Origin of the sequence: Halomonas sp. CnH100-B, from assembly GCF_024124605.1 — a bacterium.
Taxonomy (GTDB): Bacteria; Pseudomonadota; Gammaproteobacteria; order Pseudomonadales; family Halomonadaceae; genus Vreelandella.
The window spans coordinates 345,535-401,389 of record NZ_JAMXRX010000004.1; the positions used below are offsets into that span (position 1 = coordinate 345,535).

The 55,855-nt window shown below is 60.6% G+C and carries 57 protein-coding genes (2 of these 57 running past the window's edge); 21 read left to right on the plus strand and 36 right to left on the minus strand.

Features of this window, described 5'->3' with window-relative positions; genetic code table 11:
* Together NH398_RS11200 and NH398_RS11205 are read left to right on the plus strand one after the other, a co-directional pair.
* Nucleotides 1-634, plus strand: the 3' end of a protein-coding gene (locus NH398_RS11200) for a malate synthase G (RefSeq protein ID WP_253018595.1). 1,541 nt of this gene lie to the left of the window's left edge; the window shows 634 of its 2,175 coding nt (coding positions 1,542-2,175); the start codon falls outside the window, past its left edge; its stop codon occupies nucleotides 632-634.
* Nucleotides 635-805: 171 nt separating this feature from the next.
* Nucleotides 806-1,222 carry a PaaI family thioesterase gene (locus NH398_RS11205; RefSeq protein WP_253018597.1) on the plus strand — a complete coding sequence of 139 codons (417 nt, stop codon included), beginning with the start codon at nucleotides 806-808 and terminating at the stop codon, nucleotides 1,220-1,222.
* Nucleotides 1,223-1,259: 37 nt separating this feature from the next.
* On the opposite strand, the gene paoC is transcribed toward NH398_RS11205, so the two are convergent.
* From paoC to NH398_RS11220, 3 genes are read right to left on the minus strand one after another with little or no spacing between them, the layout of a single operon-like run.
* Nucleotides 1,260-3,443, minus strand: coding sequence for an aldehyde oxidoreductase molybdenum-binding subunit PaoC (gene paoC, locus NH398_RS11210; protein WP_253018598.1), 2,184 nt, complete (start codon nucleotides 3,441-3,443; stop codon nucleotides 1,260-1,262).
* A 3-nt stretch (nucleotides 3,444-3,446) separates the two neighbouring features.
* Nucleotides 3,447-4,397 carry a xanthine dehydrogenase family protein subunit M gene (locus NH398_RS11215; RefSeq protein WP_253018600.1) on the minus strand — a complete coding sequence of 317 codons (951 nt, stop codon included), beginning with the start codon at nucleotides 4,395-4,397 and terminating at the stop codon, nucleotides 3,447-3,449.
* The gene (locus NH398_RS11220) at nucleotides 4,394-4,960 is read right to left on the minus strand and encodes a 2Fe-2S iron-sulfur cluster-binding protein (protein ID WP_159343518.1); all 567 of its coding nucleotides are present in this window, start codon (nucleotides 4,958-4,960) and stop codon (nucleotides 4,394-4,396) included. Before NH398_RS11220 ends, NH398_RS11215 begins: the two co-directional genes overlap by 4 nt.
* A gap of 168 nt (nucleotides 4,961-5,128) precedes the next feature.
* Here NH398_RS11220 and NH398_RS11225 point away from each other — a divergent pair, with 168 nt between their 5' ends.
* From NH398_RS11225 to NH398_RS11235, 3 genes are all read left to right on the plus strand, one after another.
* Entirely contained in the window at nucleotides 5,129-6,118 is a 990-nt protein-coding gene (locus NH398_RS11225) for an XdhC family protein (protein ID WP_253018602.1), read from the plus strand.
* A gap of 5 nt (nucleotides 6,119-6,123) precedes the next feature.
* Complete coding sequence (locus NH398_RS11230; RefSeq protein WP_253018604.1) at nucleotides 6,124-6,717, plus strand: nucleotidyltransferase family protein; 594 nt, start codon at nucleotides 6,124-6,126, stop codon at nucleotides 6,715-6,717.
* Between the two features lie 90 nt (nucleotides 6,718-6,807).
* The gene (locus NH398_RS11235) at nucleotides 6,808-9,303 is read left to right on the plus strand and encodes an EAL domain-containing protein (protein ID WP_253018606.1); all 2,496 of its coding nucleotides are present in this window, start codon (nucleotides 6,808-6,810) and stop codon (nucleotides 9,301-9,303) included.
* Here NH398_RS11235 and NH398_RS11240 read toward each other — a convergent pair.
* On the minus strand, nucleotides 9,290-9,730 hold the full coding sequence (locus NH398_RS11240; protein ID WP_253018608.1) for a DUF411 domain-containing protein: 441 nt from the start codon (nucleotides 9,728-9,730) through the stop codon (nucleotides 9,290-9,292). The two genes, NH398_RS11235 and NH398_RS11240, sit on opposite strands and share 14 nt — an antisense overlap.
* Before the next feature lie 165 nt (nucleotides 9,731-9,895).
* Between NH398_RS11240 and NH398_RS11245 the strand changes: the two genes are divergently transcribed.
* Nucleotides 9,896-10,651 carry a MauE/DoxX family redox-associated membrane protein gene (locus tag NH398_RS11245; RefSeq protein ID WP_253018609.1) on the plus strand — a complete coding sequence of 252 codons (756 nt, stop codon included), beginning with the start codon at nucleotides 9,896-9,898 and terminating at the stop codon, nucleotides 10,649-10,651.
* Nucleotides 10,652-10,657: 6 nt separating this feature from the next.
* Here NH398_RS11245 and NH398_RS11250 read toward each other — a convergent pair whose 3' ends face one another.
* Complete coding sequence (locus tag NH398_RS11250) at nucleotides 10,658-11,038, minus strand: DUF423 domain-containing protein (protein ID WP_253018611.1); 381 nt, start codon at nucleotides 11,036-11,038, stop codon at nucleotides 10,658-10,660.
* Nucleotides 11,039-11,180: 142 nt separating this feature from the next.
* On the opposite strand from NH398_RS11250, the gene thiS reads away from it, so the two are divergent.
* Genes thiS through trmB form a run of 3 tightly spaced genes read left to right on the plus strand, consistent with a single transcriptional unit; the run spans nucleotide 11,181 to nucleotide 12,986 of the window.
* On the plus strand, nucleotides 11,181-11,402 hold the full coding sequence (gene thiS / locus NH398_RS11255) for a sulfur carrier protein ThiS (protein ID WP_153843523.1): 222 nt from the start codon (nucleotides 11,181-11,183) through the stop codon (nucleotides 11,400-11,402).
* A 27-nt stretch (nucleotides 11,403-11,429) separates the two neighbouring features.
* A complete protein-coding gene (locus tag NH398_RS11260) occupies nucleotides 11,430-12,224 on the plus strand; it encodes a thiazole synthase (protein WP_044629869.1) in 795 nt (264 codons plus the stop codon).
* Between the two features lie 12 nt (nucleotides 12,225-12,236).
* A complete protein-coding gene (trmB, locus tag NH398_RS11265) occupies nucleotides 12,237-12,986 on the plus strand; it encodes a tRNA (guanosine(46)-N7)-methyltransferase TrmB (RefSeq protein WP_253018613.1) in 750 nt (249 codons plus the stop codon).
* 3 nt (nucleotides 12,987-12,989) lie between these two features.
* Here trmB and NH398_RS11270 read toward each other — a convergent pair whose 3' ends face one another.
* Nucleotides 12,990-13,592, minus strand: coding sequence for a glutathione S-transferase family protein (locus tag NH398_RS11270; RefSeq protein ID WP_253018615.1), 603 nt, complete (start codon nucleotides 13,590-13,592; stop codon nucleotides 12,990-12,992).
* Between the two features lie 255 nt (nucleotides 13,593-13,847).
* Nucleotides 13,848-14,762, minus strand: coding sequence for an AEC family transporter (locus NH398_RS11275; protein ID WP_253018617.1), 915 nt, complete (start codon nucleotides 14,760-14,762; stop codon nucleotides 13,848-13,850).
* Between the two features lie 121 nt (nucleotides 14,763-14,883).
* Between NH398_RS11275 and NH398_RS11280 the strand changes: the two genes are divergently transcribed.
* A complete protein-coding gene (locus NH398_RS11280) occupies nucleotides 14,884-15,387 on the plus strand; it encodes a hypothetical protein (RefSeq protein ID WP_253018619.1) in 504 nt (167 codons plus the stop codon).
* 4 nt (nucleotides 15,388-15,391) lie between these two features.
* On the plus strand, nucleotides 15,392-15,994 hold the full coding sequence (locus tag NH398_RS11285) for an SCO family protein (RefSeq protein ID WP_253018621.1): 603 nt from the start codon (nucleotides 15,392-15,394) through the stop codon (nucleotides 15,992-15,994).
* Between the two features lie 43 nt (nucleotides 15,995-16,037).
* Here NH398_RS11285 and NH398_RS11290 read toward each other — a convergent pair whose 3' ends face one another.
* The 7 genes from NH398_RS11290 to NH398_RS11320 all read right to left on the minus strand — a co-directional run bounded on the left by NH398_RS11290 (nucleotide 16,038) and on the right by NH398_RS11320 (nucleotide 22,370).
* Entirely contained in the window at nucleotides 16,038-17,105 is a 1,068-nt protein-coding gene (locus NH398_RS11290) for a PHB depolymerase family esterase (RefSeq protein ID WP_253018623.1), read from the minus strand.
* Nucleotides 17,106-17,108: 3 nt separating this feature from the next.
* Nucleotides 17,109-17,789 carry an FKBP-type peptidyl-prolyl cis-trans isomerase gene (locus NH398_RS11295; protein WP_159343528.1) on the minus strand — a complete coding sequence of 227 codons (681 nt, stop codon included), beginning with the start codon at nucleotides 17,787-17,789 and terminating at the stop codon, nucleotides 17,109-17,111.
* 148 nt (nucleotides 17,790-17,937) lie between these two features.
* Nucleotides 17,938-18,381, minus strand: coding sequence for a universal stress protein (locus NH398_RS11300; RefSeq protein WP_159343529.1), 444 nt, complete (start codon nucleotides 18,379-18,381; stop codon nucleotides 17,938-17,940).
* 21 nt (nucleotides 18,382-18,402) lie between these two features.
* A complete protein-coding gene (locus NH398_RS11305) occupies nucleotides 18,403-19,686 on the minus strand; it encodes a TRAP transporter large permease (RefSeq protein ID WP_159343530.1) in 1,284 nt (427 codons plus the stop codon).
* Nucleotides 19,687-19,714: 28 nt separating this feature from the next.
* Complete coding sequence (locus NH398_RS11310; protein ID WP_159343531.1) at nucleotides 19,715-20,293, minus strand: TRAP transporter small permease; 579 nt, start codon at nucleotides 20,291-20,293, stop codon at nucleotides 19,715-19,717.
* 271 nt (nucleotides 20,294-20,564) lie between these two features.
* Nucleotides 20,565-21,614: a TRAP transporter substrate-binding protein DctP gene (dctP, locus tag NH398_RS11315; RefSeq protein WP_159343532.1), complete on the minus strand. Its 1,050-nt coding sequence runs from the start codon at nucleotides 21,612-21,614 to the stop codon at nucleotides 20,565-20,567.
* Between the two features lie 183 nt (nucleotides 21,615-21,797).
* Complete coding sequence (locus NH398_RS11320) at nucleotides 21,798-22,370, minus strand: TIGR02444 family protein (RefSeq protein WP_253018625.1); 573 nt, start codon at nucleotides 22,368-22,370, stop codon at nucleotides 21,798-21,800.
* Nucleotides 22,371-22,399: 29 nt separating this feature from the next.
* On the opposite strand from NH398_RS11320, the gene NH398_RS11325 reads away from it, so the two are divergent.
* On the plus strand, nucleotides 22,400-24,346 hold the full coding sequence (locus tag NH398_RS11325; protein WP_253018627.1) for an ATP-binding cassette domain-containing protein: 1,947 nt from the start codon (nucleotides 22,400-22,402) through the stop codon (nucleotides 24,344-24,346).
* A gap of 6 nt (nucleotides 24,347-24,352) precedes the next feature.
* Here the strand turns inward: NH398_RS11325 and dtd are convergent, their stop codons facing one another.
* The 10 genes from dtd to NH398_RS11375 form a co-directional block, all read right to left on the minus strand.
* Nucleotides 24,353-24,790, minus strand: a complete 438-nt coding sequence (dtd, locus tag NH398_RS11330) for a D-aminoacyl-tRNA deacylase (RefSeq protein ID WP_159343535.1) — start codon at nucleotides 24,788-24,790, stop codon at nucleotides 24,353-24,355.
* 94 nt (nucleotides 24,791-24,884) lie between these two features.
* Entirely contained in the window at nucleotides 24,885-25,466 is a 582-nt protein-coding gene (locus tag NH398_RS11335; protein ID WP_253018629.1) for a chalcone isomerase family protein, read from the minus strand.
* 104 nt (nucleotides 25,467-25,570) lie between these two features.
* The gene (locus tag NH398_RS11340; RefSeq protein ID WP_253018630.1) at nucleotides 25,571-26,416 is read right to left on the minus strand and encodes a universal stress protein; all 846 of its coding nucleotides are present in this window, start codon (nucleotides 26,414-26,416) and stop codon (nucleotides 25,571-25,573) included.
* Between the two features lie 105 nt (nucleotides 26,417-26,521).
* Entirely contained in the window at nucleotides 26,522-27,352 is an 831-nt protein-coding gene (gene thiD / locus NH398_RS11345) for a bifunctional hydroxymethylpyrimidine kinase/phosphomethylpyrimidine kinase (protein ID WP_253018791.1), read from the minus strand.
* A 139-nt stretch (nucleotides 27,353-27,491) separates the two neighbouring features.
* Nucleotides 27,492-28,604 carry a TRAP transporter substrate-binding protein DctP gene (dctP, locus tag NH398_RS11350; RefSeq protein ID WP_159343537.1) on the minus strand — a complete coding sequence of 371 codons (1,113 nt, stop codon included), beginning with the start codon at nucleotides 28,602-28,604 and terminating at the stop codon, nucleotides 27,492-27,494.
* 172 nt (nucleotides 28,605-28,776) lie between these two features.
* The gene (locus NH398_RS11355; RefSeq protein ID WP_253018632.1) at nucleotides 28,777-30,180 is read right to left on the minus strand and encodes a TRAP transporter large permease subunit; all 1,404 of its coding nucleotides are present in this window, start codon (nucleotides 30,178-30,180) and stop codon (nucleotides 28,777-28,779) included.
* Nucleotides 30,180-30,740 carry a TRAP transporter small permease subunit gene (locus tag NH398_RS11360; protein ID WP_253018634.1) on the minus strand — a complete coding sequence of 187 codons (561 nt, stop codon included), beginning with the start codon at nucleotides 30,738-30,740 and terminating at the stop codon, nucleotides 30,180-30,182. Before NH398_RS11360 ends, NH398_RS11355 begins: the two co-directional genes overlap by 1 nt.
* A 96-nt stretch (nucleotides 30,741-30,836) precedes the next feature.
* Nucleotides 30,837-31,685: an endonuclease/exonuclease/phosphatase family protein gene (locus tag NH398_RS11365; protein WP_159343539.1), complete on the minus strand. Its 849-nt coding sequence runs from the start codon at nucleotides 31,683-31,685 to the stop codon at nucleotides 30,837-30,839.
* A 2-nt stretch (nucleotides 31,686-31,687) separates the two neighbouring features.
* Complete coding sequence (locus NH398_RS11370) at nucleotides 31,688-32,320, minus strand: thiol:disulfide interchange protein DsbA/DsbL (RefSeq protein WP_159343540.1); 633 nt, start codon at nucleotides 32,318-32,320, stop codon at nucleotides 31,688-31,690.
* Between the two features lie 117 nt (nucleotides 32,321-32,437).
* Nucleotides 32,438-33,067, minus strand: a complete 630-nt coding sequence (locus NH398_RS11375; RefSeq protein WP_159343541.1) for a c-type cytochrome — start codon at nucleotides 33,065-33,067, stop codon at nucleotides 32,438-32,440.
* 309 nt (nucleotides 33,068-33,376) lie between these two features.
* Here NH398_RS11375 and yihA point away from each other — a divergent pair, with 309 nt between their 5' ends.
* Complete coding sequence (gene yihA, locus NH398_RS11380; protein ID WP_253018635.1) at nucleotides 33,377-34,024, plus strand: ribosome biogenesis GTP-binding protein YihA/YsxC; 648 nt, start codon at nucleotides 33,377-33,379, stop codon at nucleotides 34,022-34,024.
* Between the two features lie 6 nt (nucleotides 34,025-34,030).
* Here yihA and NH398_RS11385 read toward each other — a convergent pair whose 3' ends face one another.
* The 8 genes from NH398_RS11385 to NH398_RS11420 all read right to left on the minus strand — a co-directional run bounded on the left by NH398_RS11385 (nucleotide 34,031) and on the right by NH398_RS11420 (nucleotide 42,587).
* Nucleotides 34,031-34,768: an HAD family hydrolase gene (locus NH398_RS11385; RefSeq protein ID WP_253018637.1), complete on the minus strand. Its 738-nt coding sequence runs from the start codon at nucleotides 34,766-34,768 to the stop codon at nucleotides 34,031-34,033.
* Nucleotides 34,765-35,679, minus strand: a complete 915-nt coding sequence (locus NH398_RS11390; protein WP_253018639.1) for a tyrosine recombinase XerC — start codon at nucleotides 35,677-35,679, stop codon at nucleotides 34,765-34,767. Before NH398_RS11390 ends, NH398_RS11385 begins: the two co-directional genes overlap by 4 nt.
* Complete coding sequence (locus NH398_RS11395; RefSeq protein ID WP_159343545.1) at nucleotides 35,672-36,397, minus strand: DUF484 family protein; 726 nt, start codon at nucleotides 36,395-36,397, stop codon at nucleotides 35,672-35,674. Before NH398_RS11395 ends, NH398_RS11390 begins: the two co-directional genes overlap by 8 nt.
* Nucleotides 36,398-36,413: 16 nt before the next feature.
* The gene (dapF, locus tag NH398_RS11400; RefSeq protein WP_253018641.1) at nucleotides 36,414-37,247 is read right to left on the minus strand and encodes a diaminopimelate epimerase; all 834 of its coding nucleotides are present in this window, start codon (nucleotides 37,245-37,247) and stop codon (nucleotides 36,414-36,416) included.
* The gene (gene lysA, locus NH398_RS11405) at nucleotides 37,247-38,518 is read right to left on the minus strand and encodes a diaminopimelate decarboxylase (protein WP_253018643.1); all 1,272 of its coding nucleotides are present in this window, start codon (nucleotides 38,516-38,518) and stop codon (nucleotides 37,247-37,249) included. Before lysA ends, dapF begins: the two co-directional genes overlap by 1 nt.
* Entirely contained in the window at nucleotides 38,518-38,643 is a 126-nt protein-coding gene (locus tag NH398_RS11410) for a lipoprotein (protein ID WP_217353013.1), read from the minus strand. The genes lysA and NH398_RS11410 overlap by 1 nt, the downstream gene beginning before the upstream one ends.
* Nucleotides 38,643-40,046: an argininosuccinate lyase gene (gene argH, locus NH398_RS11415; RefSeq protein WP_253018645.1), complete on the minus strand. Its 1,404-nt coding sequence runs from the start codon at nucleotides 40,044-40,046 to the stop codon at nucleotides 38,643-38,645. Before argH ends, NH398_RS11410 begins: the two co-directional genes overlap by 1 nt.
* Nucleotides 40,047-40,142: 96 nt before the next feature.
* On the minus strand, nucleotides 40,143-42,587 hold the full coding sequence (locus NH398_RS11420) for an EAL domain-containing protein (protein ID WP_253018647.1): 2,445 nt from the start codon (nucleotides 42,585-42,587) through the stop codon (nucleotides 40,143-40,145).
* Nucleotides 42,588-42,725: 138 nt separating this feature from the next.
* Here NH398_RS11420 and hemC point away from each other — a divergent pair, with 138 nt between their 5' ends.
* Genes hemC through NH398_RS11440 form a run of 4 tightly spaced genes read left to right on the plus strand, consistent with a single transcriptional unit; the run spans nucleotide 42,726 to nucleotide 47,170 of the window.
* The gene (gene hemC, locus NH398_RS11425) at nucleotides 42,726-43,670 is read left to right on the plus strand and encodes a hydroxymethylbilane synthase (protein ID WP_253018649.1); all 945 of its coding nucleotides are present in this window, start codon (nucleotides 42,726-42,728) and stop codon (nucleotides 43,668-43,670) included.
* Entirely contained in the window at nucleotides 43,667-44,419 is a 753-nt protein-coding gene (locus NH398_RS11430) for a uroporphyrinogen-III synthase (RefSeq protein ID WP_253018651.1), read from the plus strand. The genes hemC and NH398_RS11430 overlap by 4 nt, the downstream gene beginning before the upstream one ends.
* 43 nt (nucleotides 44,420-44,462) lie before the next feature.
* Nucleotides 44,463-45,911, plus strand: a complete 1,449-nt coding sequence (locus tag NH398_RS11435; RefSeq protein WP_253018653.1) for a uroporphyrinogen-III C-methyltransferase — start codon at nucleotides 44,463-44,465, stop codon at nucleotides 45,909-45,911.
* Entirely contained in the window at nucleotides 45,908-47,170 is a 1,263-nt protein-coding gene (locus tag NH398_RS11440; protein WP_159343553.1) for a heme biosynthesis HemY N-terminal domain-containing protein, read from the plus strand. Before NH398_RS11435 ends, NH398_RS11440 begins: the two co-directional genes overlap by 4 nt.
* Before the next feature lie 58 nt (nucleotides 47,171-47,228).
* Here the strand turns inward: NH398_RS11440 and mscL are convergent, their stop codons facing one another.
* From mscL to NH398_RS11455, 3 genes are all read right to left on the minus strand, one after another.
* On the minus strand, nucleotides 47,229-47,720 hold the full coding sequence (gene mscL, locus NH398_RS11445) for a large conductance mechanosensitive channel protein MscL (RefSeq protein WP_159343554.1): 492 nt from the start codon (nucleotides 47,718-47,720) through the stop codon (nucleotides 47,229-47,231).
* Between the two features lie 110 nt (nucleotides 47,721-47,830).
* Nucleotides 47,831-48,277, minus strand: coding sequence for a type II 3-dehydroquinate dehydratase (gene aroQ / locus NH398_RS11450; RefSeq protein ID WP_253018655.1), 447 nt, complete (start codon nucleotides 48,275-48,277; stop codon nucleotides 47,831-47,833).
* A 51-nt stretch (nucleotides 48,278-48,328) separates the two neighbouring features.
* The gene (locus tag NH398_RS11455; protein ID WP_253018657.1) at nucleotides 48,329-49,699 is read right to left on the minus strand and encodes a VOC family protein; all 1,371 of its coding nucleotides are present in this window, start codon (nucleotides 49,697-49,699) and stop codon (nucleotides 48,329-48,331) included.
* A gap of 195 nt (nucleotides 49,700-49,894) precedes the next feature.
* Here NH398_RS11455 and NH398_RS11460 point away from each other — a divergent pair, with 195 nt between their 5' ends.
* Complete coding sequence (locus NH398_RS11460; protein ID WP_159343586.1) at nucleotides 49,895-50,764, plus strand: DUF72 domain-containing protein; 870 nt, start codon at nucleotides 49,895-49,897, stop codon at nucleotides 50,762-50,764.
* A 155-nt stretch (nucleotides 50,765-50,919) separates the two neighbouring features.
* Nucleotides 50,920-52,263, plus strand: a complete 1,344-nt coding sequence (locus NH398_RS11465; RefSeq protein ID WP_253018659.1) for a sodium-dependent transporter — start codon at nucleotides 50,920-50,922, stop codon at nucleotides 52,261-52,263.
* A 49-nt stretch (nucleotides 52,264-52,312) separates the two neighbouring features.
* Here the strand turns inward: NH398_RS11465 and NH398_RS11470 are convergent, their stop codons facing one another.
* Entirely contained in the window at nucleotides 52,313-52,531 is a 219-nt protein-coding gene (locus NH398_RS11470; protein ID WP_062374507.1) for a PA3496 family putative envelope integrity protein, read from the minus strand.
* Between the two features lie 254 nt (nucleotides 52,532-52,785).
* On the opposite strand from NH398_RS11470, the gene hexR reads away from it, so the two are divergent.
* On the plus strand, nucleotides 52,786-53,640 hold the full coding sequence (gene hexR, locus NH398_RS11475; protein WP_253018661.1) for a transcriptional regulator HexR: 855 nt from the start codon (nucleotides 52,786-52,788) through the stop codon (nucleotides 53,638-53,640).
* A gap of 91 nt (nucleotides 53,641-53,731) precedes the next feature.
* A protein-coding gene (uvrD, locus tag NH398_RS11480) for a DNA helicase II (RefSeq protein ID WP_253018663.1) crosses the window boundary here: on the plus strand, nucleotides 53,732-55,855 show its 5' portion. It continues 75 nt past the right edge of the window; the window shows 2,124 of its 2,199 coding nt (coding positions 1-2,124); its start codon is at nucleotides 53,732-53,734; its stop codon lies beyond the right edge, outside the window.

The following is a 55,855-nucleotide window of genomic DNA, read 5'->3' on the forward strand; positions in this document are numbered from 1 at the left end:
GTGGGCCATGCCGGACCTGATGCACAGCATGCTGGAGCAGAAGATTGGTCACCCGAAAGCCGGTGCCAACACTGCGTGGGTACCTTCCCCCACCGCTGCTGCCCTGCACGCCCTGCACTACCATCAGGTGAACGTGGCCGACGTTCAGCGCGAGCTGGAGGCCCAAGGCGAGCCGGACTTCCTAGACGACCTGCTGAGCGTGCCTGTGGCGGAAAACGCCAACTGGTCAGAGGAAGAGATTCAGCAAGAGCTGGATAACAACTGCCAGGGCATTCTGGGTTACGTGGTGCGCTGGGTGGAACACGGCGTTGGCTGCTCGAAAGTGCCGGATATTCACAACGTTGGCCTAATGGAAGACCGCGCCACGCTGCGTATCTCCAGCCAGCACATTGCCAACTGGCTGCATCATGGCATCGTCGATGCGCCCCGCGTTGAGGAAACCCTCAAGCGCATGGCGAAAGTGGTTGATGAGCAGAACGCCGGCGACCCCACGTACACCGCCATGAGCGCCGACTTTGAAAGCTCTACCGCGTTCAAAGCTGCCTCTGACCTGGTGTTCAAGGGCCGCGTACAGCCGTCTGGCTACACCGAGCCGCTCCTGCACGCATGGCGTCAGGTACACAAGGCTAAGTAAGCCCTATCGCTTAATAGCCCCCAGCCCCAAGGCTCGCGCCTTGGGGCTTTTTTATTTATGCTGGCTTACGTTAACGTAAAAGCAAGGTGGTACTGCGGGCAACCCCCTTTCTACGACCTGCCTACAGCATCAGGCCCGTGCCTATAAGAAAAATAGCGAGGAATAACAACAATGACCGTGATGACCGCCGAGCAGATTGAGCACTTCCTGGATGAGGTCTTTCCCCAGCGTATGGGTAAGATAGTGAGCGTTGGAGAGATGTGCGCCACCATGCGCCTAAGCATTGGCCATGAGCACCTGCGCCCTGGCCCCCGCGTTTCCGGCCCCACCATGATGGGCTTTGCGGATGTAGCGCTGTACGTGGCGATACTCGCCCAAATAGGCCCCGAAGCGATGGCCGTGACCAGCGATTTAAACTGCCACTTTTTACGCGCAGCCTCCGGTGACCACGACATTATTGCCCACGCCAAGCTGATCAAGCTGGGCCGACGCTTGGCGGTGGGCGAAGTGCAAATCTTTTCCGCCAGCGATGACACGCGCCCCGTGGTGCATGTCACCGCTAGCTATGCGCTGCCGGATACCCCCTAGGCGGCCGAACAGCGCGGCCGTTCATGCCTTAACGCGCTCAACTCACTTTGGGGAGCTGGTCAATCAGTCGATCCAGCGTCATCGGGTAGTCTCGTACGCGGATGCCGGTGGCGTTATAGATCGCATTCGCCACGGCCGCCGCCACGCCACAGATGCCCAGCTCCCCCACGCCCTTGGCTTTGAGCGGCGTCGAGGCGGCGTCGGTGGTGTCCAAAAAAATCACCTCCTGCTCCGGAATGTCCGCATGCACCGCCACCTCGTAACTGGCGAGGTCGTGGTTGACGAAAAAGCCGCGCTCCACATCGGGGGTGAGTCCCTCCATCAAGGCACTGCCCACGCCCATGGTCATCCCCCCAATCACCTGGCTGCGCGCCGTGACCGGGTTGAGAATGCGCCCTGCGTCGCACACCGCCAGCATACGGCGCACACGGGTTTCGCCGGTATGGGCGTGTACGGCCACTTCAACAAAGTGCGCCGCGAAGGTGCCGATTTGCAGCGTGTCTTTGAAGTCGCCAAAGTGGATGGTGTCTTCTGCGACCAGCTCTTCGCCATCAGCCACCTCCGCAAGCGCTACCTCCGTGGTGCCTGCGATCACCCGGCCCTGTTCAAACCGCGGCGAGTTCATACCAAGGCGCTGGGCAATCTCCTCTTGTATCTTCAGGCAGGCCGCGTAAACACCGGCGGTGGCGCTGGCAGCACCAAACTGCCCCCCGGAACCCGACGAGACCGGGTAGTCGCTGTTGCCCAGCCGTACCTCCACGTCCTCTAGCGTCAACCCCATGGCTTCCGCGGCGGTTTGAGCAATAATCGTGTACGAACCGGTGCCGATATCGGTCATATCGGTCTCGACCACCAAGCGCCCAGCCTGCAAACGCACCCGGGCGCCGGAATCCATGGTGGGCGCGCCGCGATAAGCCCCTGCCATGCCGTGGCCGATCAGCCACTGCCCTTCCCGCTGGCCGCCTGGGGTGCGGTTGCGCGCCTTCCAGCCAAACGCCTCGGCCCCTTTTTGCAGGCACTCTACGTAGTGGCGGTCGCTAAACGGTTTGCTGGGGTCTTCCGGATCGACTTGGGTGTCGTTGAGGATGCGAAATTCTACCGGATCCATGCCCAGCTTCTCGGCCATTTCGTCCATGGCGATTTCCAACGCGGCAAGCCCAGAGGCTTCGCCGGGGGCGCGCATATCCGCCGACTCGGGAAGGTCCATCTCGATAGCCGTATGGGCCACGCGGCGGCTTGCCCCGGCGTAAAAGGCGCGGGTTTGGTTGACCGGATTCTCGCCACTGCCGCCGGGCAGCGTATGGGAGAACGCTGAGTGGTCGAAGGCGGTAATCCGGCCCTCGGCATCGGCGGCGATACGCAGGCGCTGAACAGTGCCGGAGCGGTGGGTGGCGTTGTTGAACACCAGAGGGCGCGGTAGCGCGAGCTTAACCGGCCGCCCGGCCGCCCGAGAACCCAGGGCAGCCAGCACGGTATCTGCCCGCAGCCAGAGCTTGCCGCCAAAGCCGCCGCCCACGTAGGGGCTCTCTAGCCGAATGGTCTCGAGGTCGATAGCGAAGGTCTTGGCCAGCGCTTTGCGGGTCCAGGCTATCATCTGGTTGGAGGTCCAAACCGTCATTTTCCCGCCATCCGACCAATCCACGATGGAAGCGTGAGGCTCCATCATCGCGTGGCTTTGGGAGGCCGTGCGGTAGACCTCATCCAGCGTTACCGCTGCGCTTTTAAAGGCTCCGTCCACATCGCCCACATCAGAGAGCGGCTCGTCGGGTGTTTGCTGCTCCCAGGCGACGTCTAAATCAAATACGCCTTGCTCTTCTTGGTAGCGCACTTCAATCAGCGCGGCGGCACTTCGCGCCTGCTCTAAAGTGTCGGCCACCACCACGGCAATGGCTTGATGGTAGTGGGCAACGGTATCGCCACCAAACAGGCGCGCCACGTTGCTTTTGGCCTGCGCCAGCGATTCTATTTCTAGAGTGGTGACCACCGCGGCCACCCCAGGCGCGGCGCGGGCAGCCGTGGCATCCATATGGGTAATGCGCCCTTTGGCGATGGTGGCACATAGCGGGTAGCCCACCAGCTGGTGGGCCGCTACGTCATGGCGCTCGTAGGCATAGGGGGCTTGGCCGGTCACTTTGAGCGCGCCATCGATGCGCGCATGGGGCTTGCCGACAATACGGGCGCGGTCAAACAGGTTATCGTCGGTCGATTGATTGAAATCCATCGGTTACTCCTCGGCCAGCAGCGCGGCGAGCGTTCGCTCTGCCAGGGTCAGCTTGTAGGCGTTCTCTTCTGTCGGGCGGGCACCATCCAGCAGCTCAGCCATCACTGCGGCTGCGCCTTGGGGCAGCGCGGCATCCGCCGCATCGCGCCGCCAGGGCCGTGGGGCCACGCCGCCCAGCGCCACACGCCCCGTGCCGTCCGGGGCGTGAATCAGCGCCACTGAGACCAGCGCAAAGGCGTACGAAGAGCGGTCGCGCACCTTGAAGTAGGCATGGCGCCCTTCCATCGGCGCGGGCAGCACCACCCCGGTAATCATCTCGCCCTTGGCCAAGACGTTTTCTACCTCGGGGGTATCGCCGGGCAGCTGGTAGAACGCATCCAGTGTCAGGCTGCGGGTCTCGCCCTCGGGGGTAACGGTTTCCACGCGGGCATCCAGCGCTTGTAGCGCCACCGCCATATCGGAGGGGTGCGTGGCAATGCACGCATCAGAGGTACCAATCACGCCGAGCTGCCGAGTGGTCGCGCCTTTTCCCAGCGCCGCGCAGCCAGCGCCCGGTGAGCGCTTATTGCAGGGCATGGCGGTGTTGTAAAAGTAGGGGCAGCGCGTGCGCTGCAGCAGGTTGCCGCCGGTGGTGGCTTTGTTGCGCAGCTGGCCAGACGCCCCCGCCACCAGCGCCCGGCTCAACACGCCATAGGCTTCGCGCACGCGTGGGTCGGCCGCCAGGGTGCTGTTGCTGACCATCGCCCCCACGCGCAGGCCGCCCTCTTCCGTAGCCGTAATGGCGTTTAAACCGGTGCCGCGCACGTCAATTAGGTGCAGCGGGGTTTCAATCTCGTGCTTCATTAAATCCAGCAGGTTGGTGCCGCCAGCAATGAATTTAGCGCCCGGCACCTCGGCCGCGCGGGCCGCTGCTTCGGCGGGGCTAGCCGCCCGCTCGTAGGAAAAGGCTCTCATGCGCGCTCCTTGGCAACCTGGGTAATGGCCTTGAGGATGTTGGCGTAAGCGCCGCAGCGGCAGAGGTTGCCCGACATCCGCTCGCGAATCTCGGCATCGGTGATCTCGATAGGCGCGGTGAGATCCGCCGTGACATGGCTGGGAATATTGGCGGCGATCTCCTGCAATACGGCGTTGGCCGAACAGATCTGCCCCGGCGTGCAGTAGCCGCATTGGAAGGCGTCGTTATCCACGAACGCCTGCTGCATAGGGTCTAGCTGCTCTACCGTGCCCAGGCCTTCGATGGTGGTAATCTCGTCACCTTCGTGCATCACTGCCAGGGTGAGACACGCGTTGATGCGTTCGCCATTCACCGACACGGTGCAGGCGCCACACTGGCCGTGGTCGCAGCCTTTTTTGGAGCCGGTGAGCGCTAGATGTTCCCGCAGGGTATCCAGCAGCGTGGTGCGGTTATCGAGCGTTAAGGTGTGCTGGGTGCCATTCACCACCAGCGTCACGGTCGAGCGCGGCACTTCTTGCGGTGCCTGATCGCGGCGCTGTTCAGCGCTATTTGAAGCGTTCATAAATCGGTGCCTTCCCTGCTCATTGCTGTTGCTTATCGACGGTCTCGCCCCTTCAGCATAGACATAAATCGGCGGCAGCGACCTGACGCGTACCAAGCGGCTGCGCTACGCTTAGCGCAACGACCCGCGCTAAGCGGGCAGGGTGACTCACGAAAGGACGCGACATTGATGCAACACTTGGATCGGCAGGTGATTGAACACGCCCTGGCGTGGTGCCAGCAGGGCAGCTCTTTTTGGCTCTGCACGGTGCTGGCGACCTTTGGCTCCTCTCCTCGCGAGCCGGGTTCCTGGATGGTGGTGAACAAAGCGGGAGAGGCCATTGGTTCGCTGTCCGGGGGCTGTGTGGAGGAGGACTTTCTCCAGCGCGTCAAAGAGGGGGCGTTTGAGCGCCCGGTGACGGTCATCCGCTATGGCGACCCGGACGACGTTCAAGGGGCTAACGTGACGCTGCCCTGCGGCGGTATCCTAGAAGTACTGATTGAGCGCCTGCCCGCCACCCAAGCCACCGAAGCGCATCTTACTACGCTGCTGGCGACGCTAGACGGCCAGCAGCCGCTGGTGCGCCATGTCGACCTCCCCAGCGGGCGCGTTGGCTTTCACGAGGATGCCTCGCTTGGCCCGCGAGTTTACCGTGAGCAGGTGCAGGGGGAATCCGAGCGCATCTACCTGCGCGTTGCCCCCGCCAGGCGGTTAATTATTGCGGGTATCTCCGCCATTACCGCCCCCTGTGCGGCCTTTGCCGTCACGCTCGGGTTCGAGGTGATCGTCTGCGACCCGGACGCCACCGCCTGTGCGCAGTTCTCCGTGCCCGGCGCGTTGGTTAAGGCACAGCTGCCGTCCCAACACATCGCCTCCGGCGCTTGCCATGGGGCGACGGCAGTGGTGGCGCTCACCCACGACCCACGCATCGATGACTTGGCCATGATGGAAGCCGTACGTACCCCCGCGTTCTATATTGGCGTGATGGGCTCTCAACGCACCTCCACCGCCCGAGCAGAGCGGCTGATACGCTCCGGCGGGCTCACCCAAGCGCAGGTGAAGCGCCTGCATATGCCCATTGGCCTGGCGCTGGGCAGTAAAACCCCGGCGGAAATCGCCCTAGCAGTGATGGCGGATATCGTACGGGTGCAGCACGGTAAGGCCGTCGATGAGCTTTAATCGCCATGAGCGCTAACCACGTCGTCGCCCTGATAATGGCGGCAGGCTACTCGCGGCGCTATGGCGAGGCCGATAAGCGCCAGGAGCGTCTTGCCGATGGCCGAACGCTGTTGGCCACCACCGTTGCGCGCACCGAGCAGGCGTTTAGCCAGGTACGGGTCGCAATTCGTGAGGGGGACGACGCGTTTCAGCTTGGCTTGGCTGCCAGCACGCCGCTGATTCGGCTGCGCCAAGCGCACCTGGGGCTGGGCGCCAGTTTGGCCGAAGCGGTGGCGGCGCTAGGCGGTGATTGCCGCCTGAACGACAGCAAGGCGGTGGCGGTACTGCTAGGCGATATGCCGCGTATTCACCCCGCGACGCTGCGGGCACTGCAGCAGCAGGCCACCCGCGACACCATCTGGCGGCCGCGCTACGGCGGGCAGCCCGGTCACCCGGTGCTGTTTGGCCGGGCTTTTTGGCCGGAACTAGCGCATTTACGAGGCGAAACGGGCGCTAAGTCGCTGATTCAGCACCACCCATCCCACTACCATACGCATGACGTCGACGACGCGGGCACTCTGTTCGATATCGATACGCCAGACGCGCTTGTCTGCCTTTAGCGTTTAAGCGCTCATTCGATTATCAAAGAAACCATTTAATAAACATTATAGAGTAGTGTGTGCATGCCACTGCCACACAGCGATCGATGAATGTTACTGCCCAACCTATTACTGGATCCTCAGGCGCTGAGTGCTTTGCAAGGAAAGCACGATGTTCTCCTGGTGATACTCTCCTGGCTAGTTGCTCTGGCGGCATCTTATGCCAGCTTGGAAATTATTCGTCTCGTCGGGAGCACCTCGTCGTCGCTCTGGCGCAGCACTTGGCTCGCCGCGGGGGCCAGCGTGATGGGCGCGGGCGTCTGGAGCATGCATTTCGTCGGCATGCACGCCTACCGGCTGGCGTTTCACGTTAGCCACGGCCATCTATTAACACTGCTTTCCGTTGTGCCTGCCATCGTCGGTAGCTTGGTGGCCATGACGCTGCTCTGTCGCGAGAAGCTCTCGCACCGCACGCTGATTCTCGCGGGCACGAGCCTGGGGCTGGGGATTGGCGTGATGCACTATAGCGGCATGGCCGCCATGCGTATGCCCGCCACGCTCTACTATGCGCTGGATCTATTTTTAGCCTCGTTGGTCGTTGCCGTTGGGCTGGGCATTTTGAGTGCCTATGCTTACCGCTTATGCCGTCTTGAAAACGGCAAAGCGCGCTATCAGCGGTACGCGTTCATATCTGCGCTGTGTATTTCGCTCGCCGTCAGTGGCATGCACTACGTGGCCATGCAGGCCGCTTGGTTCGTGCCCATGAGCGATGCCGCCGAGCACGCCCACATAGAGGGCTCCCAGTGGCTTATTTTTGTGATCAGCGGGGCGGCCGTTTTTGCCGCGCTGCTGACCGTGCTGGCGATTAAAATCCAGCGCCGCCTGCAGGACAGCGAGCGCCACGGCCATATGACCCAGCGACGGCTGCTAGAAGTGATTGCCGCTCTGCAAGATGGCGTGGTGCTATTTGATGATGGCGCGCGCATCCGGCTGTGTAATAACGCTTTTGAGCAATTAACGGGGATGACTCACACCCAGCTCATCGGTACGGATATCACTCAAGTGCCCTACGCTAAAGATAGCCAGGCGCTCACGCCTGCCATTCACCGTGCGCTGGTATCGCAAGGGGAGTGGAGCGGTATGGTCACCGCTCTGCGCTCCAATGGCGATGAGTACCCGGCATGGCTCAGCATCAGCCGCGTGAACTATGCCCACAGTAAAGATCGGGATTACGTGGCCCTGATCAGCGACCGCACCAACGAGCAAAACGCGCAGCAGCGGATTCGCTATCTGGCTTACCATGACATGCTCACCGGCTTGCCAAACCGCTTGGCACTTCAGGAGTATTTGACGACACACCTGCAGGATAGCCGTCATCAGGGCCACTACTCGGTGCTAGCGCTGTTGGACGTCAACCGTTTCAAAGTGCTGAACGACAGCATGGGCCAGGATATTGGCGACGAGCTGTTACGACAGCTCGGCAGCCGCTTGCAGCAGCAGGCCGGACAGGAGGTGATGGCAGCCCGTTTGGATGGTAATGAGTTTGCGCTGTTGTCTACGTTCACCGCCACGGATCAAGCCACCGCCGAACGGCGGGCGTACCAGCATATCGAGCAGGTACTGGCGACGCTGGTGGCCGATTATCAGCTTCACGGGCACACCTACCCTTGCAACATCAACGTGGGCATGCTGATTTTTTGTCCTAGTGAGATTGAGAGCGTCGGGCAGCTGTTCAAACGCGCCGGGCTGGCACTGTTGGAAGCCAAGCGCCAGCGAGACGGCGTGCCCAAGCGCTTCTGTTCGGAGCTGGAGCAGAAACTCGAAGAAGATATTACGCTGGAGCGTGAGCTACGCCTGGCGATCGATAGCGGTGCGCTTAGCCTGCATCTTCAAGCCCAGGTAGATACGCACCACGACGTCATCGGTGCCGAAGCCCTGGTGCGCTGGCACCACCCACAGCAGGGGATGATCTCACCGGGACGCTTTATTCCCATCGCCGAGCAAACCGGACTCATTTTGCCCCTGGGCGCTTGGGTGTTAAAAGAGGGCTGCCGTCTGCTCGGCGAGTGGCAGCACGACCCATGCCTGCGCCATTTAAAGCTCTCGCTCAACGTGAGCGTGCGTCAGTTCCAGCAGCCCGATTTTGTCGAGCAGGTCACCACCACGCTGTGCGCGACCGGCGCCCCGCCTGAGCGTTTGACGCTGGAGCTGACCGAATCGCTGCTGATGAGCGACCCGGAAGGCACCATCGACAAGATGCGCCGACTGCGGCAACTGGGCATTCGCTTTGCGCTGGATGATTTTGGCACCGGCTACTCGTCGCTGGCATATCTCAAATCGCTGCCGCTGGACACGCTCAAAATCGACATCGCTTTCGTCAGGGATTTGACTCTGGACATGCAGGCAACGCCGATCGCCGCCACCATCATCGCCCTGGCAGAGAGCCTGGGGCTAGACGTGATTGCCGAGGGCGTGGAAACCAACGATCAGTGTACGGTGCTGGCGCGCTTAGGGTGCCATGTGTATCAGGGCTATTACTTTGGCAAGCCAGCACCCGCAGCAGCGTTTACGCGACGCAATGGTGCCTCTTCTCCTACAGCGTCATGAACGGCTGGGCGTCTTGATTGCTGAACATATACACGTGATAAGGCTCGCTCTGGGGCCCAGGCATGCCCGGTGTGCCAATCGGCATACCGGCTAAGCCGATGCCATCGACCTCCGGCTGCTGATCAAACAGTGCCTCAACCGCTTCCATCGGCACGTGCCCTTCGATCCAGTAGTTGCCTATCTCGATGGTGTGGCACGAGCCCATGCCGTAAGGCACGCCCGCCTGCTGCTTAATATCACCCAGCTCGACATCATCAATAATGGTGACGTCTACGCCCAGCGCTTCAAGATGACGCGCGTACTCATCGCAGCAGCCGCATTGCGGGTTTTTATACAGCGTCGCCTCATCGGGCAGCGCCGCTTGGGCTGTTGCGGCACCAAACATCAGTGCACCGGATACCAAGAGCGCCGTGGCGTTACGTTTCATATGTATCTCCTGTTAAATGGTCTCTGTTGTAAAGCTTACAACCTAGGGGTTACCCATAGGTCAAGCCCGCTGCAGCATCATCAGCCCGGTTATTTGACCTATGGGCGGCACCGGGTTCTACGCTAAGGAGTGGACGTTGATCGCAAGACGACAAGGAGGCTAACCATGGCAGCAACGACCCACCACACTGCCCAGGTATATCGGATGAAAACCGCCGAGCACATGTGTCCGTTCGGCTTGAAGACCGTCGACTTGCTCAAACGCAAAGGCTACGCGGTGGATGACCATACTCTCACCAGCCGTGACGACGTCGACGCATTCAAGGCACAGGAAGATGTCGATACCACGCCGCAGGTATATATCGATGGCGAGCGGATTGGCGGCTACGAAGACGTGCGCGAACACTTGGGTATGAGCGTTCCCAATGCCAAAGAGACTACCTACCGCCCGGTGCTGGCCATTTTTGCCGTCGCGCTATTGATAGGCCTGGCGATGAGCTGGGCGACCCAGGGCACGCTGCTTACGGCGCGCATGCCAGAGTTTGCCGTAGCGACCGCGATGGTGCTGCTGGGCCTGCAGAAGCTGCAGGACATCGAAAGCTTCAGCACCATGTTTCTCAACTACGACCTGCTCGCCCAGCGCTACGTGCCCTATAGCTACGTTTACCCCTACGCCGAAACCGCCGCAGGGCTGTTGATGCTGGCGGGCACGCTGATTTGGGTAGCCGCACCGCTGGCACTGTTCGTCGGCACCGTGGGCGCGGTATCGGTGTTCAAAGCGGTATACATCGACAAGCGCGAACTCAAGTGCGCCTGCGTGGGTGGCAACAGCAACGTACCCCTCGGCTTTGTGTCGCTCACCGAAAACCTGGTGATGATCGGCATGGGCCTGTGGATGCCGCTGCGCCTACTGCTGGGCTAGCGTCGATTAAGAGCGGCTTAGCAGCGCCGTGACGCCCAGGGCCAGCCAGCCGGCCATCAGCAGCAGCCCGCCAATCGGCGTCACGATACCTACGCTCAACCCGGCCAGCGCCATCAGGTAGAGCGAACCGGCAAAGGCCAGTACGCCTAACGTCCATAGCGCCAGTACGACCTGCTGACCGGGGAGCGGGCGGTGGCTGCGCCAAGCAAGCACCGCCAGCATGGCCAGCGTGTGCCACGCTTGGTAGCGCACGCCGGTTTCCACGATATCCACCATGGCAGCGCTGGTGCGTGCCGCTAACCCGTGGGCGGCGTAAGCCCCCAGCATCACCATGGTTGCCCCTAAAAGCGCCACCACACACCACCATAGCTTGTCGATTCGCTGCACGCCTGACTCCTTTTCACCTATGTTGGCGGCGCATCGCCACCCCGTTAATCATTGAGATATTCACCCCGCTGCATACCTTGCACGGGTCGAAACCGCTACAATAGAGGCCGTTTTGCCTCATCCACCAGGGTGCTTACTGTTTATGTCTACCCCCAATGAGTCGATACAGCTTACGCTCAACGGCGAACCCTACGCCATGACCGCTGGCCTCACCGCTGCCGACTTGGTCGAGCAACTTGGCCTGGGCGGGCGTCGTATCGCTGTCGAAATCAACGAACAGATTGTGCCCAAGAGCCAACTGGCCGCGACCCCGCTGGCCGCAGGCGACCAGATCGAAGTGGTCCACGCCATTGGCGGCGGCTAGCTGCCGGTGCTTTTTCAAGGAATCGCTATGACGCAACTGACTGATACACCGTTCACCATTGCCGGACGTGATTTTAGCTCCCGCCTGTTAGTGGGTACCGGCAAGTACAAAGACTTTACCGAAACCGGTGCGGCCATTGCCCAGAGCGGTGCCGAAATCGTCACCTTTGCCGTGCGCCGTACCAACCTTGGCCAAGATGCCGATGCGCCGAACCTGCTCGACGTCATCTCGCCCAAGCAGTACACCCTGCTGCCCAATACCGCGGGCTGCTACAACGCCAAAGATGCCGTGCGCACCTGCCGCTTGGCCCGCGAACTGCTGGATGGCCACAACCTCGTCAAGCTGGAAGTGCTCGGCGATGACCATACGCTCTACCCCAACGTGGTCGAGACGCTCAAAGCGGCCGAGACCCTGCTGGCCGACGGTTTCGACGTGATGGTGTACACCAGCGATGACCCGATTGTGGCACGCGAGCTGGAAGCCATGGGCTGCTGCGCCATCATGCCGCTGGGTTCATTAATTGGCTCGGGCCACGGCATTCAAAACCCGCATAACGTTCGCCTCATCGTGGAACAGAGCAGCGTGCCGGTCCTGGTGGATGCAGGCATTGGCACGGCCTCCGATGCCGCCATGGCCATGGAACTTGGCTGCGACGGTGTACTGCTCAACAGCGCCATTGCCCATGCCCGCGATCCGCTGCGCATGGCCAACGCCATGAAGCTCGCCGTCGAGGCTGGCCGCGATGCGTTCTTGGCAGGCCGAATGCCGCGCCGCCAAAGCGCCGACCCCTCTTCGCCTTTTGCAGGCCGAATCAACGGCTGATACAGAGACACCATGACCGATACGAACGACACCGCGCCCGAGAGCAACACCACTGGCCCCGAAAGTGCCGATGCGCCGCTGCACCGCCGCGGCATTAAAAGCTATGTGATTCGCGCCGGGCGCATGACCCAAGCCCAACAACGCGGCCTGGAAGACGTATGGCCGCGCCTGGGGCTGACCATTGCCGATGGTCGCCAGGATTTAGACGCCCTGTTTGGCCGCCAAGCCCCCCGCGTGGTGGAAATTGGCTTTGGTATGGGTAACTCGCTGATCGAGCAGGCTGAAACTCATCCCGATACCGATTTTATCGGTATTGAGGTGCACGCCCCCGGCGTTGGTAAACTGCTCGATGAAGTGGATAAACGCGGCCTGACCAACCTGCGCGTTTACCGTGAAGACGCCCTGGCGGTAATGGAGCAGTGCCTGCCCGAAGGCTCGCTGACTACGCTGCAGCTATTCTTCCCCGACCCGTGGCCGAAGAAGAAGCATCATAAACGGCGCATCGTCCAGCCTGCGTTCGTGGAGCTGATTCGCACACGCCTCAAGCCCGGCGGCACGTTCCACATGGCCACCGACTGGGAAGCCTACGCTGAGTGGATGGCGGAAGTGATGGACGCCGCCCCCGGCTACGCCAACACCGCCACCGCCGAGACCGCGCCCTACGTGCCCCGCCCGGCCTTCCGCCCGCTCACCAAGTTTGAAGCCCGCGGCGAAAAGCTCGGCCACGGCGTCTGGGATCTGATTTACCGGCGGGAAGCGTAACGCTTACTCAAACGCCGTTAGCGCAAAGCTGTCGCACTCGGCCACCTTGGCAAACCACGCCTGCAGCCGTGGAAAGCGGTTCGGCCAATCAAAGGCCGGTAAGCGAAAGCTGAGGTAAGCCAGGGCGACAGCAACCACAATCGCCCCTAGCGTGCGCTGGGTATGGCCAGCCAGCACGCTAGGGTGCGCCTCCAGCGTCACCAGCGTGCGCTCAATCGCTTTTAACCGCCGGCTTCCTAACAGCGTCTCATCCACGTCTGGCCCACCATGCTTGCGGCCAATCACCACGTTAAACGCCGCCTCCATCAAGCCCTGCCCCAACCCCGCCAGCGCCAGGGTTTCCGCTAAACCGTCCGCTGGTAGCAGCTTCGCGCCTTCGCCCACGGCATCCAGATAGTGGGCAATCAGCAGCGATTCGGTCAGCACCTCGCCGCCTTCCGTCACCAGCGTCGGAATACGACTCAGCGGGGTAATCTTTAAAAGCTCGCTATTCGATGCCCAGGGGTCGCACCAGCAAAGCTCAGTGTGTGCCATCAGCCCTTTTTCATACAGGCAGATCCGTACCACACGAGCGTAGGGGGAAGAAGTATTGAGGTAGAGCTGCATAGTGGTCTCACATCGAGGTCATGAATCCGTATCGTAAATCACGGGAAGACACTACAGGAGCCCCAAAAAAAGAAAGCCGCTCCATGGGGGAGCGGCAAAAGACCGTGACTAGCAATGAGAGGGAGAAACCATGACAGGAAACTGGCGGTTTCTGTCGTGGTTGCCAGCGTCTCATCAAACGCCGACCATCACAATATAATCATTCTCATTTACCCCGTCAACACAAATGCGAATACTTTTTATTTATTTTTTAGATCAACTGATGAGCTGGAGCCACAACGGCAGCGTCAGCATGGCGAGCAGCGTTTGTCCGGTAATGATGGCTGCCATTAATTCCGCATCGCCTCCCAACTGACGGGCAAGAATGTAGGCCGAGGTCGCCGTGGGCAGCGCGGCAAACAGCAGCGCGACGTCTCGGCTCACGGGGTCGAGCCTCAGTAGCCACGCCAACAGCAGTACCAAGGCGGGCATCAGCAGCAGCTTGATCGCGTTCGTGGCGATCACGCCACGGTCAAGACGCAGCAGCGCCATGGGCCTGAGCGCCACGCCCACAGCCACTAGGCCCAGCGGCAGGGCTGCGCGCCCCAGCAGCGAGACGGTCGCCTCGCTCCATCCAGGCAGGCCAATACCGCTAAGATTCAGCCCAATACCGGCCAGACACGCCAAAATGAGCGGATTTTTCGCCAATGCCAACGCGCTCTTACCCAGACTTGCGCTACCCAACGTGCCCGCCGCCACGAAACTGGCCACGCACATGACGTTCACCACAGGCACCATGAGCGCCACGGCCACCGCTGCCGTGGTGGCCCCCAACGAGCCATGCAGCGCCGCCGCCCCTGCCACGCCCACGTACGTGTTGAAACGCACGGCCCCTTGAAACACCGAGGTGAACGCCGGCGCGTCGAGTGCCAACCAGGCGCGAAAATGCCACAGCAGCAGGCCAAACAGCACCATCGCTCCCAGCAGCGCCAGCGCTAATCGACCGACGGGCACTTGGCTCACGTCGGCCGTTGCCAGCGTGCCGATCAGCATGGCCGGAAACAGCACGAAATAGATCAGCCGCTCCATCTGCGCCCAAAATTCGACGCTCGGCCAGCGGCCTGCTCCCAAGGCGGCGCCCAATAAAATCAATAAAAACAGCGGCCCTAACGCTCCGGTAATGCTCTCCATTGTTATTCCTTATCAAGTGCGACATCCCAGCACAGCGACATCTGCGGGATAGCTGTTACCATGAATTGCATACCATGAAACAAATTTCCCGCCTTATGGCCTGCGTAGCGACTATTCTGCCATGAAGAATTTGCTTAAACCTGTCGAGGAGACGGGTTTTCCAGCGCTCAAAGTGCTTATCCTGGTGACTGGCCTCGCGCTGGCCGCATGCACGTGGTACGTCTTTGCTAACTGGTTGCGCGACGATAGCGATATCGTGTGGTTCTCCCCCAGCGGTGAATGCAATTTGCATCAAACGCCCTGTTCGGTAACGCTGGGCGACAAGGGCCATCTCACGCTAGCCATCGATACCAACGGCCGCATCGAGGCACTGGAAGTGCTGCCGCTGGATGTCGAGGTAGAGGGCGTAGCCCCTAGCCAAGTGACGGTCGATTTTGTGGGTCGCGGCATGGACATGGGGCTCAACCGCTTCGCGCTCACCGCCACGGCGCCGGGCCACTTCCACGGTCAGGGGCAAGTCGGCGTGTGTACGCAAGCCGTCATGCCTTGGCGGGCGCGGGTCATTCTGGAAACGCCGGACGGTAAGCTGGGTAGCTGGTTCGATTTCGACGTGACAAGGAGTTAAGCACATGGCAATACGCAAGCCACTGTGGCTAGGCATCGCCCTACTTGCCCTTCTACTGGTCGTGGCAAGCGTTGGCATGTACCAACTCCGCGCGGGTGAGGATCCCGACGAACCGACAGGCGGCCCCATCGCCATGCCGTCGACACAAGGCGACTTCTCCCTGGCTCAGCTCGGCGACGACGAGATTGCCATCGTCTCCTTCGGTTACACCTACTGCCCTGATGTCTGCCCCATGAACCAGGCGGTCAAACGCCAGGCCCTGGCGCAATTGAGCGATACCCAGCGTGAACGGGTGGTGCCTGTCATGATTACGGTAGATCCAGAACGCGATACGCTCGACCGGATGAGCGAGTATATGCAGTTCTTCGGCGAAGAGTTCATTGGCTTGGTGGGTAGCCAAGCACAGCTGACCGATGTCGCTGAGCGCTACGGGGTGATTTGGCGGCGGGTCGACGCACCAGAGTCGGCCATGGCGTATACCATCGACCACAGTGCGTCGCTGTTTTTGGTCAACCGCGATGGGGAGATCCTGCAGCGGGTGCTCTACTCCCCAACGCCCCACGGGTTAGTTTCGGCGTTGGAGAGCGAGCTTAGCGGCTCATCGTGACGTAACCGTCCTTCAAACGACCGTGCCGCCGTGGCTGGATACCTTAGCGGTCTGAGGACGTTTCGCTCGTCTGATCGGCCTGCAGGCGGTCCAACATGGCCATCAGCGCCTGCGCCTGGGTGCCATCGCGGGTATCGTGTAGCGGATTGATCTGCCACGTACTCTCCGCGAACCCCCACCAGTCCCAGCACGCTTGCGGATTGGCCATACTGCTCTCCGCCTGTGGATACAGCACCACCTGGGCATGTTCCGCCGCCCAGCGGTTCAAACCGCTGTAACGCACGAACGTATCCCCAATGGTCTCTGCGTTCATCTGGCAACCGTGTAGCGCCACGGTAACCGGGCAGCCGCCCGCTTCACACGCCTCGGGCACGAACAGATAGCCCGTATCGGCAAAGCCCTTCACTGCGAAGTCAGACTGGTCAAAGGCCAACAGCTCGCCTTCGCTGGCGTTCGCCTCGCGCTCGGGATAAAGCCACGCCTGCATCTCCCCCGCCACGTCGTCGCCGCAAGCCAGCAGGTGGCTAGCGCCGCCGTTATGGCAGTCGCCCAGCGACTGCGGGTCGAGGGACGCGTCGTTGGGCATTGCCACTGGCCAGCCGTGTCCGGTGTTGTCCCGCTGAACGAAACGTAGCTGCTGCTCCGGGTCCGCTAGCCAGCGCTGCCACTGCTGCGCGAGCAGATCGCCCAGCGCAGGCGAGACCGTTTCGTCTGACGCGCCATGCCACACGAAGGCGCGAAGCTGGCGAAGCGCCTCTTGGCTGCCTACCTGCTCCATCTCTGCGTAGCGCTCGCGGCGCTGTGCCAGCTCGTCCAAAGACGGCAAGCCACGTCGGGTCATCATGCACTGATTGAGGGCCGTACTTAATGCCCCCTGCGCACAGCCCCACGGTCCTGCCGCCAGGACACCCAACCCGCTAAAACGCTCGGGCCACGCCACCGCGAGCTGAGTGGCCATGTAGCCCCCAGAGGAGACGCCCACCACGCTCGCCTGATCGCTCGCTGCCGCCAGCGCAGGTAAGCCAGGCGTCTCTTCCTGGGCATGGGCAGCGCTGCTACCCAAGACGATAAGCGCCGCCATCCAGCGGCGCTGACGAACGGCCATGCCCATGGCTTATTCGATGCCTAGTAGTTCGACGCGGAAGGTCAGCATTTCGTTCGGGCCGATCGGACCCTGACCGCGTTCGCCGTAGGCGAGATCCGCCGGAATGTAGAGCATCCAGCTATCACCCACGCTCATGAGCTGCAGCGCTTCTTGCCAGCCTTCGATCACCTGGTTGACCTGGAAGCTCACCGACTCGCCACGCTCGAAGGAGCTATCGAACACGGTGCCATCCAGCAGCATGCCTTCGTAGTTCACTTCGACGGTGTCTTCGGGCCCTGGTGTGGCGCCGTCACCGGATTCGATCACTTCGTACTGCAGGCCCGACTCGGTCACTTCGACCTCGTCACGCTCGGCATTGTCGGCCAGGAAGTCTTGTCCCTCTTCCAGGTTCGACTGGGCCAGCTCGGCGGCCTCCTGCTCGCGTGCTTCCATCGAACGCTCTTGGAAGGCCATCAGCGCTTCCATCATCTCTTCTTCGTTCATCGCTAGCTCGTTGCCATCAAAGACATCGCGCATACCATCGGTGAACGCATCCAGATCGAGATCGTCGATGTCTGCCTGCATGCTTTCGCCCAGGGTCACGCCCAGGCTATACGCCAGGCGCTGCTCGTCGGTTTCCGGAGCGGCGGCGGCAAACGGCGCCACCAGCAGCAGGCCAGTGAGCGCGGTAGAAGAGAGTAATGCTTTCATGGAAAAAACCTTATCCAGCGGCGCAGCGCGCCAAATGTTTTTGGGTGCCTCAAAGACTAACACCCGCCGCCTCAGGCTGCATTACCTGAAACGACGGGTGCTCTTCGGACCACGCGGTTGCGTAGAGGTTTAGCCTGATGGCCTCACATTAGACCACTAACGTCGGGCAATGCGCGGCCCCGGCCACGCGTTGGGAAACGCTGCCCAGCAGCAAATTCTTTTCCCCGTTGGTTCCCTGTGCGCCAATCACGATCAGATCGCACTCCCGCTTACGAGCAAAGCGCACGATGGTGCGGGAGGGACGTCCGCCTTTGACAAAAGCCCGCACGCGAACGCTGTCGGCGCCCAGCTCGATGGCATGGGACTTGGCGTGCACGGCAATCTCGGTGGCGTACTCTTTGAGCGCGTCATCAGGAATATCCAGACGGTTGGGACGCACCATGGAGAGCGACGCTTCCAACAGGCTATGATGTTTGAACACGCACAGCAGATAGAGCTCGGCCCCGGTAAGCATGTGCAGCCCAACGGCTTTTTCGAGCGCTTTGATGGCCCCCTTGGAGCCATCGACGGGAATCAGAATGCGATTGAACATCCGCGTTCTCCTTGTGACTGCTTAACGGAAGGCAACATCACGCAGGAACAGCGCAATTTGCGGGAACATGATCAGCAGGGCCGCCGCCAGAATCAGCATAAAGATGAACGGTGGCGTCCCTTTGATCACCTCCCAGTAGGGGCGCTTGAAGATCGCAATAGCGGTAAAGATATCGCAGCCAAAGGGTGGCGTGGCCGAGCCTATCGCGACCTGCAGGGTAATCAGAATACCCACCAGGACCGGGTCGAGCCCGGTGGCCGCAATCGCCGGCGCAAAAATCGGCGTTAGCACCAGAATGACCACGATGGGGTCGACGAACATACATGCCACGAAGAACGAAATACAGATGGCGATCAGTACGCCCGTGGGCCCGGCCTCGTTGACCCCGACGGCCTCGAGAATCGCCTGAGGAATCTGCGCGAACGAGATGATCCATGAGAAGCCGTTGCCGACGGCCACCAGAATGAACACCACAGCAGTAATCAGGCCGGTGGATTTAGCAATGGCGTAGATGTCGCGCATTTTTAGCGAACGGAAAACGACGAACTCCAACAGCACGGCATACAGCACGCAGGCGGCCGCCGCTTCGGTGGGGCTGAAGATACCGCCATAGATCCCACCGACGATGATCACCGGAAAGCCCAGCGGCCAGAGCGCTTTTTGCACGGCCGTGGCGCGCTCTTTCCAGCTTGCGCGCTCTTCGGTGGGCACGTCCTTCACGATGGCGTAAATGATGCAGTAAGTGGAGAACATGAACAAAATCAGAAGCCCCGGCCCGATACCGGCGATGAACAGCTCGCCGATCGACGTACCGGAAATGACCCCATAAATAATCATGCCGATGCTGGGCGGGATCAAAAAGGCAATGTCGCTGGCATTGATAATCAGCGCCAGCGTAAAGGGGTCAGAGTAGCCCGCTTTGAGCATCTTCGGGCGCAGCGGTGAGCCCACCGCGACCACAGTGGCCTGGGTCGACCCCGACACGGCACCAAACAGCGTACAGGAGGCCGCGGTGCTGACCGCCAAGCCGCCTTTGATATGGCCAATGAAGGACATCACCATATCGATGAGGCGGTTAGCCGACTGCCCTCGGGTCATGATGTCGGCAGCGAGAATGAACATCGGCACGGCAATCAGCGACGCCGGACGTATGCCCGCCATCATCTGCTGAATCAGCGTATCCATCTGGCCAAAACCGTTGAACATCATATAGAAGCCGATCACCGCAGCGGTGATCAGCGGGATCATCATTGGAAAGCCCAGCAGCAGCAGGGCAATCATGGTGACTACCATTATCGTCGTCATAGCGTTCCCCTAGGGTGCAATCCCTGCGTTACACTTCTGTTTCGGTATCTTTGTAGCCGTCCACGACCCCGGTGGAGAGGTAAACGTCCCGAGTGGAAAGGTTTTTAATGGCGGTCAGCAGGTATTGAATCCCGGTAATCAAAAAGCCCATGGGTACCCAGACGTAAATGATCCACACCGGCAAGCCCAGAGACGGAAGTACGCGCCCTTTGCTATACAAGTCGAGGATGTACACCACGGAGTAATAAAGCAGGAAGAACATCACCAGCGAGGTAAAGAACGCAATGCCGATCATCAACACTTTGCGCCCACCCACCGGCAGCGCGTCGTAAATCGCCGACATGCGAATATGGCGACCGTGACGGGCGGCATAACCAATACCCGCAAAGGTGATCATGATGATCAGGATACGGTTTAGCTCACCTGAAAACATGATGCTATTGCCGAATACGAAGCGGGCAATGACGTTGGTGACCGTGTTCAGCGCCATTAGCAAAACCCCCATCGCCAGTATGACTGACTCGATTTTGCTAATTGCAGTGTCGATCACTCCCAATACACCGGGCAAACCCGACCGGTAATTCTTTTCGGACTCTTCTTCGGACATGGCCGTTCTCCTTTAAACGCAGCGTGGTCGCTTGCTCGATCCGCGACGCGACATTCCCATCACTGACACCGAACGGAGTAGGTTCGGCCTTGCTCATTTTGTAGCGTAACGGGTAATGACTCTTTTCGCTTCAACGCTGGATGGACGTAGATTTTTCTGTGTTCCACCGCGAAAGCACGTGTTTTTTCGCTGCCTGAGCGAACAATAAAAAAGGGGCAGCGCTGGCTGCCCCTTCGTGATGTCATCTGATCAACGCGAACGCGCTAACCCATTAGGACTCACTGTTGACGGCTTCGAGATCGGCCTTGAACTGCTCCAGCAGCTCAGCGCCACGCTCACCCGTCATTTCGAGGAAGGCATCTTCGACCTGCGGTGCGCGCTCACGGAACGCTTGAATCTGCTCTTCGTTCAAGCGCGTGACGGTCACTTCGTCGGACGCTTCCTGAATCTTGGCGAGTGCTTCGTCAGCCAGCCCCTTGATGTGCTCGATCGTGTGGTCGTAGGCCGCGTCAGAGGCTTCCTGCACCAGCTCTTTATCCTCATCGGACAGGCCTTCGTAGAAATCTTGGTTCGCCATCATGGCGGTGGTGAACCAGCCGTGACCGGTGAAGGTCAGGTGCGGAGACACTTCATACAAGCCGCCAGACTCGATCCAGAAGATCGGGTTTTCCTGGCCATCGATGATGCCGGTCTGCAGGCCGCCATATACTTCGCCCCAGGGCAGCGGTGTCGGCGTCGCGCCAAAGGCGTCGTAGGTTTCCGACAGCAGCGGGTTGGTCATGGTGCGGATTTTCTTATTATCCATGTCTTCCGGCGAGCTGATCGGCTCGTCGGTGGTGACCACCATTTCACCCTCTGGGTACATCTTCAGAAGTTCGAGACCCTGCTCCGCGTAGAGCTCCGGGAACATTTCGTTGATCGCTTTACTCTCGTCGAAGAACGTCAGTACGGTCTCTTCGTCGGTTGGCAGCAGATACGGAATAAAGAAGATTTGCGCTTCCGGAATCAGTGCGCCAGTGAAGCCAGGCGACTGGTTCACGAACTGGAGAATGCCGTTTTGGGTTTGCTCCATGATGTCATCGGACTCACCCAGCTCGCCAAAACGGTACACTTGTACGGAGTGGTCAGAGTTCTCTTCGATGTACTCTTTGAACGCGTAAGCGAATACATCCTGCACGTCGCCTTCGTACTCTTCGTGAGCGTAACGCCAGTTATCCGCCTGGGCTGTCGCGCTCAGGCCCAGCAGCAGAGCCCCTACGCTCGCCGTGGTGAGTAACTTGGTGGAAACGGAACGAGTCGAAACTAATTTGCTTGCCTTCATGCAGAGTTCCCCTAGCAGTGGTAAGCGCGCCGTACGAGAGCGCTAGAATCTAATTTTTGTCTATCCCATGCCGCTGCACGTTTTCTCAGCCGCTAACACGCAGTAACGTCGTTCATTGCTGTGGGTTAGCGGGCGATATCAGCGCGGCCAGCGCGGGTTATTCAAAAACAGCTTAATTTCAGGCTAGCGTGGTGGCTCACAGCGGTCAAGCTGGCTTGCCAGGGTGAAAAGTGCCGTTGTCGTGCTTTCGCGCACGCGTTGCGCTTGTGGAAAATGTTTGTCAAGCGGTGCCGAAAACAGCGTATCTTGCAGCCACTGTGCAACATTGTGCTGGCTTATGTCGCTTTTTGTTAAACGAACGTCATTTGTCGACGATGCGAGCGCCCACTTCTGCCAACGTTGAAGGTTTTCACGCTCAGCCTGCAGCTCGGCACGCTGTAAGGTCGCACGCAGCGCTTCAATGGCCTCGTTCTGGGCGGCCTCGGGCTTCAATCGACGGCGCAGTGCCCGCAGCGGGGCCGTCACCTGCTGCTGCCAAGCCAAACGCTCAGCGCGTATCGCGTCGAGCGGCGCCGGTTTGGCCGCCAGGCCATGCTGGTAGAGCCAACAGTGAAAGAGCAGTTCACACACATCCACGCCCGCCTCGTCTTGTAAGGTGAGACAGGCCTGCTCGACGCCGGGCTTGGCATACAACGCCAAGGCAAAATCCCATAGCGGCCTCTGCTGCAAGCCCTGCAATCGGTTAGAATCGCGCATTGGTTTACCCACTTTTTTCGGGAGAAAACATGATCGCACTGCGCCAAGTCGCCCTGCAACGGGGCACGCAAACGCTCCTAGAAAACGCCGACCTTACGCTTCACAACGGCGTGAAGGCCGGCATCATTGGGGCCAACGGTGCCGGTAAGTCGAGCCTGTTCAAACTCCTGCTGGGCAAATTGGGCCCTGATCAAGGCGATGTCGAGATGAGCGGCGGTCAGCGAATCGCCCACATGGCTCAGGAAGTGGAGGCCCTGGATCGCCCCATCGTCGAGTACGTGTTGGATGGCGACCATGCGCTACGGAAGGCGCAAGCCGACCTGCTTGCCGCCCGAGAGGCGGGCGATGCGCACCGCGAAGCAGAACTACACGGGCTGATAGAGACACTGGATGGCTACACCGCCGAATCCCGTGCTGCCCAGCTTCTGGTGGGATTGGGTTTTGTACAAGCAGACATGACCCGCCCCCTGTCCGACTTTTCCGGCGGCTGGCGGATGCGCGTCAACCTCGCCCGCACGCTGTTCATGCCGTCCGACTTACTGCTGCTCGATGAGCCGACCAACCACCTGGACCTGGACGCGCTGCTGTGGCTAGAGCAGTGGCTCACCCGCTACCCCGGTACGCTGCTGCTGATCTCCCACGACCGGGACTTTCTCGATGCCGTCTGCGATCACATCGTGCACATGCATCACCAAACGCTGGAGCTTTATCGGGGCAACTACTCTCGCTTCGAGCGCACGCGGGCGGAGAAACTCGCGCTGCAGCAGGCGGAAGCGGCCAAACAGCAGGCGCGCCGCGAAGAGATCGAGCGCTTTATCGCCCGCTTCAAGGCCAAAGCCACCAAAGCGCGTCAAGCGCAGAGCCGCGTCAAGATGTTGGAGCGCATGGAAGATATTGCCATGGCCCACGTGGATTCACCGTTCCACTTCACCCTGCCGGCCGCCGATAAAACCTCCCATCCGCTGCTGGTGCTGGACCATGCCACGTTAGGCTACCGCAGCCAGGCGGGCGATATCGCTCAGCTCGACAAGGTGAACATTACGCTGCTCCCCGGTAGCCGCATTGGCCTGCTGGGCCCCAATGGGGCGGGTAAATCCACGCTCATCAAGTCGCTCACCGGCGAGCTAGCGCTATTGAACGGCAAACGTGTGCCCGGCGAGCACTTGGCGATTGGCTACTTTGCCCAGCACCAGTTGGAAGGGCTAGACGTGACCACGACGCCGTTCGTCCACGTGCAGCGGCTCTCTCCCACTGCCAGCGATCAAGAGATTCGCAACTTTCTTGGCGGCTTCGGTTTCAAGGGCGACGATGCCTTCGGGGAGGTCGCCACCTTCTCGGGCGGTGAGAAAGCGCGGCTGGCCCTGGCACTGGTCGCTTGGCAAAAGCCCAACCTACTGCTGCTGGACGAGCCGACCAACCACCTGGATTTGGAGATGCGCGAGGCGCTCACCGAAGCGCTGGCAGGCTTCGAGGGCACGGTCATCCTGGTCTCCCACGACCGTCACCTGCTGCGTGCCACGGTGGATGAGTTTTGGCGAGTCGCCGACCACCGGGTCGAACCCTTCGACGGCGACTTGGAGGATTATCGGGCTTGGCTCAAAGCGCGTCTGGAAGAGAACCGCCGCGACGCGCGGAGCGAAAAGAACGAACGCCAGAGCCAACAGCCCAGCAGCGACCGTAAAGCCGCCCGCAAAGCGGCAGCCGAGCTGCGCGAAAAGCTGCGCCCATTGAAAAAAGAGCGCGACAAGGCAGAAAAGGCCATGGAAGCAGCGCAGCACTCCCTGGAAGCGGTCGAAGCCATACTCGCCGACCCTGAGCTCTACACCGACAGCGCCCGCAAAGCAGAGCTGACCGATGCGCTGGCCAAGCAGGCAACGATCAAAGCGCAGCTAGACGACGCCGAGCAGACGTGGCTGGCCGCCGAAGAGGCGCTGGAAGCCATGGAGGCCGAACTGCTCGCCAGCGAAAGTGCCTGAGGAACGCTAGCTTTCCAGCAGGAACGTAACCGGACCATCGTTCGTGAGCGTCACCTGCATGTCCGCGCCAAACTGGCCGGTGGCTACCTGGGGCCACGCAGCGCGCGCTTGATCGACGAGGTAATGGAACAGACGCTGCCCCTCCTCAGGCGGCGCAGCGCTGGAAAAGCTGGGGCGCAGCCCTTTGCGCGTATCGGCCGCGAGCGTGAATTGCGACACTAGCAGCAATCCTCCCCCGGCCTGCTGCAGGTTGTGGTTCATCTTGCCCGCGTCATCGCTGAACACGCGATAGTGCAGTAGCTTGTGCAGCAGTTTATCGGCATCCGCCTCACGATCGCCTTTCTCGACGCCCACCAGCGCCAGCAGCCCGTGGTCGATCGCACCAATGGTGCTGCCCTCCACCGTGACGCTGGCATGCTTGACCCGCTGAATCAGTGCTTTCACGCTGCCCCCTTCATCCCTTCACTTGGCCTATCGAAGGGGGCGAGTGTAAACCGAGGCGAGGGCTGGCCCAAGCGTGATGGCGCGAGGTCTGCGTCTATCCGTTCACGCCCAGTAGCGCATCGCGAAACTCGTCACCTAGCGGGCGCTCGCCCAGCCAAATGCCGAACATCGCGCTGGCAAACTCGGCGCTGCTGTCCTCGTAGAGCGTCTCACCGTTGAGAGCGAGGCGTAACTGCTCGCCATCCCAGCTCAACAGATAGCGGTCGCCGGGTGCCACGTCGCGATACTGCCGCTTTAGCTGCTCCAGATTCTCTTTCACCTGATTGAATTCGTAGAGCGTGAGCGAGTCGCTGAGGGTCTTTTCGGTCGCATCTGCGAAATCCTCGGCGGCGATGTCATGGAAATAGGCGAGTTCTAGCCGCCGGGGCACATCGCTGAGCGGTTGAGGGTCGCGTTCGCCCTCCAACTGATAGTAAGCGCCTGCGTAAGCGGTCCAGATCATGTAACGGAATACGCCGCTCCCCAGCAGGGTATAGCGCTGGCCATTCTCTTCGACCACGCGCTCAAAGCGCTCCCCCCGCTCGGTCACGCTCTCGGCGGCGGCACTGCTGGATAATAGCGCCGCTCCCATCCATAGCGCGGCCAATAGCAGCGCTGGCATATGACGTCGTTGCACGGTGTCGTCCTCCCTTATTGGCTTGGCTGGCATAACGCACAGCTATACGTACACACCTTATCCATAAAGGTTCCGTACAACCAACCGTACGACGAGTTTTTCAGTTACCAGGGTCGACACACCATGACGTCACAATGGGGTTCGCTCAGCAGCATGTCGGTGAGTGGGTTGGGATGATGCGGTCGGCTGCGGCTACCCAACATGACCAGCTCTGGCGAGTGCCGTTTGATGTAGTCGTGGAGCACGTCGCAGGGCTGGCCCGGCTCCAGCACCAGCTCGATATCGGGGACACCGTCCAGATCGCGCATGAGGCTTTCGACCTCGTTGTCCAATGCCTCCCGTAGGCGAGCGACCTCATGATCGCGCCACTGTGCATAAAACGCTTGGTTACCCAATTCCCGTTCACCCGGCAGGTTCCACGCATGTAGTAGGGTCAGCTTGGCTTCAGGAAAGCGGATCAGCGCCTCTTTTAGGGTTTGTCGTGCGGTAAGCGAGAAGTCGATGGGCACCACGATATGCTGCCACGGCTGCGTCGGTAGATAGGACGCCACCACCACGGGGCAAGGGGCGCTGCGCAGAATGCGCATCAAGGTCGTGCCATAGAGCAGATCTTTCTGACCGCGCTTGCGGTGCATGCCCAGAACGATCAACGAAGCGTGACGCTCATGGGCCTCCCGAACGATCTCCACGTGTGCGTCGCCCACCACCGTTTGGATCATTAGCGCAGGAAGTTCGAGCGCGTAATCCTCCCGAAGATCGGTGAGCGTGGCGCTGATGTCATCGCTCACCGCTCGCTCAAGGTCATGCAGCATTCGGTGAGGAAGGTAGGGGTCGAGCACGTGGAGCACATCCAGCTGCGCTCCCTGTTGATGGGCGAGGCGCAATGCTCGGGCAAAGGCCGCGCGATTTTCCTGGGAGAGGTCGGTGGCAAATAGCAGCGTGCGGGACATGAGCAGCTCCTTGGCCGAATGGCTCAGCCTCATAGGCAAACAAACGGGCACCCTTCAGCATGGTGCCCGTTGCCCTATCCCGCAAGGAGACTCTGCCCCGGCGGCTTACCACCACGCATGGAAGTGGTGTACCGGACCGCGCCCTTTGCCGACCGCCAAGCGGTGGCTGGCCACCAGTGCGCTATGCAGCCACTGCTTCGCGTCGGTAATGGCCTGCTCTGGCGCGTCTGCCTCAGCCGCTTCCGGCAGCTTTGCCAGACAGGCGGCAATCGCAGACGATAGCGCGCAGCCGGTGCCATGCAGGTTCTCGGTGGCAATGCGGGAAGCCGGTAACCACTGGTGACCGTTGGGGGTGGCCAACAGATCCGGGCAAGTATCACCGCGTAAATGGCCGCCTTTCAGCACCACAAAGGGGGCGCCCAACGCCACCAGCTTGGGCAGCAGCGCTTCCATCTCATCCAAACTCGCAGGGGCGGGAGCATCCAGCAGCACGGCCGCTTCCGGCAGGTTGGGGGTAATCACGTCGGCCAGCGGTACCAGCACCTCCCGCACGGCACGAATGCCCGCGTTATCGACCAGGATATCGCCGCTCTTCGCCACCATTACCGGATCGAGTACGATCCAGCGCGGGCGCTGTTGGCGCAATACGTCGGCGATGACCTCCGCCACGTCGCGACTGGCCACCATGCCGATTTTCACCGCATCGATGGTTACATCGCTCAACAAATGCTCGAGCTGCTCACGAATGGCTTGGGGAGACACGGGGTACACCGAGGCCACGCCGCAGGTATTCTGGGCAATCACCGCCGTGATCACGTTCGTGCCATACACACCGAGCGCGGAAAATGTCTTGAGGTCGCCCTGCAACCCCGCGCCACCGGAGGGGTCGGACCCTGCAATGGTCAGCACATTACGCAGTCGAGGTTCGGTCGGCATCGAGTTAGCGGGGGTAGACATAGAGCTCCTTACACGGCAGAACAGTATCAGCCATAGGATACCCAAGCCGCGCCACTTACGCTGCTTTAATCGACGGATACGAAAAGGCCGCCCGAAGGCGGCCTGGAAAGAGCTGACGTTACTGAGTGGTATCGCCTTCCGGATTGCGGGCGTTGTAGTACGCCTGCTCGGAAATCGCGTGGTAATCCTCGACTTTATCCTGGAACTCCCGATAGGAGTCGTAGATACGGGTCGCCAGCTCGCTGGACGCAGCCAGCTCACCCACGACGTCGGCCGAATGTTCGCGAGCTTGGGCCAGTACGTCGTCAGGAATGCGGCGCAGTTCCACCTCGTGCTCGTTGACTAGGGTTTCCAGCGCATCGTTGTTACGAGCGGTGTACTCATCTAAAACGCTTTGGTTGATGTCGCTGATGGCCGTGCGCAGAATCGCTTGAAGATCAGCGGGCAGCTCGGCCCACGCCTCTTCGTTCACGATGGCTTCGAACATCACCGTCGGCTCGTGCCAGCCGGGGTAGTAGTAGTAATCGGCCGCTTGGTGCAGGCCGAAGGCGAGATCGTTGTAAGGGCCGATCCATTCGGTGGCGTCGATGGCACCGGACTGCAGCGACGTGAAGATTTCACCGCCGGGCATGTTGACGATCGCCACGCCCATGCGGCTCATCACCTCGCCCCCCAGACCCGGCATGCGCATTTTCAAGCCTTCCAGGTCGTCCACTGAGTTGATCTCTTTGTTGTACCAGCCACCCATCTGGACACCGGAGGCACCGGCAACCAATACGTCGACACCGAACTCATCGTAAAGCTCGTTCCACAGCTCCATGCCACCGCCGTAGCTGAGCCAGGCGTTCATTTCCTGAGCGTTCATGCCAAACGGTACGGCGGCGAAAAACTGTGCCGCTGGCGCTTTGCCTTTCCAGTAGTAGGAGGCGGAGTGGCCCAACTCGGCGGTGCCATCCGACACGGCGTCGAACACTTCGAACCCTGGTACGAGCTGCCCCGCTCCGAAGACTTCGATGGTCAAGCGGCCATCGGACATCTCCTCGACGAGCTGGGAGAGCCGCTCAGGGCCTTGGCCTACACCGGGGAAGTTTTTCGGCCAGGACGTGACCATTTTCCAGCGGAAGGTCTCTTCTTGTGCCTGGGCCTGGTTATCGAAGCTGGAAACGACCAGCAGGCTGGCAGAAAGAGCGGTCGTCATGGCAATGGCGACAGGCAGTGCTTTGGCTTTCATGTGTTAACCCTCTTGCTTATTTTATTGCTGTTATGGGTAGGGAATACCCCGCCTGACGTTTGCCGCCAGGCGGGTTGTTACAAGCCATTGTGTGTCTGCAGCTTGGCTGCTTTTGATTAAGGTTGCCACGCCCTTGCGTTGATAGCAGGGTTATTTTTCAACTGAGCTCCTCTTAGAACTGCGTTGGTAGCCAGGTCGCCAATTGCGGGAAGAAGGTCAGCAACAGCAGCATGCCCAACTGCATCAAGATAAACGGCACCACGCCACGATAAATGGCCGATGTGGGCACCGAAGGCGGCGCCACGCCGCGCAGATAAAACAGCGCGAAACCGAACGGCGGCGTCAGGAACGAGGTCTGCAGGTTGATAGCGATCATGATCCCTAGCCAGATCGGGTCTAGCCCCATGGCCAGCAGAATCGGCCCGACGATCGGCACCACCACGAAAGTGATTTCGATGAAGTCGAGAATGAAGCCGAGGAGGAAGATCACCAGCATGACGATGATCGTCGCGCCAATCACGCCGCCCGGCATACCTTCGAACAGCTCGGTGACCATATGCTCACCGCCGTAAGCACGGAAGACCAGCGAGAACAGCGCCGCGCCGATCAAGATCAGAAACACCATGGTGGTGACGTGGGTCGTCGAGCGCAGCACCTCTTTCAGGGTGGCCCAGTCCAACTGGCGATAAGCCAACGCCAGCACCAGCGCGCCAAAAGCCCCCACGGCCGAGGCTTCGGTGGGTGTGGCAAAGCCGCTCAAAATCGAGCCCAACACCGCTACGATCAGCACCACCGGGGGCACCAAGCCTTTGAGCAGCAAAATCCCCAGGCCCGAGGTGTGGCCAAGCTCGGCCATCAGCTCTTCGCGGTCGGCCGCGGGCGCCATACTGGGCCGGAAGAACGCTACCAAGCCCACGTAGATCATGTACATGACGACGAGGATCAACCCCGGCACCAGTGCGCCCATGAACAGATCGCCCACAGAGACCGTTTTCGGGCTGAAGATGCCCATATCGAGCTGCGCCTGCTGGTAGGCCGACGAGAGAACGTCGCCCAGCAGCACCAGGGCGATGGAGGGGGGAATAATCTGTCCCAGCGTGCCGGTGGCACAGATGGTACCGGTGGCCAGCGACGTGCTGTAGCCCCGCTTGAGCATGGTGGGCAGTGACATCAGTCCCATGGTGACCACGGTTGCCCCGACGATGCCCGTGGACGCGGCCATCAGCATGCCCACCAGCGTGACCGAAATCCCCAAGCCACCGCGCATGGAGCCAAACAGCAGCGCCATGGCATCCAGCAGCGTTTCAGCGACTTTGGATTTCTCCAGCAGCACGCCCATCAAGACGAACAGGGGTACCGCCAAGAGCGTCTGGTTGGTCATGATGCCGTACAGGCGATTGGGCAGCGCGGCTAGATAGCCACTGTCGAAGTTGGCATTGATGCCCACGGCTTCCAGGCCCAAGCCCATGCCGGCAAACAGCAGCGCGGTGCCCGCTAGCGATAGCGCCACGGGAAAGCCGAACATCAGCACGATACAGATGGCGGCAAACAGAATAAGCGGCATAAATTCGAGCATCAAACGCGCTCCTCAAGGTGATGGTCATCGGCGGCTGGAGGCGTGATCCGCCCGGTGAAGACATAGCCATTGCGCACGACTTCGATCAGCCCCTGAAGGATCATCAGGACGGCAAACACCGGAATCAGCGTTTTCAGTGCGAAAACAGCCGGTATGCCACCGTAATCCGAGGAGGTTTCCAAAATGCGCCAGGAGTTCACCACATAGCCATAGCTAGATGCGATGATGAACAGCATCACCGGAATCAGCAGCAGCAAAATGCCGAGAATGTTCACCAACGCCTGACGACGAGGCGTCATACCGCGGTAAAAAATATCGACGCGGACATGGCCATCGTGGCGAAAGGTGTAGGCAGCCGCGAGCATGAAGACGCTGGCGTGCATGTACATCACCAGCTCTTGCATGAAGATGCTGTTGATACTGAACATATAGCGAAGCAGTACAATCGCGAACTGAATCAACATCATGATGATGATCAGCCACGCAAGGGTACGCCCGAACCACTCCGAAGCGCGGTCCAGCGCACCGATAAACGCAGGTAGTTGTGTTGTGTCCGACATGGAAGTGTCTCGCGTAAAACGGCTAAGGGGAGTCAGCGCCCCAGACAATAGCGCATATACGCGGACAATGCAGCGCCCGACAGCCGCTCGTACGGCTTATTGTTTAACGCTTGCGCGAATTGCCGCGAGACACGGCGCTGGCAGCGGTAAATCCACCGCGATCGGCAGATGATCGGAGAAGAGATGATCCAGCACGCGCACCTCTGCGGCCTCCAGGGTTTGCGAGAGCAGAATATGGTCCAACGCGCGGCGCGGCTGCCAAGAGGGGTAGCTCAGCAGCGGCTTCACGGGGTGCAGCGGCAGCGACGTGCTAAACCGCTCGTGGGCGTGAAGCTGCTCAGGCGTGCAGTTCAAGTCGCCCATCACCACCACGTGCCGCAGCGGCTCGATGATGTCGCTCAGGTAGTCGAGCTGACGCACGCGACCACGGTGGCTGAGCGCCAAATGCGCCACGAAGATATGCAGCGCGTCGGGACCGTCACCGTAGCGAACGTGAATCGCACCGCGCCCAGGCAGCATGCCCGGTAACCGATGCTCTTCGATATGGCTAGGCGTCAAGCGGGAGAGCAGACCGTTGCTGTGCTGGGCGAATTGGCCTAAGTTGCGGTTAAGCTGCTGGAAATAATGAGGAAACTTGGCTTGTGCCGCCAAATACTCCACTTGGTTGACCCGGCTGGAGCGAAAGCTGCCGCCATCGACCTCTTGCAACCCCACTACGTCGAACTGCTCTAACACGCTACCTACCAGCGCTAATCGCTTGAGGCGCTGCGGGTTGGGCAACACGTGCTGCCAGCTCCGCGTGAGGTAGTGGTGATAGGCAGACGTTTGAATACCCACCTGCAGGTTGAAGGTCAGCAGCCGAAGTTGGCCGCGCTCCAGCAACGCAGAGGTGGGCAGCGCCCCGGGCGAGCGGGTTGGCCCGCCCGTGTGGCCGTGCTCAAGCACCGTTATTGCGCACGCTCGCTGCGAACTTTCTCGATCAGCGCATCGGCGATTTGCGGCATGTTTTCCAGGCTGCCGGCCGACTGAGGCGATACCACGTAACGGCCATCCACGATCAGCGCGGGCACACCCATCAGGCGCATGTCACGCATACGGCTGTTAGCCTTGTTGACCTCGCTGCGCACGCTGAACGCCGTCAGCGCTTTTTCGGCCTCTTCTTCGCTCACGCCGTAATCAGAGAAGAACTCGGCGATGTCGTCTGCCTCGGTCAGCGAGCGGCCATCCTGGTGAATGGCGTCGAAGAAGTCCTGATGCAGCTCTTCTTCGATACCCAGCGACTGAGCGGCATAGAAGGCCGTCGCATGGGTATTCCAGTCACCGCCCATGGTGGCCGGCATTTTCACGATGCTCACGTCATCGTCCAGCGTCTCGTACCACTCGTTCACGGACGTTTGCAGCCGGTAGCAGTGCGGGCAGCCAAACCAGAACGCTTCGGTCACTTCGATCTGGTCATCGTCTACCTGGGTCGCCACCGGCGACTCCAGCAGCGTGTAGTGCTGGCCTTCGACCAGCTCCTGAGCGCTTACCGCTGCAGACAGGCCAAGACCGGCCAGTGCGACCATCAACGTTTTCAACATAGCGAGAACTCTCCAAAAAAGCGGGCCAACAAAAGTGAGGCTATGACCCCTAGCAGGGCAGGCAGGTTCCCCATCCTGCGGATAATGCACAAAACGGGGAGGCCTGCGGCAGGGAAATTAGTTCAAGCCCAGCACGTAGTTGGCGACGGCTTCCATATCTTGGTCGCTCATTTTGGACGCGATATCGCCCATCACGTTGTTCGGGCTGTTGGCGCGCTCACCGGAAGCAAAGGCTTGCAGCGTAGAGACGGTGTACTCCGCATGCTGACCCGACAGCGCCGGATACACCGCGCTACCGATGCCTACGCCGGTGGGCGAGTGGCAAGCGCTACAAGCGGGAATGCCTTTGGACATATCACCCGCACGGTACAGCTCTTCACCGCGAGCGAGCAGCTCAGCGTCTTCATCGCTGGTTTGGCCAAGGTTCGCGTCTTGGCCTGCAAAGTGCGCCGCCACGTCCCAGGCGTCTTGGTCAGAGAAGTTATCGACCAAACCGGCCATCTGGGCAACGACGCGGTTGCCGTCACGGATATCCATGATCTGCTTGGCGAGGTAGGACATCTGCTGCCCTGCCAGGTTAGGGAAAGTGCCCACTGCGCTGATCCCTTGCTGGCCATGACAGGCGGCACAAGTTTGCGCGAGTTCACGACCTGCCGCTGCGTCAGCGTCGGCTTGAAGGTCCGCTTGGGCGTGGACGGTGCCAACGGCACCCATGGTAATTGCCAGGCTTGCCAGTAACTTTCTCATTGCTTTTCCACTATGCCGTTTGATTATTGACTGGTACGCACCCTGGGCGCTGCCCAGGTTCAGCACATTACCAGGGTCAGCTCCGCCAAAACGAACAACGTGTCGTGTTGGTCGCTGCTGGCTAGAGCGCGATGGTACACTAGCGCCCCAGGTCGCAGTTATAAGACGCTTGCATTATAACGAATCACCCTAGCGGCGGGAATGCAAGTCCAGATCTGCTTTTGGGGTAATTCGTCGCGGCACCGCACGCTTCCACGTCACAGGACGCTTGCAGGCCGTGCTATACGTTTGTTTTTCAGGATGAACTCCATGTCTACCCCTCATGATAGCCCAGTCCCTCGGCTGAACTACCCCACCGCGCGTTTTATGATCAGCGCGCCGACGCTGGCCCTGTGCCCGGACGACACGGGCGCAGAAGTGGCCTTTGCCGGACGCTCCAATGCCGGTAAATCCAGCGCCATCAACGCCCTGACCCAGCAAAACGCCCTGGCGCGCACCTCGCGTACGCCGGGCCGCACCCAGCTCATCAACTTCTTCACCGTGATGAACGATGAGTCGCGCCGCCTGGTGGACCTACCCGGCTATGGCTACGCCAAGGTGCCGGAAGCGGTCAAGATCGAGTGGCAAAAGCACCTGTCGGACTACCTGCGAGGCCGTTTCAGCCTGCGGGGTCTGGTGCTGCTCATGGACGTGCGCCATCCGCTGACCGAGTTCGACCAAATGATGCTCGATTATGCCGACCAACGCGGCATGCCGGTGCATATCCTGCTGACCAAGGCCGACAAACTGAAGCGCGGCCCGGCCAGCGCCGCCCTCCAGAAGGTGCGCTCTCGCCTGCGGGAGTGGGAAGATCTGGTATCGGTTCAGCTCTTCTCATCGCTCAAGCGCGACGGCGTCGACACTCTCTCCCAAAAGCTCGACCAGTGGCTCTACCCCCCTGAAGACACCCACGATTAAGCGGGGCTAAGCCCGCCGTTCCAGCCACGCAATCAGCTCGGGTAGCTCTTTGACGTGGGCAATGCGATGAACGCGCTCGGGCAGTGCGTGATCGCCGCGCTCGGCCACCCAGGCGGCGTGCATACCGAGCTGCTGGGCGGGAAGCACGTCTTCTGTCCAGGAGTCGCCCACGTGCATGGCGCGCTGCGGTACGGTCTTCAGCCGCTCCAACGCGGTGAGAAAAGGCTTGGGGTCAGGTTTGGGAGCCAGCAGCTCTCCGGCGGCAATCGCTACCGGAAAGTGGGCCGCCAATGGCTGACGCTTGAGATGAATGTTGCCGTTGGTGATCGCCGCGAGCCGATAGCGCTCGGCCAGCGCCGACAGCAGCCCGGCCGCCTCCGGGTGCGGAGTGACCTGCACGCGCAGGCGGTGGAACTCGTTCATGGCGGCGGCAGCCCATAAGAGCGCGGCGCTGCGCGGCAGGCCGCTCGCTTCGAGCTGGTCCTCCAGCGCCCGCAGCCGAAGCCAAGTAAAGTCGCCACGCCGCTCCGGTACTTGGCTGGCCCACTGTTGGCGACGCTGCAAGTAGTCCGCCACCCCCGCCTCGTAGGTAAGCGGCGGCGGTGCCTCCTGACGCGCCGACCGCCATGCCGTGAGCGCGTCCAGCAACCAGCGGTAGTGCCCCTCTTCGGTTTTCAGCATCACCCCCTGGTTGTCCCACAGGGTGTCGTCCAGATCAAAGGTGATGGCGTCTAACGTGATCATGATTCACTCTCACTCGGGCGGCGCTTGGCGCGCGGGTGGGCGGCATCGTAGCTTTCGGCGAGATGCTGCCAATCCAGGCGCGTGTACACCTGGGTCGTGGATAAATTGGCGTGGCCCAGCAGCTCCTGCACGGCGCGCAGATCCTGACTGGATTCCAGCAAATGGCTGGCGAAGGAGTGGCGCAGGCGGTGGGGATGAAGGTGCTCCGGTAGGCCGCGCACCACCGAGAGCTGCGCTAGGCGCTTCTGGATTGCTCGATGCCCCAACCGCTGCCCCCGTTGACCGACGAAGAGCGCCGTTTCAGCGCTGGCCGCCAAACTGGCCCGGCAGGTGAGCCACGCGGTGAGTGCCTGCTGAGCGCGTCGCCCTACGGGCACCTGGCGAGGTTTGCTGCCTTTCCCCATCACCCGCACATGGTTGGCCGCCAACTGGCTCACGTCCAACGCCGCCAGCTCGGCCAAACGCAGACCGCTGGAGTAGAACAGCTCCAGCATGGCCTGGTCACGAAGCGAGAGCGGCGAGCCGTCGTGGGGCGTATCGAGAAAGCGTGCCAGCGCATCCACATCCAGTGGTTTTGGCAGATGGCTGGGCTGTTTGGGGGTGCGCAGCAAACGGATCGGGTTATCCATCAGCACCTGATCCCGTACCAGCGCGTCGGCAAAGCGCGATAGCGCTGCGCGACGGCGGGCCAAGCTGCGCGGCGACAGCCCCCGGCTACGCTCGGCACCAAGGAAAGCCCTTGCCAGCGCCGTGTCCAGCGCGCTGGCCTGGATCACACCTCGCTGTTCGGCAAACTGACAGAATGCGGATAAATCCTGACGATAGGCCGCAACCGTCGCGGGGCTCGCGTGGCTGGCCAGTGTCGCTAAATAGCCCGCCACGGCGTCTACCAGGGTCTCTGGGCTACCCATGGTGCTCCGCACCATGCGGCCCTAACCGCAGCAGCAGTCGGGCGACGATATCGCCCAGGTACTCGGTAAACAGCGTGTCCATGCTGGCGCGATAACACTCGGGGTCGGGGCTGGCGAGCAGTAAATAGCCCAGTTGCTCGCCAGCCGAGAGCCGTGTGATCGCACAGGAGCCTGCCTTGCGGGGCGCCTTGGTGTGGGGCAGCAGGCACTTCCAGTCGCTGACGCTCAGCTTGGCGCAGCGGCTGGTACGGCCATCCAGCAGCGCCGCTAGGCGGGCGCTGGCGTGCTGATCGAGAATATGGCGCGGCGGCTGAGGCGGCGTCGGCTCGGCATCGCTCAACGCAGCGGGGCACCATAAGGCCATTGCCGGGGTTTGGAAACGCTCGCTCAACTGCGTCGCCAGCGCCTGGGCCAGCGCATCGCGATCTTCCGCTTCGACCAGGCTGAGCAGCGTTTCCCGCAGGCGACGGTACTGAGCTTCGTTATGGCGTGCGGTTTCCAACAGATGCTCAAGCCGCCCTTCTGCCGTTTCGGCTCGCTGACGCAGGTCGATCACCAGCCGCTCCAGCAGCGATACCGCGCCATCGATATGGGGATGCGGGACTTTGAGCTGCTGCAGCAGCCCTTCACGGCCAATAAAAAAGTCGGGGTGACGGGCCAGCCAAAACGCCACTTGATCCGGATCGAGCGTTTTGCGCGGCTCAGGAGCTTGAGACATCGCCGTTCTCCTCGAATTAGTTGAGTGATACCCGACCGTCAAATACCCGCGTCGCGGGGCCTACCATGACCAGCGACGCCTCGGGATCCGGCCACTCGATGCTTAACTCGCCGCCGGGCAAATGGACTTTCACCGGACTTTTTAACAGCCCTTGGCGAATACCGCTGGCCACCGCCGCACAGGCGCCCGTGCCACAGGCCAGAGTTTCACCGCTGCCACGCTCGAACACCCGCAGACGAATCTCGCTGGGCGAGACCACCTGCATGAAGCCGACGTTGACCCGCTTGGGAAACCGAGGATGCGACTCCAACAGCGGCCCCAAGCGTTCCACCGGCGCGCGCTCCACGCTTTCGACCTGGAGAACAGCATGCGGATTGCCCATGGAGACCACGCCAAGCTGTAGCGTGTCGCCTTCGACCTCTACCTCGTGCAGCGGCTGGTCCCCCGACGCGTCGAAAGGCAGCGTTGCCGGGTTGAAGCGCGGCCTGCCCATGTCCACCCGCACCATGCCGTCGTGCTGCACGTTGAGCACTAACGGGCCACCGGCGGTTTCCACATGGATTTCATGCTTGTGGGTCAGGCGCTGGTCACGCACGAAGCGGGCAAAGCAGCGCGCGCCGTTACCGCAGTTTTCTACTTCGCTGCCGTCGGCGTTATAGATGCGGTAGCGAAAGTCCATGTCCGGATCGCGGGGCGGCTCGACGATCAGCAGTTGGTCAAAGCCAATGCCAAAGCGCCGGTCCGCCAGCTGACGGATCTGCTCGTCCCGCAGGCGCGCCCGCTGGGTGACCAGGTCCACCACCATGAAGTCGTTGCCCAGGCCGTGCATTTTGGTGAAGTGCAGCAGCATCAGCGTGCCCCTTCCGGCAGCAGCGCCTCGCCGGCCCACAGGCTTTCCAGCGTTTCCCGAGCGCGCACCACGTGGTAGGTGTCACCATCCACCATCACCTCCGGCGGGCGCGGGCGGCTGTTGTAGTTCGAGGCCATGACGAAGCCATACGCCCCGGCCGAGCGCACTGCCAACAGGTCGCCTTCGGCGATAGCAAGCTCGCGCTCTTTGCCTAGGAAGTCACCGGTTTCACACACAGGGCCGACCACGTCGTAGGTGGCGGTATTCCGTACTTGGCGGGTATCCACCGGCACGATGGCCTGCCACGCTTGATAAAGCGCCGGACGAATCAGGTCGTTCATGGCCGCATCGACGATGGCGAAGTTCTTGGTCTCGCCGGGTTTCAAGAACTCTACCCGGGTGAGCATCAATCCGGCGTTGGCCGCAATGGAGCGGCCCGGCTCGAACAGCAGCGTGAGCTGTTCACCGCCTTCCCAGCGGGAGAGACGCGCCAACAGTTGGCTGGCGTAATCGAAGGGCTGGGGTGGCTTCTCGTCCCGGTAGGGGACGCCTAAGCCGCCGCCCAAATCCAGATGGTCGATCTCGATGCCGCGCTCACGCAGGCGCTCCATCAGCACCAGCAGGCGCTCCAGGGCATCCAGGAACGGCGCGGTTTCGGTGAGCTGCGAGCCGATGTGGCAGTCAAGCCCGGTCACCCGCAGGTTGGGCAGGCTAGCGGCCAGCTGGTACACCTCCAGCGCCTCGTCCACCGGAATACCGAACTTGTTGTCCTTCAAGCCGGTGGAAATGTACGGGTGGGTCCCCGCATCCACGTCGGGATTGACGCGCAGCGAGACCGGAGCGACTTTCCCCAGCTCGCCCGCCACGGCGTTCAAGCGCTCGAGTTCCGGGCGCGACTCGACGTTGAAGCATTTGATGCCGACCTCCAGCGCACGCGCCATCTCCTGGGGCTGCTTGGCGACGCCAGAAAACACCACTTTGGCGGGGTCACCACCGGCTTTGAGCACTCGCTCCAGCTCGCCCACGGAGACGATGTCGAACCCGGCGCCTAGGCGCGCCAACAGGCCCAGCACGGCCAGGTTCGAGTTGGCCTTCACCGCGTAGCAAATCAGGTGCGGGTGACCGCCAAGCGCTTCGGTGTAGGCACGAAAGTGGCGCTCCAGGGTCGCTTTGGAGTAGACGTAGCAGGGTGTTCCCAGCTTATCCGCCAGCTGCGTTAACGGTACGTCCTCGGCGTAGAGCACGCCGTCGCGGTAGTTAAAGTGATCCATTACCCCTCCTGCTCGGCGGCCGAATCGGATGTGTCATCAGGCAAATAGAGTGGCCCTTTCTGGCCACAGCCGACGAGTAGCAGCGCGGCCAGCAGCAGCGCGCTAAGTGTGATCGCGTGACGCATCATGACGTACCCTTGAGCGCCGCCAGCGCTTCACGGGCACGGCTGGCCGCCGCGCGCACTTGGTCAGGCGCGGTGCCGCCAATATGGTTACGGGCGGCCACCGAGCCCTCCAGGGTCAGTACGTCAAAGACGTCCTGCGCGATGATATCGGAGAACTGCTGAAGCTCTTCCAGCGTCATTTCAGAGAGGTCCTTCTTGGTTTTCAGGCCGTAGGCGACTGACAAACCAACGATTTCATGGGCATCGCGGAAGGCCACGCCTTTACGCACCAGGTAGTCCGCCAGATCGGTCGCGGTGGAGAAGCCGCGACGCGCCGCTTCGTACATGCTCTCTTTCTTCGGCTCGATGGCAGGCACCATGTCCGCAAAGGCTTTCAGACAGTCGCGCACGGTGTCGACGGCGTCGAACAGCGGCTCTTTGTCTTCCTGGTTGTCCTTGTTGTAGGCCAGCGGCTGCGACTTCATCAGCGTCAGCAGCGCCATCAGATGGCCATACACGCGGCCGGTTTTACCACGCACCAACTCGGGCACGTCGGGGTTCTTCTTCTGCGGCATGATGGAGGAGCCGGTGCAGAAGCGGTCGGGCAGGTCGATGAAGTCGAACTGGGCGCTGGTCCACAGCACCAGCTCTTCGCTCATGCGCGACAGGTGCATGAGCAGAATGCTGGCAAAGCTGGTGAATTCGATGGCGAAGTCGCGATCCGACACCGCATCCAGCGAGTTTTCCGCCGGGCGGTCGAAGCCGAGCAACTCGGCGGTTACGTGGCGGTCGATGGGGTACGTCGTGCCCGCCAGGGCGGCGGCACCCAGCGGCATCACGTTCACACGCTTGCGGCAATCCAGCAGGCGCTCGTGGTCACGGGCCAGCATCTCTTGCCACGCCAGCAGGTGATGGCCAAAAGTGACCGGCTGGGCGGTTTGCAGATGGGTGAAGCCCGGCATGATAGTGTCGGCTTCGCGCTCGGCAAGTTCGATCATGCCCTCGCGCAGGCGTGTCAGCTCCGCTTCGATCACGTCGATCTCATCGCGCATGAACAGGCGAATGTCGGTCGCGACCTGGTCGTTGCGCGAGCGGCCGGTGTGCAGCTTCTTGCCGGTAATGCCGATTTTGTCGGTCAGGCGTGCTTCGATGTTCATGTGCACGTCTTCCAGCGGCACCGACCAGTTGAACTCGCCCCGCTCGATTTCGCCCTGGATCTCGGTCAAGCCGTTGATGATGGCATCACGCTCGTCGTCGGTCAGCACGCCCACTCGCGCCAGCATGGTGGCGTGGGCGATCGAGCCCTGAATATCCTGGCGCGCCAGGCGCTGGTCGAAGGTCACAGACGCGGTAAAGCGCGCAACAAAGGCATCGGTGGGCTCGCTGAAGCGACCGCCCCAAGACTGGTTCGTAGCTTGGCTCATCGGTGAGATATCCTGCTGACAAATCTAATGGAGTCGTTAAGAGAAAGTGTACCAGAGTCACTGCGTGGAGCGGCATGCCATTTGCGATCGCACCCCTTACGAGGTCGGGGCGGCGGGGCTGGTGGTGTCCACCGGCGACTCCAAAAAGTGCCGAAGCGCGCTCAGCGACATCGGGCGGGCGAAGTAGTAGCCCTGGAAGTGGTCACACTGCAGAGTGCGCAGGTGATGAAACTGTTCGGCGGTTTCGATGCCTTCGACGAGCACCTCCAGCCCCAGCTTGTCGGCCATGGTGACCACGCCCTCGACAATGGCCGCGTCGCGGGAGTCCGTGGCCACGTCGCGCACGAACGAACGGTCGACTTTCAGCTTGTTGATCGGCAGTCGTTTCAGGTAACTCAGGCTGGAGAAGCCGGTGCCGAAGTCGTCGAGCGCGATGTGAACGCCCAGCTGGCGCAGCGCTTGCAGGGCTTGAATGGTGTGCTCGGCACTATCCATCAACACGCCTTCGGTCAGCTCCAACTCCAACAAGGCCGGCGGTAAACCGCTGCGCGCCAGCACCTGCTGTACGGAATCCAAAAAGCCCGGACGCTGAAACTGCATGGGCGACACGTTGATCGCCATGGTCATGGGTGCCGCGCTTTGTGCATTGAGCGCGACCGCGTCACGACAGGCCGTTTCCAGCACCCACTCACTGATCGGGATGATTTGACCGGTATCCTCGGCCAGAGCAATGAACTGACCCGGCGGAATGTTGCCACGCTCGGGGTGGTGCCACCGAATGAGCGCTTCGACCCCGGCGACGCGACCGCTGTGATGTATCTGCGGCTGGTAATGGAGCTCGAACTGCTGCTGTTCGATGGCCTGCTGCAGCGCATGGCGCAGATTGACCCGTTCGGTCACCTTGCGGTTCAGCTCGTCGGTATACCACTGGAAGGTGTTACGCCCCCGCCGCTTGGCTTTATACATGGCAAGATCGGCTTGTTGAATCAGTTGGCGGGGCGCTTGAATCGTCCCATCGTCGGTGGCGATGCCGATACTGGCGGTAATGCGTAGCTCGCTACCACGATACCAATAGGGGGCCGACACTCTCGCCAGCAGCCGCTCGACCACCTGCAGCACGTCATCTTCGTGGGCCAAGTCCGGCAGCAGCACGATGAATTCGTCGCCTCCAAAGCGCGCTACGGTATCCCAAGGGCGCAGCTCTTCCTCCAGGCGCTTGGCGACGTCGCGCAGGATATAGTCGCCCACTTCATGGCCCAGAGTGTCGTTGATCGGTTTGAAGTCATCCAGATCGATGAACAGTACGGCCAAGTACCGGTGATAGCGCCGGGCCAGCAAGCAGCCTTGATCGAGACGCTGGTCGAGCATGAGCCGGTTGGGCAGCCCGGTCAGCGCGTCGTGGTTGGCGTTATGACTCAGCTGAGCCTGGTACTCTCGCTGGGCGGTAATGTCGTTTTGCGCGCCGATGAAGTGCGTCACGACGCCCCCCTCATCGCGCACTGGTGAAATATAGAGGTCGTTCCAGAAAGGAGCGCCGCTGCGGCGATAGTTACGAATCACCACGTGGACATCGCGCTGCGCTTTGATGCCCTCACGCAGCTGCGCCAGGGTAGCGGGGTCGGTATCGGTGCCCTGTAAAAAGCGGCAGTTGCGACCCAGAGCATCCTCGCGGGAGTACCCGGTAATGCGCTCAAACGCGGCATTGACGTAGACCATGGGCAAATCGGGACGCTGGGCATCCACGATCACCACCCCGTTGGTGCTGGACTCCACGCTGCGCTCCAACAGCGTCAGCTGCCGCTCGGTATCTTTGCGTTCGGTGATGTCCTGGGTCGACCCCTGCACCTGAATGATCTGCCCCAGCTCATCGCGCACGGCACGGCCAATCACCCGCACCCAGCGCCGCCGTCCTCGCTGGGTAATGATTTCGAACTCTTCATCGAAGCTTACCCCCTGCTCGCAGCAGGCGGAGAAGACGGCTTGCAGACGCGGCCGCGCGCTGGGAGTGTAAAACCCAATGGCTTCTTCCAAAGTAGGCTGATGCCCCACCGGCATATCGTGCAGACGGCACACCTCCTCGGACCAGATGGGCAGCCCCACCGCCATGTCCAAATACCAACCGCCGATATGCGCCGTTTCACCGGCAATGCGAAACAGGCGCTGGTTGCGCCTAAGCTGCTTCTCCACCGCTTTGCGCCGGGTAATGTCCCGCGCGATGACGTAGATCACCTGATCACCGGCGGAGGCCGACACTTCCAACCAAACCCGCTTACCGTCTAACGTCAGCGCGCACACGTCGAAAGCACTGACCTTCTCCCCGCGGCACAAGCTTGCCAGCGCCGCTTCGATCACGGGATGATCACGCGTCTCGATCACGACACCGCACGGCTTTCCCAGGAGGGCGTCCGCTGAGTAGCCGAGCAGCGTCTCGAAGGTGGGATTGACGCTGAGCAGCGTACCCGCAAAGTCAATGCAACAGAACAAATCCTGCGAGAGCAGGAAGAACTGGTCGAGCTTGCCTTGCGGTTCAGCGAGGGGCATGGCGTTTCCTAAATAGGCGTTCAACGCATTCAGTGCTGGCCTTAAATATGGCCGGTTATTTTTACTGTGTGGCTGGGTGCTTTATGATGAGAATTATCACAGTTCGACGCGCCGTGTCAGCGGCAAAGGGAGAATCAGGTGTCATCCATCACTAAATTGCGCATTGCCACGCGTAAAAGTCAGTTGGCCATGTGGCAGGCCGAGTACGTCCGCGACCGCTTGATGGCGGCACATAGCGGTCTGGAAGTTGAGCTTGTCCCCCTCTCCACCAAAGGTGACAAAATTCTCGATACGCCTCTCTCCAAAATTGGCGGGAAAGGGCTATTCGTCAAGGAGCTCGAAGACGCCATGCTGGATGGGCGCGCCGACATTGCCGTGCATTCGATGAAAGACGTGCCGATGCACTTTCCAGAAGGCTTGGGGCTCTCGGTGATTTTAGAAGGGGCAGATCCCACCGATGCGTTTGTGTCCAATCACTATAACAGTATCGACGAGCTGCCCGAAGGTGCACGTATCGGCACCGCCAGCCTGCGCCGTGGCCTGCAAATGCGCGAAGCACGCCCGGATCTCCAGATTCTCAACCTGCGCGGTAACGTACAAACCCGTCTTGGCAAGCTCGACGACGGCGAATTCGATGCCATTATCCTGGCGACCTCCGGCCTGCAGCGTTTGGGTCTCGACGCACGGATCGCGCAAGCGCTGCCTCCCGAAATCTGCCTGCCTGCCTGTGGCCAAGGCGCGCTGGGCATCGAGTGCCGCCTGCACGACCCCGAGCTGATTGCGCTGCTGGCCCCCTTGGACGACCAGGACACCGCCACCCGCGTGCGCGCCGAGCGCGCCATGAATACCCGCCTGGAAGGCGGCTGCCAAGTGCCCATTGCCGGGCATGCCATTCTGGATAAAGCCAACGACACCCTGTGGCTACGCGGGCTTGTCGGTAACCCCGAAGGCACGGAAGTGCTGCGCGCCGAAGGCCGTGGTTCTATCCACGAGCCGGAAGCGCTCGGTATTCGGATTGCCGAAGAGCTGCTGGATCAAGGCGCTGGCGATATCCTGGCCGAGGTGTACGGCCGCCACGTATGAACCAACCGGTACTGATTTGCCGCCCCGGAGAGCGGGGGCAAGCCCTGGCGGATGCCTTACGCGAACGCCATGGCTGGGTGGAGCCGCTTGACATGATGCGCCTGGAGACGCTGCCTGAAGAGGCCGCCCAGCGCCAAGTCTGGTTGGATATTGATCAGTACCATAAGATAGTGGTGGTCAGCCCCTTCGCTGCGCACTGTTTGAGCGAGGCGCTGGATCGCTACTGGCCCCAACTCCCCGTCGGGATTGATTACTATAGCGTTGGACGGGGCACTGCCAGCATACTGTCCGATCAGCTTGGGGTGCGGGTGCGTATTCCTTCGCCCCAACAGGGGGAGGACACCAGTGAAGCGCTGCTCTCGCTGGCATCGCTTCGCCAGTTGACGCACCAGCGCGTACTGCTGGTGGCAGGCGAAGGGGGTCGCACGCTAATCGCCGACACCCTGGCGGCACGCGGCGCCCAGGTGACTCGTTTGGCGGTCTACCGGCGAACGTATCAGCCGCCGCCCCCCGCCCTGCGCGAGCGCCTACACAGTGGCGACTACCGGGCGCTGATCGTCACCAGCGGCGAACTGCTTGAATATCTGGCAAAATGGTGTGGTCCAGCAGCGTTGAACCAACCGCTAATCGTTTCCAGTCACCGTTTAGCTACACTGGCCGGTAAACTGGGTTTTTGTGACCTCAAGATGGCGTCGGGAGCAACGCCGGCTGCGCTGGTGGCCGCGTTGGATCGGTCCTGCAACCCATAGGGTGCCGATGTCGATCAAGGAACTTAATAAGGGCTAGCGACAGATGAGCAAACAACCAAACGAGCAGGAAGGCGTCAACAACACGTCTGCCGATGCATCCCAAGCGAGCACGCCGTCGAGCGATACTGCGGCCTCCTCGGCGAAAAGCGAGTCGACTGCTGGCAGCGCCTCCTCGTCTTACGCGGCCAAAAATAGCCGCTCGCGCCGCCGTAACAAAGGTGGCCCGACTAATTCCCACACGAGCGCATCCAGCGCCAGTGCAACCACGTCCAGCCCCGCTCAGGAAAGCGCCTCTAAACAGACAAGCGCCCCTAACGATACCAAAGCGACGGCAGCAGATACCAAACCGACTGCCACAGCTAGGCCTGCAGCGTCCACATCTGCTAAAAGTGGCAACACATCCGCTACGGGCAGCACAGGCAAACCGACGCCGCCCACTTCTACCGGTGGTGGTGGCAGCAAAGGTGGCGGCGTAGCCCTTGCCCTGGTGATTATCCTGGCACTCGCCCTGGGGCTGGTCGCTTGGCAAGGATGGCAGCGCCTGGATAGTCAGCAGCAGCGCTTGGATGAGCTGGCACAGCAAGCGCAAAACAGCGCCTCCCAGCAAGCCGTCAGCGAGCTTGAAACACGTATCGATGAAGGCGAAGCCGAACGTAGCCGGGCACTAGACAGCACCATGAGCGAACTGCGTAGCGAGCTGGATAGCTACCGCAGCGAAGTGAACGGCACGCTGGACGACGTACTGGCACAGCTTTCTCAAGAGCAGGACACCGACGAGCGCGACTGGCTCCACGCCGAAGCCGCCTACCTGCTGCGCTTGGCGAACCAGCGCCTACAGCTGGAAGGTGACGTAGAGGGTGCTGCCGCCCTACTGCGCACTGCCGATGCCCGCCTAGCCGATGCCGATAACCCGGCACTGACGCCCGTGCGTCGCGAGATTGCCAACGAGCTCGCCGCGCTGGATGCCGTGCCTCAAGTGGACCGCACCGGTATTTACTTGGCCCTGAATGCCCAGCAAGAGCGCGTGGCAGGTCTACGTCTGTCTCAAGAAATCGAAGAGCGCGCCGTGACGTCGAGCATCGAACAGCCGCCTACCGGCACGTTCCAGCGCCAGCTTGCCCGGTTCGGTGAAGAGCTCAAAGACCTCGTCGTCATTCGTCAGCACGATGAAGCACTGGAAGCGCTGATCACCCCTGAACAAGAGTCCTATCTGCGCCAGAGCCTGCGCCTGATTCTTGAGCAGTCTCAGCTAGCGCTGCTTAAAGAGGAGCCGGAGCTGTACGAAGCGAGCATCGACAAAGCTCTGGAACTGCTGAACGGCTACTACGACACCGAGCGTGAAGAGACCCAGAGCGTGATTGCCCGCCTGCAAGAGCTGAAACAGGTTCAGGTACAGCCCGAGCTGCCGGACATCAGCGCCTCTCAACAAGCGCTGGCCAGCTTCATCGACAATCGCTTCGAGTCGCGCCGTCAGGATGGAGGTGATGCATGAGAAAACTCATCCTGCTAATTGTTGCGGGCCTTGCGGTTGGCGCACTCTTCGGGCACCTGATGATGTCGGTGCCCGGCTATTGGCTGATTCGGGTCGGTGACACGTCGGTTCAAACCTCGTTCTGGTTTGGTCTGGTGCTGTTGCTGGGTGCCTTTATTGTGCTGCACTTCGCGCTGCGCCTGCTCACCGGCATTATTCGCCCAGTGGGTCGTTTCCGCACCTGGAACAGCCGTGCCCGTAACCGTCGCGCCATGAAACGCACCGTGCGCGGCTTGGTGGCGCTCACTGAAGGCCGCTGGAAGAAAGCGGAGAAAACCTTGGTGCGCGCCGCCGACGACTCCAGCACGCCGCTGGTGAACTACCTATCGGCCGCGTTGGCCGCTCACTACCAGGGCCACCACGAGAAGTCTCAAGAGCATCTGAACCAGGCCCAGCTGACCACCGACGGTGCGGATACCGCCATTGGCTTGATGCAGGCACAGTTGATGATCGACCGCCAGCAGCCGGAAGAGGCCCTGGCGATTCTCAATCGCCTGGATAAGCAGCTCACCAATCATCCTCAGGTACTGAAGCTTCTGAAGCAGGTACACCTGAGCGTCAACGATTGGGAAGGCCTGCGTCGCCTGATTCCACGCTTGGCCGCGCAAAAGCTCATCACGCAGCAGGAGCGCGAACAGCTGGAGTTCAAAGCGTATCGCGAGCTGATCATCTTCGAAGCGAAGAACCCTACCAATATCGAACGGGTTCGCGGGCTGTGGGCGGATATGCCCGACTACCTGCGCGGCAATACCGAGCTGATCGTGCTCTATACCGAGGCACTGCTACACGCCAACGAAGAGCCGATTGCCGAGCGTTTGCTGAACCACTCGCTGGATAACCACTGGGACGCCCGCTTGGTCAAGCGCTACGGTCTGCTCAACGTGGATGCCGCTCGCCAGCTGGCCAAGGCCGAAAAGTGGCTGCAAGAGCGCCCCAACGACCCCGAACTGCTGCTCGCCTGTGGCCGCCTGTCGCTGCGTGTAGGGCAGTGGGAAAAAGCGCTGGAGTACTTTGAAGCCAGCCAGCGCCAGCGCCCCAATGGCGAAGTGTGTGCCGAGCTTGCCCGCCTCTACGCAAGCCTAGGCGAGCACAACAAGAGCCAGCTCTACTATCGTCACAGTGTGGATATGCTCGCCAAATCTCTGCCATCGCTGCCCCAACCCAGCGATGCCAGTGACAGCACGCAAAGCGATAAGAAGGCAGCGAAAAAGACGGCGTAACCGCCTTCTTTAACGCAAAAAGGGTGCCCACGGGCACCCTTTTTTTTATGACGCTTCGCTACACGCTCTCGGCAGGCTTCTCTGGGGCCGCTGTCTGCAGCTCAGACGTACAGTGACCACAGCGGACGGCCTTGATCGGCACCACCATAAAACAGTACGGGCAGGGCTTTTCGGTCGGGTCTGCCGGTGCTACCGCCTCTTCGCGCTTTAAGCGGTTGATGGTACGCACCAGCAAAAACACCACGAACGCGACGATGGAGAAGCTCACCACCGCGTTGATAAACAGCCCCACGTTCAGCGTCACCGCCCCCGCCGCTTGAGCTTCCGCCAAGGTGGCATAGGGCGCTCCCGCCACGCCTTCCCGCAATACAACAAACAGATTCGAAAAATCGATCCCACCCACCAACAGGCCAATCAGCGGATTCATCACGTCTTTGACAAGGCTTTGCACGATCAGCGTAAACGCCCCGCCAATGATGATACCCACCGCCATATCAATCACATTGCCCTTAACGGCAAACTCGCGGAATTCCCGGAAAAATTTAGCCATACGCCTTTTAACCTCACCAAGCCAATGAAACGCCAAGGGCTAAGTTGTCCTGAGAGAAGAATGGGCCAAGGCGACAAACGCGGCAAGAGGTGAGCAAGGCGCGACGCGGATCACTGCTTGAAGGCCGCCATCACTGCGTCCAATGCAGCCTTGTATCCCTGAACCCCCAGGCCCGCAATTACGCCGTCTGCCCGTAGCGAAACATAGGAGTGGTGGCGAAACGCCTCGCGCTTGTGCACGTTAGAGAGGTGGACTTCGATGACTTGGCCATCAAAGGCGTTCAACGCATCGAGAATCGCCACCGAGGTATGGGTATAAGCCGCCGGATTGATGATGATGGCCTGCGTGCCATCCACCCTCGCTGCGTGGATGGCGTCGATGAGTGCGCCTTCATGGTTACTTTGCAGGCAGGTGATCTCCCAGCCTGCCATGACCGCTTTTTCACGCAGCAGGTTGTTCACATCATCGAGTGTGTCATAGCCATAAATCTCTGGCTGTCGCGTGCCTAATAAATTGAGATTAGGCCCATGTAACACCAATACTTTGCCCTGCTGCATAGCGCTCTCCTGCGGTGATGTGGTTAGCCGTGTTGCGTTTGTCGCCTCGTTCTAACACCTTCCCGCAAGCACCGCCAGCGCCTTGTCCAGGGATGCCTGCTGACGGCGTGCATACAGCGCGATTTCATCAATTACAGAAGCTCCCAGGTCACGCTCGAACTGAGCTTGGTTGGCTTGGCTGGCGTATTCGTCGCGCTGCTCGCCGCCCAGGTTCGACTGGAAGATGCCCGCCGCGCTAACCGGCAGGAAGTCCTCATAAATCATGGGCTGGCAAGTCAGCGCGCCTTGCTCGATGAGTGCTTCAAGGGTATCCGCGTTAATCTGCGCGGGTAGTGATGCAGTGGTACCCGGCACGGCGTGATAGTGGAAGAACGCCAGCCCTTCACGACGTAGCGTGGCGTGGTCGTCTGGGAATGCTTGGAACACTTCCGCCAACTGCGCCTGATGAGCGCTGTTATCTTTAGCGGGAGGCAACTGCTGCGACTGGGCCAGCAGGCGGTCGTATAACGCACGCCCTTTCTGGGTGAGGGCAACGCCGCGCTGCTCGATTTCACCGAAGCGGGCGGTGTGATGCCCCGCCACGCTGTCGGCAAAGGTAATGGTCTCTTCCAGCGCTTTGAAACTGGTTTGGCGCAGTAGAATCGGGCAGCGGCGACGGGGCGGGCCTTCGATTACCGCCTTGGGGTCGATGCCAACGTTCGGCATCTGCTGCTGTACTGCATCAATATCCAAAGTGCGCGGGGTTAAATGGTTGATATGCGGGCCACGAAAGCTCACCACGTCGGCAATAAGCCGATGCTCCTGGTGTAAACGGTCATAGGTGGCGCGATCCACGGTGGCATCGTGATGCCAGCGAAACGTATCTAGCGCGGCCTGCACGAATGCCTTGGCATCGGCCGCGTTTAGGCCACCTTGCGCTTCACAGCGGGCGATCAGCGCCTGGGCCGCGGGCGTGACGATCTCACGGCGAGAGAGAATGTCCCGCGCCTGCTCACGCAGCTGTGGGTTCTCGATGAGCTCAAGGCGCAGCAGCGAGGTAAAGACGCGGAAGGGATTGCGCTTCAAGGCGTCATCATCCACCGGGCGAAACGCCGTGGAGTGAACCGGCACACCGGCGGCGGCCAAGTCGTAATACCCCACGGGGTGCATGCCCATCACCGCAAACATACGTCGCAGCAGTGACAGCTCTTCAGGCAAACCAACGCGGATCGCTCCATGCCGCTCAACGCTAAGGCGCGCTAGCTCGTCCGATGCTTCGAGTGTGTGGGCTAAGGTGGCATTTTGGGCCAAGACATCACGATTCACGCTCTCCACCAGCGAGAGCAACGTGCCGTATTGCGGCACTTCCTGTTGATACATCGCCGACATCGCTTTGGAAAACTGATCGCGAATATCGTCGACACTTACATAAGCAGCATCCATGGGGCGTCCTGTTGGTCATCTTGTGGGGGTTATGACGATTACCATAGTAGCGCTGCAGCGACGGGGAAAATTGCATAAATTTGGCCGTTATCTTCATTAACACGCCTTGAGCCCCCGCCACAGCCCATGGTGTTACGGTTACACTAAGCCTTTCTGTTTCGACAATTCTACGCTTCGACAAAGGCCACCGTTTAGATGACTGCCTCACGCTCGCCGCTACCGCTCTATCTGGGCTTGCCCATGTGGGCCAACCAGGATTGGCAGGGCAGCCTCTACCCGCGCCAAGCCAAAACCGACTTGCTCAGTGATTACGCCGCGGTGTTTTCCAGCGTGGAGGGCAATACGACGTTTTACAGCGGCGCCCCCAAGCCCGATACCATCGCTGCCTGGGCGCGCCAAGCACCCGCCCATTTTCGCTTTTGCTTTAAACTGCCCGCCAGCGTGACGCACGACCAGCGGCTCGGCAGTTTAGCCTCTGCTTGGGAGTTCATAGAGGCACTGACGCCGCTCCATGACCGGCTTGGCCCGACCATGGTCCAACTGCCGCGTGATTTCGGCCCCTCAGAGCTGCCTAAACTCGAAGCCTTGCTCGCCCACTGGCCAACGCAGCTACCCTGCGCTGTCGAGGTGCGCCATCCTGTTTTTTTCCACAAAGGTGAGGAGGAGAAAGCCCTCAACCGATTGTTGATAACTTATGGGGCCAACCGCGTAATGCTGGATGTGCGGCCTGTGTTCTCGACCCCTGCCAACGGCCATCCGGGTCTTGCTCACGCTCAGCAGGAAAAACCGAAACTCCCGTTACACGTGCTCTCCACGGCAGAGCAACCGATTATTCGCTTCATCGGCCATATTGACAAAACCATCAATACTCGCTACTTCGCGCCGTGGATAGAGCGCCTAAAGCTGTGGATAAGTCAGGGGAAAACCCCTTTCTTATTTGTGCATACAGCAGATAACCGCGAGTCGCCCGAGATGGCGCGCGCGCTCTACGGCCTTCTTCAACAGCAGATGGCACTGCCTGCGCTTGAAGCCTTCGCCAACGAGAAGCAGAGCCAGCTATTTTAGGCCGTCTTTTTAGGCCGGCTGACTGGCAAGCCCTAGCATGATCGGATAAATTGCGCGTTCTTTCGGAAAAGTACGCTGGCAATTTCTCTATTTCCGAAAATCGGCGCAGCACGCCGATAACGACTCATTACAATTGAACGTAACACAGGTGATTTATGGCAAAACTTGCACATGCACAGTGGTCATCGCGTATGACCTTTGTGCTGGCCGCAGCGGGTTCAGCGGTTGGCTTAGGGAATATTTGGAAGTTCCCTTATATGGTGGGCGAAAGCGGCGGGGCTGCTTTCGTATTTGTTTATCTGCTTTGTATTGGGCTCATTGGCTTGCCCATTCTTGTCTCTGAGTGGCTTATCGGGCGGCGCGGTCAGAAGAACCCCGCAAGCACGATGTCCGAGCTGGCACGCCAAGCCAATAAATCCAGTATGTGGGCCGTGGTAGGCATCAGCGGCATCATTGGGGCGTTTTTAATTCTGTCGTTCTATAGCGTGATTGGCGGCTGGTCGCTCTACTACACCCTGAACTCCGTCACTGGCACCTTCAGCGGTCAAGATGCTGACGGCATCGGCGCGCTGTTTAATGGCATGCTCAGCAATCCTGGACTGCTGTTGCTCGGTCACTCGGCTTTCATGCTGTTGGTCATTGGCATTGTGGCTCAGGGTGTCACGAAGGGGCTTGAAGGCGCTGTGCGCATCTTGATGCCGGTGCTGGCGCTTCTGCTGGTCGTGCTGATCGGTTATGGCATGTCGACCGGCCATTTCGGCCAGGCGCTGGTATACATGTTCAACCCGGATTGGAGCAAGCTAAGCGCAGAGACGGTACTGGCCGCGTTAGGGCACGCTTTCTTCACGCTTTCGCTGGGTATGGGCATTATGATGGCGTATGGCTCTTACTTGGGCAAAGAGATCAACCTGATTCAAACCGCTCGTACCGTCATCATTATGGATACGGTGATCGCTCTCGGCGCAGGTCTTGCGATCTTCCCCATCGTGTTTGCGAACAACCTTGACCTAGCCTCGGGCCCAGGACTGATCTTCGTCACACTGCCCTTGGCATTTGGCAATATGGACGGCGGCTCTCTGCTCGGTTTGATGTTCTTCCTATTGCTCACTTTTGCGGCTCTGACGTCAGCCATTTCGCTGCTTGAGCCGGTGGTGGAGCTGATTGAAGAGCGCACTCCGCTGTCTCGCGTGGTCGCGACGATTGTTGCCGGTGTGGGGGCTTGGGCACTAGGTATTGCAGCCCTACTCTCCTTCAACGTATGGAGCGAGCCGCTCATGTTCGGCATGGGCGTGTTCGATTTGCTAGATACGCTGACCAGCAAAATCATGCTGCCGCTTACCGGTTTGGGCGCAATTCTCTTCGCTGCGTGGTGCTTAGAGCGCAAAAGCGTTGAGGCCGAACTTGGGCTGTCAGCCACGGGCGTCAGCGTATGGAACATCATCGCGCGCTATGTAGCGCCCGCGGGTGTCATCGCTGTCTTCGTCACAGGCTTGATCTAAGCCGTCACGGCCCCGCTAGCTGGCGGGGCTGTTCTATCGCACGCTGTTGTTAGTGCAATTCGCTCTCTTGCGGTTCGTCATCGTCCGGTAAGGGAGCGATATCCCGCGACAATTTCTGAAACTCCCGATGCAGCTCAATCCCTCTGCGTGCCCTTAGGCTACGCTGGGCGGCGCTGCGCCGACGTTGGGCATGCTCATCGACCTCCATACTCATGAATATGTCGAGCAATTCGCTTTTTACCGAGGTCATTCGTTCGACGTTTCTCATGATCGACGCTCCTCCAGGTGAAGTTGCCTACGTCCACCTGCATCCGTGACGACTGATTTTTAAATGATGCAGTGCGGCACGTCACTTCTTACTATAACCTACTTGACAAAATGATGACGAATCTTGAAGAAATGGGTTAACGCCCTTTAAACGGCAGTGATCATCGGTGAATCCCGCTGCCCTCTTCGCGTCACTCAGGCATACTGTGGCTACCCAGGCTGCATAAGCACGATCGAGAATTTAAGGAGCTGAACGTGAGCCGCGCCCTGTTCGATGAAATGAGACGCCGCATGGAGCATTTCCGTCGCTCCGAACAAAAGGTAGCGCGGTTCGTGCTGCGTAACCCCGATGAAGTGATCCATATGCGGATCGTGGACCTTGCCACCGAGGCAAAGGTGAGCGAACCCACCGTGGTGCGCTTCTGCCGTGCCCTTGGCTGCAACGGTTTCCAGGACTTCAAGCTTCAGCTCGCCCAGATGCTGGCCAGCGGTAGTCAGTTCGCCCAGTTCTCCATGAACGATAGCGACTCAGTGGCGGAGTTCTCTCACAGCATTTTTGACTCCACCGTCGGCACGCTGCTGTCGGTGCGCGACCGGCTCGATAACGATGCGCTGGGACGGGCCGTGAACGCGCTGGCCATGGCCAACCGGGTGGAGTTTTACGGCTTTGGAGCCTCTGGTGCCGTGGCCTTCGATGCCCAGCACAAGTTCTTCCGCCTGCAGATCTCGACCTCCGCCTACGCCGACCCCCACATGCAGAACATGTCGGCGGTGACGCTGCAAGAGGGCGATGTGGTGGTGGCGATTTCACAAACCGGGCGAACCAAGGCGCTGGTGGCCAGCGTGCGTTTGGCCCGCGAAGCGGGGGCGACGGTGATTGGCCTGTGCCCCAGCGAGTCGCCGCTGGCCCATGAAGTGAGCCTACCGCTGTTTATCGATGTGCATGAAGATACCGAGATTTACACGCCGCTCAGCTCACGCATCGCGCACCTGGTGCTGATCGACGTACTGGCCGTCGGTGTCGCGAAAACCCGTGGCCCCAAACTCGCCGAGCAGCTCAAAGCGGTGAAAAAGAGCCTGACCACGCTGCGTTACCCAGACGACCACTAACGGCGGACCAGCGCGACGTACGCTGTATACCCAGCCAGTGGGCGGGCTGTGCTAAACTAACCGCCCATTTTCCGAACCGGCAGCGGCTTATATGGACGACGTCACGGCGATACTTGATCAGCTCAACCCCGCTCAGCGGGAGGCAGTGAGCGCCCCCCAGGGCAATCTACTGGTACTGGCGGGGGCTGGCTCCGGTAAAACCCGCGTGCTGGTTCACCGCATTGCCTGGCTGATGCAGGCCGAGGGGCTCTCTCCTTACGCGCTGCTGGCGGTCACGTTTACCAACAAAGCGGCACGGGAAATGCGCACGCGCCTTGAAGCGCTGCTGGGTATTTCCATGCGCCACGTGTGGGTCGGCACCTTCCACTCCATTGCCCACCGGCTGCTGCGCACCCACTGGCAAGATGCCCGCCTGCCGCAACACTTCCAAATCATTGACTCCGACGACCAGCTCCGGCTGATCAAACGGCTGCTCAAAGATTACTCGATTGACGATGAGCGCTTCCCGCCCCGCCAGGTACAGGGGTTTATATCTGGCTGCAAAGAGGAAGGGCTGCGCCCTCATCAGGTGAACGTGAATGGCGATGCGTACCTCGCCCAAATGGTCGAGCTGTACGAGCGCTATCAGTTCACCTGTGAGCGCGGCGGGCTGGTGGATTTTGGCGAGCTACTCCTGCGCAGCCTGGAACTTCTGCGCGATAACCCGCCGCTGCTGAACCACTACCGCGAGCGTTTTGGGCATGTGCTGGTAGACGAGTTCCAAGACACCAACACCCTGCAGTACGCGTGGCTGAAACTGCTCACCGGCCAACAAACGCCGATGACGGCGGTCGGCGATGATGACCAGTCGATTTACGGCTGGCGGGGCGCCAAAGTGGAAAACATCCGCCGCTTTGAAGAGGAGTTTCCCCATACCCAGACGGTGCGCCTGGAGCAGAACTACCGCTCGACCAGCGCCATTCTGGATGCCGCCAACGCGTTGATTAGCCACAACACCGAGCGGCTGGGCAAAAACCTCTGGACCGACGGTATCGAGGGCGAACCGATCTCGGTATACGCCGGGTTTAACGACCTGGAAGAAGCTCGCTACATCGTCGATACCATCAAAGAGAAGGTCGAGGAAGGCTTCAATCGCCGTGATATCGCCATCCTATACCGCTCCAACGCCCAGTCGCGACTGCTGGAAGAGACGCTGATTCGCCAAGGCATGCCCTACCGCATTTACGGCGGCCACCGCTTTTATGAGCGGCTGGAAATCAAAAACGCCCTGGCCTACCTTCGCCTGCTGCTCAACCGGGACGACGACGCCTCCCTGGAACGCGTCATCAACGTGCCCACCCGAGGCATCGGCACCCGCACGGTGGAAATTGTTCGCCACCGCGCACGAGAACAGGGCGTTTCGCTCTGGCAGGCGCTCCACGACGCGATTCAGGATGGCACCTTAAGAGGCCGGGCGGGCAACGCCGTGCAGGCCTTCGCCAACCTAATCGAGCAGCTCGATAACGACGCCGCCGGGCTGCCGCTGCATGAGATCATCGACCATGTCACCGCGCACACCGGGTTAATCGAGCACCACAAAAGCGAGCGTGGCGAGAAGGGCCAGGCGCGGGTCGAAAACTTGGAAGAGCTGGTCACCGCCGCCCGCGCCTTCACCCATGGCGACGCCTTTGAAACCCCGGAAGCGGGCGAAGGCATGGCGGCGCTGGAAGCATTTTTATCAGAAGCTGCCCTCAACGCAGGCGACCACGAAGCCGAAGAGTTCGAAGACAGCGTGCAGCTGATGACGCTGCACTCGGCGAAAGGGCTTGAGTTTCCGGTGGTGTTCATCGCCGGTGTGGAGGAGGGGCTGTTCCCGCATAAGATGTCGGTGGAGGAGCCTGGGCGGCTCGAGGAGGAGCGCAGGCTTTGCTACGTGGGCGTTACCCGCGCCATGCAGAAGCTCTACCTGACCCACGCGGAAACCCGCCGTCTGCACGGTAAAGAGGTGTTTCCGCGTCCGTCGCGCTTCTTGCGTGAACTGCCACCCCACCTGCTGGAGGAGGTCCGCCTGCGGGGCCATGTGTCTCGCCCGGTGACCGCCTCGCGGCAAAGCTTCGCCCAAACCAGTATCGAGAGCGACGGCGAGCTCCCCGCGCTGCATGTCGGCCAGCGCGTCGAGCATCCGGTGTTTGGCGAAGGCATCATCCTCAATGCCGAAGGCGAAGGCGCCCGGGCG

Coding starts and splice junctions, on each gene's coding strand:
- NH398_RS11205 (WP_253018597.1), top strand. CDS start 806: ATGACCGTGATGACCGCCGAGCAGATTGAGCACTTCCTGGATGAGGTC.
- paoC (WP_253018598.1), bottom strand. CDS start 3,443: ATGGATTTCAATCAATCGACCGACGATAACCTGTTTGACCGCGCCCGT.
- NH398_RS11215 (WP_253018600.1), bottom strand. CDS start 4,397: ATGAGAGCCTTTTCCTACGAGCGGGCGGCTAGCCCCGCCGAAGCAGCG.
- NH398_RS11220 (WP_159343518.1), bottom strand. CDS start 4,960: ATGAACGCTTCAAATAGCGCTGAACAGCGCCGCGATCAGGCACCGCAA.
- NH398_RS11225 (WP_253018602.1), top strand. CDS start 5,129: ATGCAACACTTGGATCGGCAGGTGATTGAACACGCCCTGGCGTGGTGC.
- NH398_RS11230 (WP_253018604.1), top strand. CDS start 6,124: ATGAGCGCTAACCACGTCGTCGCCCTGATAATGGCGGCAGGCTACTCG.
- NH398_RS11235 (WP_253018606.1), top strand. CDS start 6,808: ATGTTACTGCCCAACCTATTACTGGATCCTCAGGCGCTGAGTGCTTTG.
- NH398_RS11240 (WP_253018608.1), bottom strand. CDS start 9,730: ATGAAACGTAACGCCACGGCGCTCTTGGTATCCGGTGCACTGATGTTT.
- NH398_RS11245 (WP_253018609.1), top strand. CDS start 9,896: ATGGCAGCAACGACCCACCACACTGCCCAGGTATATCGGATGAAAACC.
- thiS (WP_153843523.1), top strand. CDS start 11,181: ATGTCTACCCCCAATGAGTCGATACAGCTTACGCTCAACGGCGAACCC.
- NH398_RS11260 (WP_044629869.1), top strand. CDS start 11,430: ATGACGCAACTGACTGATACACCGTTCACCATTGCCGGACGTGATTTT.
- trmB (WP_253018613.1), top strand. CDS start 12,237: ATGACCGATACGAACGACACCGCGCCCGAGAGCAACACCACTGGCCCC.
- NH398_RS11270 (WP_253018615.1), bottom strand. CDS start 13,592: ATGCAGCTCTACCTCAATACTTCTTCCCCCTACGCTCGTGTGGTACGG.
- NH398_RS11275 (WP_253018617.1), bottom strand. CDS start 14,762: ATGGAGAGCATTACCGGAGCGTTAGGGCCGCTGTTTTTATTGATTTTA.
- NH398_RS11280 (WP_253018619.1), top strand. CDS start 14,884: ATGAAGAATTTGCTTAAACCTGTCGAGGAGACGGGTTTTCCAGCGCTC.
- NH398_RS11285 (WP_253018621.1), top strand. CDS start 15,392: ATGGCAATACGCAAGCCACTGTGGCTAGGCATCGCCCTACTTGCCCTT.
- NH398_RS11290 (WP_253018623.1), bottom strand. CDS start 17,105: ATGGGCATGGCCGTTCGTCAGCGCCGCTGGATGGCGGCGCTTATCGTC.
- NH398_RS11295 (WP_159343528.1), bottom strand. CDS start 17,789: ATGAAAGCATTACTCTCTTCTACCGCGCTCACTGGCCTGCTGCTGGTG.
- NH398_RS11300 (WP_159343529.1), bottom strand. CDS start 18,381: ATGTTCAATCGCATTCTGATTCCCGTCGATGGCTCCAAGGGGGCCATC.
- NH398_RS11305 (WP_159343530.1), bottom strand. CDS start 19,686: ATGACGACGATAATGGTAGTCACCATGATTGCCCTGCTGCTGCTGGGC.
- NH398_RS11310 (WP_159343531.1), bottom strand. CDS start 20,293: ATGTCCGAAGAAGAGTCCGAAAAGAATTACCGGTCGGGTTTGCCCGGT.
- dctP (WP_159343532.1), bottom strand. CDS start 21,614: ATGAAGGCAAGCAAATTAGTTTCGACTCGTTCCGTTTCCACCAAGTTA.
- NH398_RS11320 (WP_253018625.1), bottom strand. CDS start 22,370: ATGCGCGATTCTAACCGATTGCAGGGCTTGCAGCAGAGGCCGCTATGG.
- NH398_RS11325 (WP_253018627.1), top strand. CDS start 22,400: ATGATCGCACTGCGCCAAGTCGCCCTGCAACGGGGCACGCAAACGCTC.
- NH398_RS11340 (WP_253018630.1), bottom strand. CDS start 26,416: ATGTCCCGCACGCTGCTATTTGCCACCGACCTCTCCCAGGAAAATCGC.
- thiD (WP_253018791.1), bottom strand. CDS start 27,352: ATGCCGACCGAACCTCGACTGCGTAATGTGCTGACCATTGCAGGGTCC.
- dctP (WP_159343537.1), bottom strand. CDS start 28,604: ATGAAAGCCAAAGCACTGCCTGTCGCCATTGCCATGACGACCGCTCTT.
- NH398_RS11355 (WP_253018632.1), bottom strand. CDS start 30,180: ATGCTCGAATTTATGCCGCTTATTCTGTTTGCCGCCATCTGTATCGTG.
- NH398_RS11360 (WP_253018634.1), bottom strand. CDS start 30,740: ATGTCGGACACAACACAACTACCTGCGTTTATCGGTGCGCTGGACCGC.
- NH398_RS11370 (WP_159343540.1), bottom strand. CDS start 32,320: ATGTTGAAAACGTTGATGGTCGCACTGGCCGGTCTTGGCCTGTCTGCA.
- NH398_RS11375 (WP_159343541.1), bottom strand. CDS start 33,067: ATGAGAAAGTTACTGGCAAGCCTGGCAATTACCATGGGTGCCGTTGGC.
- yihA (WP_253018635.1), top strand. CDS start 33,377: ATGTCTACCCCTCATGATAGCCCAGTCCCTCGGCTGAACTACCCCACC.
- NH398_RS11385 (WP_253018637.1), bottom strand. CDS start 34,768: ATGATCACGTTAGACGCCATCACCTTTGATCTGGACGACACCCTGTGG.
- NH398_RS11390 (WP_253018639.1), bottom strand. CDS start 35,679: ATGGGTAGCCCAGAGACCCTGGTAGACGCCGTGGCGGGCTATTTAGCG.
- NH398_RS11395 (WP_159343545.1), bottom strand. CDS start 36,397: ATGTCTCAAGCTCCTGAGCCGCGCAAAACGCTCGATCCGGATCAAGTG.
- dapF (WP_253018641.1), bottom strand. CDS start 37,247: ATGCTGCTGCACTTCACCAAAATGCACGGCCTGGGCAACGACTTCATG.
- lysA (WP_253018643.1), bottom strand. CDS start 38,518: ATGGATCACTTTAACTACCGCGACGGCGTGCTCTACGCCGAGGACGTA.
- NH398_RS11410 (WP_217353013.1), bottom strand. CDS start 38,643: ATGCGTCACGCGATCACACTTAGCGCGCTGCTGCTGGCCGCGCTGCTA.
- argH (WP_253018645.1), bottom strand. CDS start 40,046: ATGAGCCAAGCTACGAACCAGTCTTGGGGCGGTCGCTTCAGCGAGCCC.
- NH398_RS11420 (WP_253018647.1), bottom strand. CDS start 42,587: ATGCCCCTCGCTGAACCGCAAGGCAAGCTCGACCAGTTCTTCCTGCTC.
- NH398_RS11430 (WP_253018651.1), top strand. CDS start 43,667: ATGAACCAACCGGTACTGATTTGCCGCCCCGGAGAGCGGGGGCAAGCC.
- NH398_RS11435 (WP_253018653.1), top strand. CDS start 44,463: ATGAGCAAACAACCAAACGAGCAGGAAGGCGTCAACAACACGTCTGCC.
- NH398_RS11440 (WP_159343553.1), top strand. CDS start 45,908: ATGAGAAAACTCATCCTGCTAATTGTTGCGGGCCTTGCGGTTGGCGCA.
- mscL (WP_159343554.1), bottom strand. CDS start 47,720: ATGGCTAAATTTTTCCGGGAATTCCGCGAGTTTGCCGTTAAGGGCAAT.
- aroQ (WP_253018655.1), bottom strand. CDS start 48,277: ATGCAGCAGGGCAAAGTATTGGTGTTACATGGGCCTAATCTCAATTTA.
- NH398_RS11455 (WP_253018657.1), bottom strand. CDS start 49,699: ATGGATGCTGCTTATGTAAGTGTCGACGATATTCGCGATCAGTTTTCC.
- NH398_RS11460 (WP_159343586.1), top strand. CDS start 49,895: ATGACTGCCTCACGCTCGCCGCTACCGCTCTATCTGGGCTTGCCCATG.
- NH398_RS11465 (WP_253018659.1), top strand. CDS start 50,920: ATGGCAAAACTTGCACATGCACAGTGGTCATCGCGTATGACCTTTGTG.
- NH398_RS11470 (WP_062374507.1), bottom strand. CDS start 52,531: ATGAGAAACGTCGAACGAATGACCTCGGTAAAAAGCGAATTGCTCGAC.